49 protein-coding genes and 1 pseudogene (1 of these 50 cut by a window edge) are annotated in these 57190 nt (G+C 73.8%); 25 read left to right on the top strand and 25 right to left on the bottom strand.

Features of this window, described 5'->3' with window-relative positions:
* Positions 1–1075 carry the 5' portion of a flavin-containing monooxygenase gene (locus tag ACFC1R_RS24515; protein WP_375941959.1) on the bottom strand. The gene continues 470 nt to the left of window position 1, outside the view, so only the first 1075 of its 1545 coding nucleotides appear in the window; the start codon lies at positions 1073–1075; its stop codon lies off the left edge, out of view.
* Between the two features lie 288 nt (positions 1076–1363).
* Between ACFC1R_RS24515 and ACFC1R_RS24510 the strand changes: the two genes are divergently transcribed.
* Entirely contained in the window at positions 1364–2146 is a 783-nt protein-coding gene (locus tag ACFC1R_RS24510; RefSeq protein ID WP_375941958.1) for a MerR family transcriptional regulator, read from the top strand.
* A 558-nt stretch (positions 2147–2704) separates the two neighbouring features.
* Here ACFC1R_RS24510 and ACFC1R_RS24505 read toward each other — a convergent pair.
* Positions 2705–3493, bottom strand: coding sequence for a (2Fe-2S)-binding protein (locus ACFC1R_RS24505; RefSeq protein ID WP_375941956.1), 789 nt, complete (start codon positions 3491–3493; stop codon positions 2705–2707).
* Between the two features lie 216 nt (positions 3494–3709).
* Here ACFC1R_RS24505 and ACFC1R_RS24500 point away from each other — a divergent pair, with 216 nt between their 5' ends.
* From ACFC1R_RS24500 to ACFC1R_RS24455, 10 genes are all read left to right on the top strand, one after another.
* The gene (locus ACFC1R_RS24500; RefSeq protein WP_375942001.1) at positions 3710–4675 is read left to right on the top strand and encodes a FecCD family ABC transporter permease; all 966 of its coding nucleotides are present in this window, start codon (positions 3710–3712) and stop codon (positions 4673–4675) included.
* The gene (locus ACFC1R_RS24495) at positions 4672–5751 is read left to right on the top strand and encodes a FecCD family ABC transporter permease (RefSeq protein ID WP_375941954.1); all 1080 of its coding nucleotides are present in this window, start codon (positions 4672–4674) and stop codon (positions 5749–5751) included. Before ACFC1R_RS24500 ends, ACFC1R_RS24495 begins: the two co-directional genes overlap by 4 nt.
* Entirely contained in the window at positions 5748–6647 is a 900-nt protein-coding gene (locus ACFC1R_RS24490) for an ABC transporter ATP-binding protein (protein ID WP_375941952.1), read from the top strand. The genes ACFC1R_RS24495 and ACFC1R_RS24490 overlap by 4 nt, the downstream gene beginning before the upstream one ends.
* A gap of 193 nt (positions 6648–6840) precedes the next feature.
* Positions 6841–7875 carry an ABC transporter substrate-binding protein gene (locus tag ACFC1R_RS24485; protein ID WP_375941999.1) on the top strand — a complete coding sequence of 345 codons (1035 nt, stop codon included), beginning with the start codon at positions 6841–6843 and terminating at the stop codon, positions 7873–7875.
* Positions 7876–7965: 90 nt separating this feature from the next.
* A complete protein-coding gene (locus tag ACFC1R_RS24480; RefSeq protein ID WP_375941950.1) occupies positions 7966–9162 on the top strand; it encodes an acetyl-CoA carboxylase biotin carboxylase subunit family protein in 1197 nt (398 codons plus the stop codon).
* Complete coding sequence (locus tag ACFC1R_RS24475; RefSeq protein WP_375941948.1) at positions 9159–10817, top strand: IucA/IucC family protein; 1659 nt, start codon at positions 9159–9161, stop codon at positions 10815–10817. Before ACFC1R_RS24480 ends, ACFC1R_RS24475 begins: the two co-directional genes overlap by 4 nt.
* Before the next feature lie 5 nt (positions 10818–10822).
* Positions 10823–12019, top strand: a complete 1197-nt coding sequence (locus ACFC1R_RS24470) for an MFS transporter (protein ID WP_375941997.1) — start codon at positions 10823–10825, stop codon at positions 12017–12019.
* Complete coding sequence (locus ACFC1R_RS24465; RefSeq protein WP_375941946.1) at positions 12019–13767, top strand: IucA/IucC family protein; 1749 nt, start codon at positions 12019–12021, stop codon at positions 13765–13767. Before ACFC1R_RS24470 ends, ACFC1R_RS24465 begins: the two co-directional genes overlap by 1 nt.
* Positions 13764–14942 (top strand): type III PLP-dependent enzyme, encoded by a 1179-nt coding sequence (locus ACFC1R_RS24460; RefSeq protein ID WP_375941944.1) that lies wholly within the window; start codon positions 13764–13766, stop codon positions 14940–14942. The genes ACFC1R_RS24465 and ACFC1R_RS24460 overlap by 4 nt, the downstream gene beginning before the upstream one ends.
* Positions 14943–15153: 211 nt before the next feature.
* Positions 15154–15951, top strand: coding sequence for an inositol monophosphatase family protein (locus ACFC1R_RS24455; protein WP_375941995.1), 798 nt, complete (start codon positions 15154–15156; stop codon positions 15949–15951).
* 99 nt (positions 15952–16050) lie between these two features.
* On the opposite strand, the gene ACFC1R_RS24450 is transcribed toward ACFC1R_RS24455, so the two are convergent.
* Together ACFC1R_RS24450 and ACFC1R_RS24445 are read right to left on the bottom strand one after the other, a co-directional pair.
* On the bottom strand, positions 16051–17640 hold the full coding sequence (locus ACFC1R_RS24450) for a pyridoxal phosphate-dependent decarboxylase family protein (protein ID WP_375941942.1): 1590 nt from the start codon (positions 17638–17640) through the stop codon (positions 16051–16053).
* A 14-nt stretch (positions 17641–17654) separates the two neighbouring features.
* Complete coding sequence (locus ACFC1R_RS24445; protein WP_375941993.1) at positions 17655–19058, bottom strand: diaminobutyrate--2-oxoglutarate transaminase family protein; 1404 nt, start codon at positions 19056–19058, stop codon at positions 17655–17657.
* A 190-nt stretch (positions 19059–19248) separates the two neighbouring features.
* Between ACFC1R_RS24445 and ACFC1R_RS24440 the strand changes: the two are divergent.
* A pseudogene (locus tag ACFC1R_RS24440) lies at positions 19249–19913 on the top strand (class I SAM-dependent methyltransferase).
* Positions 19914–20216: 303 nt separating this feature from the next.
* Here ACFC1R_RS24440 and ACFC1R_RS24435 read toward each other — a convergent pair.
* Together ACFC1R_RS24435 and ACFC1R_RS24430 are read right to left on the bottom strand one after the other, a co-directional pair.
* Positions 20217–20924, bottom strand: coding sequence for a response regulator (locus ACFC1R_RS24435; protein ID WP_375941940.1), 708 nt, complete (start codon positions 20922–20924; stop codon positions 20217–20219).
* Positions 20921–22624, bottom strand: coding sequence for an ATP-binding protein (locus ACFC1R_RS24430; RefSeq protein WP_375941938.1), 1704 nt, complete (start codon positions 22622–22624; stop codon positions 20921–20923). Before ACFC1R_RS24430 ends, ACFC1R_RS24435 begins: the two co-directional genes overlap by 4 nt.
* 144 nt (positions 22625–22768) lie before the next feature.
* Between ACFC1R_RS24430 and ACFC1R_RS24425 the strand changes: the two genes are divergently transcribed.
* The gene (locus ACFC1R_RS24425) at positions 22769–24151 is read left to right on the top strand and encodes a cation:dicarboxylate symporter family transporter (protein ID WP_375941936.1); all 1383 of its coding nucleotides are present in this window, start codon (positions 22769–22771) and stop codon (positions 24149–24151) included.
* Between the two features lie 254 nt (positions 24152–24405).
* Here ACFC1R_RS24425 and ACFC1R_RS24420 read toward each other — a convergent pair whose 3' ends face one another.
* The 8 genes from ACFC1R_RS24420 to ACFC1R_RS24385 form a co-directional block, all read right to left on the bottom strand.
* Positions 24406–25644 (bottom strand): hypothetical protein, encoded by a 1239-nt coding sequence (locus ACFC1R_RS24420; protein ID WP_375941934.1) that lies wholly within the window; start codon positions 25642–25644, stop codon positions 24406–24408.
* A gap of 259 nt (positions 25645–25903) precedes the next feature.
* Positions 25904–27229, bottom strand: coding sequence for an ABC transporter substrate-binding protein (locus ACFC1R_RS24415; protein ID WP_375941932.1), 1326 nt, complete (start codon positions 27227–27229; stop codon positions 25904–25906).
* Between the two features lie 179 nt (positions 27230–27408).
* Complete coding sequence (locus ACFC1R_RS24410) at positions 27409–28014, bottom strand: ATP/GTP-binding protein (protein ID WP_375941930.1); 606 nt, start codon at positions 28012–28014, stop codon at positions 27409–27411.
* A complete protein-coding gene (locus ACFC1R_RS24405; RefSeq protein ID WP_375941928.1) occupies positions 27995–28423 on the bottom strand; it encodes a DUF742 domain-containing protein in 429 nt (142 codons plus the stop codon). Before ACFC1R_RS24405 ends, ACFC1R_RS24410 begins: the two co-directional genes overlap by 20 nt.
* A 5-nt stretch (positions 28424–28428) precedes the next feature.
* Positions 28429–28839 carry a roadblock/LC7 domain-containing protein gene (locus ACFC1R_RS24400; protein WP_375941926.1) on the bottom strand — a complete coding sequence of 137 codons (411 nt, stop codon included), beginning with the start codon at positions 28837–28839 and terminating at the stop codon, positions 28429–28431.
* A complete protein-coding gene (locus ACFC1R_RS24395; protein ID WP_375941924.1) occupies positions 28836–31907 on the bottom strand; it encodes a nitrate- and nitrite sensing domain-containing protein in 3072 nt (1023 codons plus the stop codon). The genes ACFC1R_RS24400 and ACFC1R_RS24395 overlap by 4 nt, the downstream gene beginning before the upstream one ends.
* A 67-nt stretch (positions 31908–31974) precedes the next feature.
* Complete coding sequence (locus ACFC1R_RS24390) at positions 31975–32772, bottom strand: MHYT domain-containing protein (protein ID WP_375941922.1); 798 nt, start codon at positions 32770–32772, stop codon at positions 31975–31977.
* Positions 32773–33208: 436 nt separating this feature from the next.
* A complete protein-coding gene (locus ACFC1R_RS24385; RefSeq protein ID WP_375941920.1) occupies positions 33209–34279 on the bottom strand; it encodes an RNA ligase (ATP) in 1071 nt (356 codons plus the stop codon).
* Between the two features lie 292 nt (positions 34280–34571).
* Here ACFC1R_RS24385 and modA point away from each other — a divergent pair, with 292 nt between their 5' ends.
* The 3 genes from modA to ACFC1R_RS24370 all read left to right on the top strand — a co-directional run bounded on the left by modA (position 34572) and on the right by ACFC1R_RS24370 (position 37446).
* A complete protein-coding gene (gene modA, locus ACFC1R_RS24380) occupies positions 34572–35402 on the top strand; it encodes a molybdate ABC transporter substrate-binding protein (protein ID WP_375941918.1) in 831 nt (276 codons plus the stop codon).
* Positions 35399–36250, top strand: a complete 852-nt coding sequence (locus ACFC1R_RS24375) for an ABC transporter permease (protein WP_375941916.1) — start codon at positions 35399–35401, stop codon at positions 36248–36250. The genes modA and ACFC1R_RS24375 overlap by 4 nt, the downstream gene beginning before the upstream one ends.
* A gap of 131 nt (positions 36251–36381) precedes the next feature.
* Positions 36382–37446: an ABC transporter ATP-binding protein gene (locus ACFC1R_RS24370; RefSeq protein WP_375941914.1), complete on the top strand. Its 1065-nt coding sequence runs from the start codon at positions 36382–36384 to the stop codon at positions 37444–37446.
* Between the two features lie 90 nt (positions 37447–37536).
* On the opposite strand, the gene ACFC1R_RS24365 is transcribed toward ACFC1R_RS24370, so the two are convergent.
* The 4 genes from ACFC1R_RS24365 to ACFC1R_RS24350 form a co-directional block, all read right to left on the bottom strand.
* A complete protein-coding gene (locus ACFC1R_RS24365) occupies positions 37537–38217 on the bottom strand; it encodes a response regulator (RefSeq protein WP_375941991.1) in 681 nt (226 codons plus the stop codon).
* Between the two features lie 139 nt (positions 38218–38356).
* Positions 38357–38926, bottom strand: coding sequence for a hypothetical protein (locus ACFC1R_RS24360; RefSeq protein WP_375941912.1), 570 nt, complete (start codon positions 38924–38926; stop codon positions 38357–38359).
* A 141-nt stretch (positions 38927–39067) separates the two neighbouring features.
* Complete coding sequence (locus tag ACFC1R_RS24355) at positions 39068–39925, bottom strand: peptidyl-tRNA hydrolase (RefSeq protein ID WP_375941989.1); 858 nt, start codon at positions 39923–39925, stop codon at positions 39068–39070.
* A gap of 251 nt (positions 39926–40176) precedes the next feature.
* Positions 40177–41109 carry a hypothetical protein gene (locus ACFC1R_RS24350; protein WP_375941910.1) on the bottom strand — a complete coding sequence of 311 codons (933 nt, stop codon included), beginning with the start codon at positions 41107–41109 and terminating at the stop codon, positions 40177–40179.
* 113 nt (positions 41110–41222) lie between these two features.
* Between ACFC1R_RS24350 and ACFC1R_RS24345 the strand changes: the two genes are divergently transcribed.
* Positions 41223–41594, top strand: a complete 372-nt coding sequence (locus tag ACFC1R_RS24345; RefSeq protein ID WP_375941908.1) for a YbjQ family protein — start codon at positions 41223–41225, stop codon at positions 41592–41594.
* 121 nt (positions 41595–41715) lie between these two features.
* Entirely contained in the window at positions 41716–42834 is a 1119-nt protein-coding gene (locus tag ACFC1R_RS24340; protein WP_375941906.1) for an FAD-dependent oxidoreductase, read from the top strand.
* Between the two features lie 165 nt (positions 42835–42999).
* Here ACFC1R_RS24340 and paaE read toward each other — a convergent pair whose 3' ends face one another.
* The 6 genes from paaE to ACFC1R_RS24310 all read right to left on the bottom strand — a co-directional run bounded on the left by paaE (position 43000) and on the right by ACFC1R_RS24310 (position 48904).
* Positions 43000–44070: a 1,2-phenylacetyl-CoA epoxidase subunit PaaE gene (gene paaE, locus ACFC1R_RS24335; RefSeq protein WP_375941904.1), complete on the bottom strand. Its 1071-nt coding sequence runs from the start codon at positions 44068–44070 to the stop codon at positions 43000–43002.
* Complete coding sequence (gene paaD / locus ACFC1R_RS24330; RefSeq protein WP_375941987.1) at positions 44071–44559, bottom strand: 1,2-phenylacetyl-CoA epoxidase subunit PaaD; 489 nt, start codon at positions 44557–44559, stop codon at positions 44071–44073.
* Positions 44560–44765: 206 nt separating this feature from the next.
* A complete protein-coding gene (paaC, locus tag ACFC1R_RS24325; RefSeq protein ID WP_375941902.1) occupies positions 44766–45710 on the bottom strand; it encodes a 1,2-phenylacetyl-CoA epoxidase subunit PaaC in 945 nt (314 codons plus the stop codon).
* A 15-nt stretch (positions 45711–45725) separates the two neighbouring features.
* On the bottom strand, positions 45726–46019 hold the full coding sequence (gene paaB / locus ACFC1R_RS24320; RefSeq protein ID WP_045298340.1) for a 1,2-phenylacetyl-CoA epoxidase subunit PaaB: 294 nt from the start codon (positions 46017–46019) through the stop codon (positions 45726–45728).
* Complete coding sequence (gene paaA, locus ACFC1R_RS24315; RefSeq protein WP_375941899.1) at positions 46016–47041, bottom strand: 1,2-phenylacetyl-CoA epoxidase subunit PaaA; 1026 nt, start codon at positions 47039–47041, stop codon at positions 46016–46018. The genes paaB and paaA overlap by 4 nt, the downstream gene beginning before the upstream one ends.
* A gap of 507 nt (positions 47042–47548) precedes the next feature.
* Positions 47549–48904, bottom strand: a complete 1356-nt coding sequence (locus tag ACFC1R_RS24310; protein ID WP_375941897.1) for a M20/M25/M40 family metallo-hydrolase — start codon at positions 48902–48904, stop codon at positions 47549–47551.
* Positions 48905–50143: 1239 nt separating this feature from the next.
* Here ACFC1R_RS24310 and ACFC1R_RS24305 point away from each other — a divergent pair.
* The 3 genes from ACFC1R_RS24305 to ACFC1R_RS24295 all read left to right on the top strand — a co-directional run bounded on the left by ACFC1R_RS24305 (position 50144) and on the right by ACFC1R_RS24295 (position 52990).
* Positions 50144–51151, top strand: coding sequence for an aldo/keto reductase (locus ACFC1R_RS24305; protein WP_375941895.1), 1008 nt, complete (start codon positions 50144–50146; stop codon positions 51149–51151).
* Between the two features lie 79 nt (positions 51152–51230).
* Complete coding sequence (locus ACFC1R_RS24300) at positions 51231–51818, top strand: TetR family transcriptional regulator (RefSeq protein ID WP_375941893.1); 588 nt, start codon at positions 51231–51233, stop codon at positions 51816–51818.
* Positions 51819–52072: 254 nt separating this feature from the next.
* Positions 52073–52990, top strand: coding sequence for an ADP-ribosylglycohydrolase family protein (locus ACFC1R_RS24295; protein WP_375941892.1), 918 nt, complete (start codon positions 52073–52075; stop codon positions 52988–52990).
* Positions 52991–53071: 81 nt separating this feature from the next.
* On the opposite strand, the gene ACFC1R_RS24290 is transcribed toward ACFC1R_RS24295, so the two are convergent.
* Positions 53072–53338, bottom strand: a complete 267-nt coding sequence (locus ACFC1R_RS24290) for a GlsB/YeaQ/YmgE family stress response membrane protein (RefSeq protein WP_375941890.1) — start codon at positions 53336–53338, stop codon at positions 53072–53074.
* Between the two features lie 352 nt (positions 53339–53690).
* Between ACFC1R_RS24290 and ACFC1R_RS24285 the strand changes: the two genes are divergently transcribed.
* From ACFC1R_RS24285 to ACFC1R_RS24270, 4 genes are all read left to right on the top strand, one after another.
* Positions 53691–54563: a response regulator transcription factor gene (locus ACFC1R_RS24285; protein ID WP_375941888.1), complete on the top strand. Its 873-nt coding sequence runs from the start codon at positions 53691–53693 to the stop codon at positions 54561–54563.
* Positions 54560–56113: an ATP-binding protein gene (locus tag ACFC1R_RS24280; protein WP_375941886.1), complete on the top strand. Its 1554-nt coding sequence runs from the start codon at positions 54560–54562 to the stop codon at positions 56111–56113. Before ACFC1R_RS24285 ends, ACFC1R_RS24280 begins: the two co-directional genes overlap by 4 nt.
* A gap of 191 nt (positions 56114–56304) precedes the next feature.
* Entirely contained in the window at positions 56305–56700 is a 396-nt protein-coding gene (locus ACFC1R_RS24275) for a hypothetical protein (protein ID WP_375941884.1), read from the top strand.
* Positions 56697–56954 (top strand): hypothetical protein, encoded by a 258-nt coding sequence (locus ACFC1R_RS24270; protein WP_375941882.1) that lies wholly within the window; start codon positions 56697–56699, stop codon positions 56952–56954. The genes ACFC1R_RS24275 and ACFC1R_RS24270 overlap by 4 nt, the downstream gene beginning before the upstream one ends.
* Positions 56955–57190: the final 236 nt, after the last annotated feature.

Here is a 57190-nt window from a genome sequence, read left to right as displayed (position 1 = left end):
CGGTCACGTGGAAGCCGGTGCCGAAGACGATCGCGTCGACCTCGGCCTCGCTGCCGTCCGCGGCGACCAGGGTGGAGCCGCGCACCTCGGCGAGACCGGAGGTGATCACCTCGGCGTTGGGCGCGGCGAGCGCCGGGTAGTAGGTGTTGCTGAGCAGGATGCGCTTGCAGCCGATCCGGTAGTCCGGGGTCAGCCTGGCCCGCAACTGCGGGTCGGCGATGCCCCGTTCGAGGTTGCGGACGGCCATCTGCTGGACCACGCGCAGCGCGCCGGGACGGCGGGTGAAGGCACCGACCTGGAGTTCGCGCATCGCGAAGACCGAGGCCCGGCGCAGCATGCCGGTCGGCGGGACCTTGCTGTGCAGCCACTTCTCCAGGGCCGAGATCTCCCGGTCGGCGCGCGGCAGGACCCAGGCGGGGGTGCGCTGGAAGACCGTCAGCCTGCCGACCACGGGCTGGATCGCGGGGACGATCTGGGCCGCCGAGGCGCCGGTCCCAACCACCGCGACACGCTTGCCCCGGAGGTCGAAGTCGTGGTCCCAGCGCGAGGAGTGGAAGACCCGGCCGGGGAACTCGGCGAGTCCGGGCAGGTCGGGCATCTGCGGGTCGGCCAGCGGCCCGGAGGCGGAGACCACGGCGTCGGCGGTCCAGGTCCCGGCCCCCGTGGTGACCCGCCAACGGGTGTGCTCCTGCTCCCAGCGCAGTTCGGTCACCTCGGTGTTGAACCGCAGGTGGGGGCGGAGACCGAAGGTGTCGGCGACCCGCTCCAGGTAGGCGCGGATGTCCGGCTGGTGGGAGAAGCTGCGCGGCCACTCGGGGTTCGGCGCGAACGAAAAGGAGTACAGGTGCGAGGGCACGTCGCAGGCGCAGCCCGGGTAGCTGTTGTCGCGCCAGGTGCCGCCGAGCGAGCCGGCCCGCTCCAGGATGACGAAGTCGGTGATCCCGGCACGGCGCAGGCGCACTCCGGCGCCGAGACCGCCGAAGCCGGAGCCGATCACCGCGACCCTGACGTGCGGGGTGGCGAGCGGATCGTCGGGCGTGGACGGCTGCTTGGTGCGCTTGGGGCTGGATGCCATGCGGCGGGCCTCCTGGAGCTGTGGGGCGGCGGGAGTGCGGAACCATTGAACCGGGCCGTCGAACGATCCGTGACGCCGGGCCGGTGACCCGGACCGGTGCCCCGGGGCTTTGGACTGGCGGTCGGACCGACCTTTGGACCGTCCGTCGTGCTGTCCGTCGTGCTGTCGAAGCCGGGGTAAACCACGCCAGCAATCACTGGCACGATTGGCAGGGTAGCCCGTGCCGACAGTTCTTGGAAGGAGGCGGACCGCATCGGTTCCCGGCACCGCCGCCCTATGCTGAGCCGCGTGGCGGAGATCGAGAGCACAGGCAGCGGCACCCCGCGCGAGTACCGGGTCGAGGAACTCGCCGAGGCCGCCGGCATCACCACGCGCACCCTGCGCTTCTACCGCGAACGCAAACTGCTGCCGCCGCCGCGCAAGGAGGGCAGGATCGCCTGGTACGGCGAGGAGCACCTGGCCAGGCTGCGCATGATCGCCGAACTGCTGGAACGCGGACACACCCTCGGCGGCATCGCCGAACTGATCGGCGCCGGCGAGAGCGGCCGGGACGTCGCCGAGCTGATCGGGCTGCAGGCCGCCATCACCGAGCCCTGGTCGGACGAGAGCCCGGTCCACCTCAGCTGGGCGGACCTGGCCACCGCCTTCGGCGACCAGCTGACCGAGGCCAACACCGCGGAGTCCATCGCCCAGGGCTACATCACCGTCCGGGACGACGGCATCGTCCACATCAGCCGCCGCCTGATGGACGCCACCGTCGCCCTGGTCGACGAGGGCGTACCGCTCGCCGCCGTACTCGCCGCCAGCCGCAAGGCGCAGGACTACGCGGACGCCGTCGCCGAGGTCTTCACCGCACTCGTCAGGGACGAACTGCTCGGCGCCCTCAGCCACGCCGGGGACCTCGCACCCGGCGAGGCGGCCCGGCTGACCGGGCAGATCCGACGCATCCGCCCGCTCGCCCGCACCGTCGCGGACGCCCAGTTCACCCTGGCCATGGACCGGCGGGTGCACGCCGAGTACGACGCGCTGCTGCGCCGCGAGACGTGCCAGGAGAAGTGCCGGGAGGCCTGACCCGGTGCGGCGGGTCCCTGCCGATGGGCCGTCGTCGGCCGGTCCTCCAAGCCGCGGCAAACGGATCCGGGCGGCGTGCCGGGTGATCGCACGGTCCCGATCCGTCGGCGCGGCCCGGTGGTTTCGAGGTCCGCCCGCAACCGGATCACCTGGACGGGCCGGTGGACGGGCGGCGGGCTGCCCCGACCCGGCCCCACTGGGGGATCGGCATGGCCGTGGTCACGACGTTCCGGACGGCGGCACGCCTGACGGGCGGTCGGGTATTGCTGTGGTCGCTGCCGGGACGGCTGCCGAACGCGATGTGCCCGATCGGGACACTGCTGCCGGTCAGCGAGAACTCCGCAGCGTGTGGTGCGGTTCGGCGGTGTCCGGGGTGCTGGCGGTGGGCCAGGCGGTCGGCGGTCCGCTGGCAGGCCGGCCTGCTCGCCGCCCTGACCGCCACCGAACAGCGCTACCGAACGACCGTGCCAACGGAGGAAGTTGGACAGCAGGGCTGACGGCCGGGCACCTCCCCGGTGGGCCGGTCGCACACCCGCCCCCGGGAAGGTGCGGCCGTGCTCACAGCTCCAGCCGCCGGACGCGTTCCTCGTCACAGGTGCGCGGACAGGTGACGCAGGCCTCGGCCGGGCGGATCGCGTAGTAGAGGCAGCAGCCCAGGCGGGTCCTGGTCCGGTGGACGCGGCCCGAAGTGCCTTGCAGGAGACGGAAGTCCGCGGCGCCGGGGAAGGGCGGAGTGCCGCCCGGGAGGACCGCGCCGGCCACCCGGATCGCGCGCTCCTCCTCGCCGAGCATCCGGCCCAGGTACCAGATCCCGGAGAGCAGATCGTCGGCCGCCATCCCCCACAGCGCACGCTGTCCGCGCTTGACGTACGGCGCGAAGGCACCCAGCAGCGGCCCGACGAACGCGGCGACGGCGTCCCGCAGTTCGGCCTCGCCGCCGGGAACGCCGACGGCCGGGCGGACCGTCAGGTCACCGGTCCCGGCGTCGATCCAGCAGTCCTGCACCCCCAGCCGGGGCACCTCGCCGGCCAGGTACCAGGGACCGCTGAACAGCAGTGCGGCGGACCAGAGGAGGTGGTGCAGCAGCCGGGAGGCGGCGACGTGCGTGCGCGGAGCGCGTCCGTTCCCGGCCTCGATCCGGGCGGCCTCCGCGGCGACCAGCACCCGGACGTCGTCGTCCGACAGCCCGGCGACGCCCAGGAGCCCCTGACCAGGCATCGGCGAAGGCCGGCCGGGCGTCAGGATGTCGACCCGGAGCGTCCCGCAGATGTCGACGACCCGCCGCAGGCTCGCGGCCGCACGGTCGGGCCCGTCGCAGGACGGGCCGCCGGGCGGACCGCCGGACACGCGGTCACGTGTCGCCAGTCGGAGCATTCCCACTCCCGGTCTCCCGCCTATCGACTAAGGTGAGCCTCACCTTATACATTGGTGCCGATCTTAGAAAAGCATTGCCTGCGCTTGACTTCCTTAGGCTTGCCTAACCTAAGATCTCTCTCTGTGCTTACCACCGAACCGCCGGCGTCCACAGCCCCGGCACAACGTCACCGTGCCGCGCAGCGCAGTCTGCTGCTGCTCGCGGGTGTCGGCGTGCTGACGGTCTGTGCGGCGTTGAGCCTCGCCCTCGGGGCGCGGGCCATCCCGCTCTCGACCGTTGTCGACGCACTGTCGGGCCACGCCCACGGCAGTGACGCCGACGTGGTCACCGGTCTGCGGGTGCCGCGTACGGTGATCGGCCTGGTGGTCGGGGCCGCGCTCGGCGCGGCCGGAGCCGTCGCCCAGGGCGTGACCCGCAATCCGCTGGCGTCCCCGACCACGCTCGGCATCAACGCCGGGGCCGGCTTCGCCGTGGTCACCGCGATCTTCGTGCTGCACCTGACGCACCCGCTGCAGTACGTCTGGTTCGCCGTCCTCGGTGCGGCCGGTGCGGCCGTGCTGGCGTACTCGATGGCGCGCCGCTCGGGCGATCTCGACCCGATCCGGCTGGCGCTCGGCGGCACGGTGCTCACCGCGGTCCTGCTGTCCTGGACCTCCACCCTGATGCTCGCCAGCCGCCGCACCCTGGACGAGGCCCGCTTCTGGCTGGCCGGTTCGCTCGCCGGCCGCAGCCTCGAAGTCCTCTACCAGGTCCTGCCGTTGATCGGGGTCGGGCTGCTGCTGGCGCTGCTCGTCTCCCCCGCGCTCAACGCACTCGCCCTGGGCGACGACGCCGCGCAGTCGCTCGGCGTGCCGGTGGCGCGGATCAGGGTGATCGGCGGACTCGCCGTCGTCCTGCTGGCCGCGGGCTCCGTGGCCGTCGCCGGGCCCGTCGTCTTCATCGGCCTGGCCGCGCCGCACCTGGTCCGGCCGCTGCTCGGCAACGACCACCGCTGGCTGGTGCCCGGGAGCCTGGTCTGCGGTCCGATCCTGCTGCTGGCCGCCGATGTGCTGGGCCGCCTGGTGGCCCGCCCGTCCGAGATCGAGGTCGGCATCATCACGGCCTTCCTCGGTGCGCCGCTGCTGGCCGTGCTGGCCCGGAAGGTCGCCCGGTGAACGAGACGCTCCCCGAGGCCCCGTCGGCGCGGCCCCGTACCGCAGCCGTGAAACCGCCCGGCGGCGCCCTCGCCCGGCAGCGACGCCGGACCCTGTTGCTCTGCGCCGGCTTCGCCGTGGCCCTGGTGCTGCTCACCGGGCTCGCCCTGAGCACCGGTCAGGTCAAGATGCCGCTGACGGACGCACTGCGCGCACTGGTCGGCCTCTGCGACCCGGGTGACGTGCTGGTGGTGCAGGAGTTCCGTGCACCACGCGTGCTGTCCGCGCTGATCGCGGGCGCCGGGCTGGCCGTCTCCGGCTCGCTGCTGCAACGGCTCTTCCGCAACCCGCTGGCCTCGCCCGACGTGATCGGAGTGACCGGCGGCGCCTCCTTCGGTGCCGTCGCCATGCTGGCCGCCGGGGCGAGCCAGCTGCTGATCCCGCTCGCCGCGCTCGGCGGCGGCGTCCTCGCGGCGGCGCTGCTCGGCGCCTTCGCCTGGCGCTCCCGGATGGCGGTCACCCGGCTGGTGCTGGTCGGTCTCGCGGTGCAGTCCGGGCTGGCCGCGGCGGTCAACCTGATGATCGTCCGGTTCCCGGCCGAGCTCGCCAACTCGGCGCTCCAGTGGACCACCGGGTCGCTGTACGGGCGGACCTGGACGGAGGTCGGGTTCGGCGGTGCGGCCATCGCCGTCGCCGTCGTCGCCGCCTTCCTGGCGCACCGTCGGCTCTCGGTGCTCGACCTCGGCGACGACTCGGCGGGCGGGCTCGGACTCGACCCCGACCGGGCCAGGCTCGGCCTGCTGCTGCTCGCCATCGTGCTGGCGTCGCTGTCGGCGGGGCTGAGCGGGCCGGTCGCCTTCGTGGCGCTGGCCGTGCCGCACCTGGTGCGCTTCCTGGCCGGTCCGCCGACCCCCGGCACCCTGGCACTGACCGCCCTGGCGGGTGCGGTCCTGCTGTTGGGCGCCGACCACATCGTCCTGCACCTGCTGCCCGTCCAGGGCCTGCCCGTGGGCGCCGCCACCGCGACGCTCGGGGCGCCCTGGTTGCTGTTCCTGATGATCCGTCATGGGCGGCTGCCCCAGAGGAGTGAGTCATGACCACCACGACGAAGGCCACCGGCCCGACGGCCACCGGCACTGCCGGGGCTTCGGCACCCGGAACCGCGGAGCCCGGGACCGCGGGGGCCGCCGTCCCGAAGGCCGCCGCCAACCGGCTGGCCGCCCGCGGGCTCGACCTGCGTTACGGCGACCGGACGGTGGTCGGCAACCTCGACCTCGACCTGCCGGGCGGCGCGGTCACCGCGATCGTCGGCCCGAACGCCTGCGGCAAGTCGACCCTGCTGCGCGGCCTGGTCCGACTGCTGACGCCGTCCGCCGGCACGGTCACCCTGGACGGCTCCGACATCCACCGGATGTCCGCCCGGACGCTCGCCAGGCGGATGGGCCTGCTGCCGCAGCAGCCCGTCACCCCGGAGGCCATCACCGTGGAGTCGCTGGTGCGGCTCGGCCGGTACCCGCACCAGCGGATGCTCAGCCCGTGGTCGGCAGCCGACCAGGCCGCCGTCGAGGAGGCGCTGGCCCGGACCGGCACCGCCGAGCTGCGCGACCAGCCGGTGGACCGGCTCTCGGGCGGCCAGCGCCAGCGCGCCTGGATCGCGCTCGCGCTCGCCCAGGACACCGAACTGCTGCTGCTGGACGAGCCGACCACCTTCCTGGACCTGCGGCACCAGCTCGAAGTGCTCGACCTGGTCGCCGATCTGCACGCCGGGGCCGGCCGCACGGTGGTCATGGTGCTGCACGACCTGGGCCAGGCCGCCCGGTACGCGGACCACCTGGTCGTCCTCAAGGACGGCCGCCTCGCCGCCACCGGGGCGCCCGCCGACGTTCTGACCGCCGATCTGGTCGAGGAGGTCTTCCAGGTGCCCTGCCAGGTGATCCCCGATCCCGAGACCGGCACCCCCCTGGTCATCCCCCGCGCCAGACCACGTATCTGACGCTCCATCAGCAGAGCATCCGGCCCGGTCCAGCTGCGACGCCGGTTCCTCCGCCCTGCCCGAAACCGCCCGGAACCCCCTCGGGAACACCCGGAACACCCCGCAAGACGCCCGGCCTCCGGGATCGCCCGCACACACCTCGCAGTACCCCGTGAACACCCTGAACACCCAGAACACCCCGCAAGGACTGATCATGACCCAGCGCCCCACCGCCGCCGCCTCCGCGACCCGCCTGCGCCGCCTGCCCGCCGCCGTCCTCGCCATGGCTCTCTCCACCACCCTGCTCGCGGCCTGCGGCAGCAACGGCTCCGAGGACACCAAGTCCGCCTCCGCGGGCTCCTCCCAGGCCGGCGGCGACTCGACCGCCGCCTTCCCGCGCGGCGTCAAGCACGCCATGGGCACCGCCCAGATCAAGAGCCGGCCGAAGCGGGTCGTGGTCCTGGACAGCGGCGAGCTCGACGACGTCACCCTGCTCGGCATCACCCCGGTCGGCGCGGTCGCCCCGCACCTGAAGACCGAGGGCGGCTTCCCGGCCTACCTCAAGGGCAAGGTCGACGGCACCAAGGACGTCGGTCCGATGGGCGAGCCCAACCTCGAACTGATCGCCTCGCTCAAGCCGGACGTGATCCTGACCTCCAAGGTCCGCCACGAGAAGGTCTACGACAAGCTCAACGCCATCGCCCCGACCGTGATGGCCGAGACCACCGGCCAGCCGTGGAAGGAGAACCTGGCCCTCTACGCCCAGGCCCTGGGCCAGGAGGCCGAGGCCAAGAAGGCGCTGGCCGACTACCAGGCCCGCGCCGCCAAGCTGGGCGAGGAGCTCAAGGCCAAGTACGACGGCACCATGCCGACCGCCTCGGTGGTCCGCTTCGTGGCCGGACCGACCCGGCTCTACCAGAAGGCCTCCTTCAGCGGCGTGGTGCTGAACGACATCGGCCTGCGCCGTCCGGCCTCCCAGGACGTCGACAAGGCGATGCTGGACGTCAGCCCCGAGCAGCTCAACCAGGCCGACGCCGACCTGGTCTTCGTCACCACCTCGGACGACCCGAGCAAGACGAAGGAGAGCGAGATGCAGCAGACCAGCGTCTGGCAGGGGCTGACCGCGGTGAAGAACGACAAGGTCTTCACCGTCCCGGACGAGACCTGGATGTCGGGCATCGGCGTCCAGGCCGCCGACGCGATGCTGGCCGACATCGCCAAGGCCGCCGGCGTGGACGCGCCGAAGTAGCACCGACCGAAGCAGGGCCCTCCGCGCGGGGGCGGGATCCACCGGACCGCCCCCACGCCTCCGTCCCACCACACCCGAGGACTCATCCCCATGCGGTTGTATCTGCTCGCGCTGAACCCCACCGACTCGGTCACCGAGGGCTTCCTGCCCGCCGCCGTCCGGCTCGGCCTCGACGTCACCGTGCTCACCGACAACGCGGAGTCCCACCGGCGCGCCTACGCCGGCTCGAAGTCCGCACCCGAGGTGGTGCAGTGCGAGGTGCAGGACTTCCGCGAGGTGATCGGCACCATCTCCCAACTCCGAGCGCCCGACGCGGTGTTCAGCAACAGCGACCACCTGCAGACCCAGACCGCCCTGGTCGCCGAGTACTTCGACCTGCCGGGCAAGGACTGGAAGGCCGCACTGCGCGCCAAGAACAAGGGCGAGCTGCGCCGCCACCTCGCCGCCAGCGGGCTGGACACCGTCCGGTCGGCAGAGCTGGCGCCCGGCGCGAGTCCGGACGGGCTCGACACGCCGTTCCCCTGCGTGGTCAAGCCGCGCGAGGGGGTCGCCAGCGAGGACGTCGTCCTCGTCCATGACGCCGCCGAACTCGCGCTGCGCTGCGAGGAGATCCAGCACCGCAGGCCCGGTTCCGTGCTGGTGGTGGAGGAGTTCCTGGTCGGCGAGCTGTGCACGCTGGAGACCCTCGGGGACCAACACACCCGGCACGTCCTCGGCGGCTTCCGCACCAGGCTCTCCCCGCCGCCGGACTTCATCGAGGAGATGCTCGTCTACGTCCCCGAGCATCCGCAGCCGGTGACCGAGCAGGTCCTCGCACAGCTGGACGCCGTCGGCGTGGGCCTCGGCGCCTGCCACACCGAGTTCATCCTGCAGCCGGACGGCCGGGTCCGCCTGATCGAGGTCAACTACCGTGCCATCGGCGACGGTTGCGATCTGATGCTGGCGCACACCCTGCAGATCCCGTACTTCGAGCTGATCCTGCGGGCGCACCTCGGACAGGAGCTGCCCGCCGACCTCGGCCTCCGGACCGACCTGCGAGCCCGCAACGAGGCGGTCTGCGCGGACCGGGCCGGCACCCTCACCGCCGCCCCCGGGCCGTTCGACCTGGACGCCGACGGGGTGCGGCTGTCCTACCGCCCCTCGCGGGCCGTCGGCGAGCGGCACGAGCACTACCGCACCAACCGGGACTTCCTCGGCGTGGTCTGGGCCGTGGGGCCGGACCAGGAGACCGTGGACACGGCCGTCGCCCGGTTCATCGCCGACCACACCTGGGAGATCAAGCCGTGAGCGAGCAGCAGCAGTTGACCCTGCGGGTGCTGAGCTCCCTGCTGCGCGAGGACGTCCTCGGGCTGCGCAGCGGCGGCCTGGTCGAGTCGCGTCCCGACGGACCGTGGCTGACCGACGGCGCCCTCGCACTGCCGGTGGCCGAGGAGGGCTTCCAGAGCGAGTACGCCGTCCGGCTGCCGCTGCTGGAGGTCTACGGCAGTACGCTGACCGAACTCGACGAGATCCTGGCCGAACTGCGCAGCTTCGCCGATCCGCAGGACCGGGACGGCTACCTGGCCTTCGCCGAGGAGTGCCGCCAGACCCTGGACACCATGCGGCTGCACGGCCGTGTCCAGCCGGCCGTGCTGGCCGCCCTCGCCGACCGCTTCGGGGCCGACCCCGCGCACTGGGAGGGCCTCACGGCCGCCCTGGGCTTCGACGCCCTGGCCGCCTACCTCGACCACCCGGTCTACCCGACCGCGCGCGGCCGCTCCGGCCTGGACGAGCAGCAACTGCGCTCGTACGCACCGGAGTTCGCCCCATCCTTCGAACTGCGCTGGCTCGCCGTTCCGGAGCGCGAACTGAGCGTGGCGGGCCGCGGCCCGCTGCCCGCCTGGTGGCCCACCCCGGCCGACCTCGGCCTGAGCGGCGACTACCTGACCATCCCGGTGCACCCGCTGACCGCCGACGCCGACCTCGAGAAACTGCTGCCCGGCGCCGTGCTGGCCGAGCGGCCGTACCTGCGGGTGACGCCGACGCTGTCGATGCGCACCGTCGCCGTGGTCCAGGACCCCGCCTGCCACCTCAAACTTCCGCTCGCCACCGCCACCCTGGGCCTGCGCAACCGGCGCACCATCAAGCCGGGCGTACTGGAGGACGGCGCGGCCGGGCAGCGCCTGCTGGAGGCGGTGATCGAGCGCGAGCCGCGCTTCGCCGGCCGCATCCTGCACGCCGACGAACAGTGCTTCGCACGGGCCGACCACGAGCTGCTGGCCGTGCTGCTGCGCCGCTACCCGGCCGATCTGGCGGAGTCCGTGACCGTCCCGCTGGCCGCCCTGCTGGCCACCGCGCCCGGCGGCCGGCTGGTGGTCGACCACCTCGCCGACCGGTTCTACGGCGGCTCACTCCGGCGGCTGTACCGGGAGTTCCTGGAGCTGCTGCTCGACTGGCAGACCACGCTCTTCGGGTACGGCATCGCCCTGGAGTCCCACCAGCAGAACACCTCGCTGGTGCTGGACGAGAACGGGCTGCGACTGCTCTACAAGGACAACGACGGGCCCCGGATCAACCCCGCCCGACTGGGTGGACTCATCGACTTCGCAGCGGAGTTCGACGACCCCAGGACCTTCGGCGAGGACGACCGCCCGCTCACCGACCTGTTCACCACCATCACCGGCCACCTCTGCACCGCCTCGCTGGCCTTCGGCCTGGCCGCGCACGGCCGGGTGCCGCTGAAGGAGACCCTGGACCTGCTGCGCACCGAGCTCGACAGCGCGATCCGGCGGATCGGCCCGGCCGGGCAGTCGCTGCGGGCCGCGCTGCTGGACGCCGACCGGCTGCCGGTCAAGGCGATGGTCACGGCCGGGAGCCTGTTGAGCAAGGAGCGCTCGGGCGCCCGGGACATCAACAAGCACTACACCGACGGACCCAACTACCTGCGGTCCGTGGCCCGGTGACCACCATCGAGGCGCCCGGACAGCTCGTCGGGAGCCCGGCCGTCGCGCGCGGACTGAGCCGCCGTCAGGTGCACGCCGTCGCGGCCTGCTACTTCGTCGCCTCCTTCGCCGCACTGGGCCTGCCGCCGTACCTCACCGCGATCCTGCCCGCCCTCGGCGACCACGAGGGCCACTGGGCCGGTGTGCTCTACATCGTGCCCACCGTCTTCAGCGCGATCGGGGCGCCGCTCTGGGGCAGGCTGGCCGACCGGTTCGGCCGCAAGCGGCTGCTGCTGCGCGCCCAACTCGGGCTCACCGTCTCCTTCCTGCTCGCCGGGGCCGCGAACAGCCTGCCCGCCTTCACCGTGGCGCTGGTCCTGCAGGGCTTCCTCGGCGGCACCTTCGCCGCCACCAACGGCTACCTCGCGGCCGCCCTGGAGGGCTCGCAGCTCTCCAGGGCGCTCACCCTGATGCAGGGCAGCGCCCGCGCAGCCCTGGTCGCCGCACCGATCCTGGTCGGCGCGCTCTCCCCGTGGCTCTCACCGCACCGGCAGTACCTGGTGATGGCGGTGCTGCCGCTCGCCGCGGCCGGACTGCTGGCCCTGCTGCCGGAGCCGACCCGGCCCGAGCCGGTGGCGAGTGCGAAGACCCGAGGCGCGGGCGTCGGCGCGCAGGCCCCCGGCCCCCTCCGGCTGCTCTACACCGTCGAGTTCGCCTTCGTCTTCTCCACCATCATCTCCTTCCCCTATCTGATCACCCTGGTCGAGCAGCGCCTCCCCGGTGTCAACGGCACCGTGGCCGGCGTGCTCTTCGCCCTGCCGCACCTGTGCTACCTGCTGTTCTCCGGACGGGTCCACACCGCCTTCCTGGACCGGCCGAGGACCGGCGTCGCACTCGGGTTCTGCTTCGTCGCGCTCGGCCTCGCCGCGCACGGCGTCGCCCACTCGCTGACCGCCTTCGTGCTGGCCCGCGTGGTGCTCGGCGCCGGGCTCACCCTCGGCCTGGTCAGCCTCTCCGTGCTCGCCGCCGAAGCCGCCCGGGGGCGGGCCCCCGGCCGGATGTTCGGCACCCTCGAATTCGTCTCCAAGGGCGGCGCCGTCGCGGCCGGCGCGGTCGCGGCGGTGGCCAACAGCGCCTACGGCGCGGCTGCCCCGATCGTCACCGGCACCGTCGCCGCGATCGCCGCAGCCGCCCTCACCCTCCTCTTCCGTCGGAGCAACTGATGCCCTCTCGCCTGCACGCCGTCCAGCCCGTCGGCACACCGCCGAGCGAACTGCCCACCGCAGCGGACGCGGTGACCCACACCCTGCTCAACTGCCTGCTCCGCGAGGTCTCCGCACCCGAGCACCAGACCGCGATCGCCGACGGCCACCTGCGGCTGCGGCTGCCCCGCCGGGGCGTGGTGCTGCGGATCGCGCTGCGCCGCACCTCGCTGATCGGCGCACACCGCTTCACCGGCCCCGCCTTCGAGGAGAGCGCCGACGGCTGGCGCGAGCTGGACTGGCGCGAGCTGGCCGAACACGTCCAGGCCGAGCTGACCCTGCGCAGCGGCCTCGGTAACGACGAGTTCCTGGAACAGCTCGCCTCCAGCCACGACGGGGTCGTCTCCTCGCTCGCCGGCCGCCGGGCGACCGGCACCGGCCACGGAGCGGCCGGCACCGACCGCTACCTGGAATCGGAACAGGCACTACTGCTCGGCCACCGCTTCCACCCCGCACCGAAGGCCCGCTCGGCCGGACCCGACGTCTGGGACGCCTACGCACCCGAGGCCCGCGCCGCCTTCCGGCTGCGCCATCTCGCGGTCCGCAGCCACCTGATCGCCCAGGACACCGCCGACCCGGCCGCGCTCGCCCTGCTGGATTCGCTCGCCACCGTCCCGGACGGCTACACCCTGCTGCCCGCCCACCCCTGGCAGTACGAGCTGCTGCGCGACAACCCGCTGCTCCAGGAGGCCCTCGGGCGCGGTGACGTCCTGGACCTCGGCCTCGGCGGCGAGCCCTTCACCGCCACCGCCTCGGTCCGGACCCTGCACGGGGCCGGCGCGTTCCTCAAGTTCAGCCTGAACGTGCGGATCACCAACTGCCTGCGCAAGAACGCCGCCTACGAGCTCACCGGCGCCGTCGCGCTGACCCGGGTGCTGGCCGAGCCGCTCGCCGAACTGGCCGACCGCTTCCCCGACTCGGCGATGCTGCGCGAGCCCGCCTTCCGCACCCTCGCGCTGCCCGGCGCGGACGGCACCCCGGACCTCGCGCTCTTCGAGGGCTTCGGACTGATCGTCCGTGAGGGCCTGGAGAACGTGCTGCGCCCCGGGGTCACCCCGCTGCTCGCCGCCGCCGTCGCCGACGAGTACCCGACCAGCTCCGCGCACATCTCGGCGCTGCTGGACGGGGCCGGTCCGCCGGAGGCACTCGCGTGGTGGGGCGCCTACCTGCGGCTGGTCGTGCCGCCGGTACTCGCCGCGTACTTCGACCACGGCGTGGTGCTGGAGCCGCACCTGCAGAACGTGCTGCTCGGCGTGGACGCCGGGGGCCGCCCGGCCCAGGTGCTCTTCCGCGACCTGGAGGGCACCAAGCTGCTGCCCGAGCGCAACGCCGAACTGCTGGCGGCCCTGCCGCCGGAGGTCGCGGGGCCGATGAGCTACGACGCCCAGCGCGGCTGGGACCGGGTGGTGTACTGCCTGCTGGTCAACCACCTCTCCGAGATGCTGGCCGCCGTTGCCGACCAGCATCCGCCGCTGGAGGCCGAGTTGTGGCAGGAGGTCCGCCGCGTCCTGGCCGAGCACGGCGAACGGCACGGCTGCCCGCCCAGGCTGGCCGCCCTGCTGGCCGGTGTCCCGCTGCCCGCCAAGGCCAACCTGCTCACCCGCTGGGAGCGCCGCGCCGACCGCGCCGCCGGCTACGTCCCACTGCCCTCGCCGCTGGCCGAGGACCTGCTGGCCCAGGCCGCCCGCAGCTGGGACGGTGCCCGATGAGCGACCTCGCACTCCAGCGCCTGGCCGACCTGACGGAAAGTCATCTCCCCTGCTACCTCTACGACCTGGGCGCCCTGCGGGAGCACGCGGCGGCCGTGCGGGCCGCACTGCCCGACCGGGTCGAGCTGTACTACGCGGCCAAGGCCAACCCGGAGCCGCAACTGCTGGCCGCGCTGCGCGACGCGGTGGACGGCTACGAGGTCTCCTCCGGTGGCGAGCTGGCCCACGTGCGGCAGGCCGTACCGGACGGCCCGCTCGCCTTCGGCGGACCCGGCAAGACCCCGGCCGAGATCGCCGAGGCGCTGCGGACCGGCGTGCACCGCTGGCACGTGGAGAGCGAGCACGAGCTGCGGCAGCTCGCCGCCCGAGCGACCGGCCCGGTGGACATCCTGCTCCGGGCGAACCTGGCGGTCCACTCCGACGCACTGGACGGCGTCGCGCTGGCGATGGGCGGCCGTCCCACCTCCTTCGGCCTCGACCCCGACCGGATCGCCGACTGCCTGCGCCTGCTGGCCGAACCCGGCTTCGAGCTGCTGCGCCTGCGCGGCATCCACGCGCACCTGGCCAGTGGCCTGGACGCGGAGGACCAGCTGACCGTCGCCGAGCAGATCGTCGACTGGTCGGTGGACCTCGCCGCCCGGCACGGCCTGCCGGTCACCGAGGTCAACGTCGGCGGCGGGATGGCCGTGGACTACGCCGACCCCGCCGCCCGCTTCGACTGGACGGCCTTCGGCACCGGCCTCGCCGAGCTGCTGGCCCGCCACCCCGGGCTGACCCTGCGGATCGAGCCCGGCCGCGCGCTCACCGCGTACTGCGGCTGGTACGCGACCGAGGTGCTCGACGTGAAGCAGAGCCACGGCGAGGACTTCGCCGTCGTCCGGGGCGGCACCCACCACCTGCGCACCCCGGCCACCCGGGGCCACAGCCAGCCCTTCACCGTCCTGCCGGTCGCCGACTGGCCCCACCCCTGGCCGCGCCCCGCCGTCGGCACCGGCCGCGCCACCCTCTCCGGCCAGCTCTGCACCCCGAAGGACGTGCTGGCCCACCAGGCCCCCGTCGAGCGGCTGCGGGCCGGGGACCGCGTCCTGTTCGCCATGGCGGGCGCCTACGCCTGGAACATCTCGCACCACGAGTTCCTGATGCACCCGCGCCCCGACTTCCACTTCCTCGGATAGCCGCGCCGTCCCCGGGGCGGGCCGCGGGGCTGCCGGAATCGCCGCACTGCTGCCGGAGCACCTGCGCGGAGCACCCGCGGACCCGCGGGGGGCGCTGCGGCGGCCCTGCGGCGGTTCCGCGGCGGCAGCAGGCCGGTGCGGGGCCCGGCGCGCACCCCGATCGCACGGACGTGCGAGAGTGGTAGCAGCGGAAGGGAGTGCGCAGGTGCTGATGGAGAAGGTGGCGGAGATCCTCGCCGAGGTGTCGGCCGAGGTCGTCGAGCCCCGTTTCCGGGCACTGGCCGACGGCGAGGTCATGGAGAAGGCCCCCGGAGACCTGGTGACCGTAGCCGACCGGGAGGCCGAGGTGATCATCTCCCGGCGGCTGCGCGAGCTGCTCCCCGTCCCGGTGGTCGGCGAGGAGGCGGTGGCCGCCGACCCGTCGCTGGCCCGGGCCCTGGTCGACGAGCCGGCGGCCTGGCTGGTCGACCCGGTGGACGGCACCTCCAACTTCGTCGCGGGGCGTCCCGACTTCGCCGTGATGGCCTCGCTGGTCCGCGCCGGCCGGACCGTCGCCGCCTGGATCTGGCAGCCGATGTCCCGGACCGGCTACAGCGCCGAACTCGGCGCGGGCGCCTGGCGGGACGGGCACCGGCTGGTCCGTCGCCCCGCCGACGACGCCCCAGAGAAGTGGCGCGGCACGCTCAAGAGCCGCTACCTCGACCCGGCCGAGCACCACCGGATGCAGACCCGCGCCCGCGTCTTCGGCCAGGTCTCCGGGGGCCTGCGCTCGGCCGGGATGGAGTACCCGCTGATAGCCGAGGGCGAGCAGGAGTTCATCCTCTACTGGCGCACCCTGCCCTGGGACCACGCCCCCGGCTCACTGCTGATCACCGAGTCCGGCGGCGTCTCCGCCCGGCTGGGCGGCTCCCCCTACCGCCCCGACCCGCCCGGCGGCGAGGACGGCCTGCTGGTCGCGGCCGACCCCACGGTCTGGGAGCACACCCGCGAGATCCTGCTCGGCCGCTGACCCGGGCGGCCGGCCGCCCTGCCGGTCACCGGGGACCGGCGGACCGGCGGACCGGCGGATCACCAGATCACCGGCAGCCGCTCCGGCAGCCGCTAGACGTCAGATCGCTCTCTCCAGCTCCTTCCCGGTCCGGACCACCGTGTCGAGCAGCGCGGCGACTTCGGCCACCGAGGTGTTCGGGTTGAGCAGGGTCAGCTTCAGCCGCACCCGCCCCGGACCCGCGCCCGGCAGCTCGGTCCGGCCCACCACGGCCCGGCCCTCGCGGAGCAGCACCCGGCGCAGCTCGGCGTTGAAGCGGTCGGCGAACCGGTCGGCGAACCGGTCGCCCGCCGCGCGGGCGGGCGGACCCGGCGGAACGGGGCACGTCGGCAGGTAGCGGAACACCACGGTGCTCAGGATCGGCTCGCAGTGCAGGTCCAGGGCCGGTTCGGCGCGGACCGCCGCCGCGGCGGAGCAGGCCAGTTCGTGACAGGTGTCGACAAGTCGACCCAGGCCGCGACGGCCGAAGGTCCGCAGCGTGACGGCGACCTTGAAGGCGTCGGCCCGGCGGGTGGTGCGCAGCGAGCGCCCCAGCAGGCTCGGGTAGCCGGCCTGCTCGTCGTCGGCGGGGTTGAGGTAGACGGCGCGCCGGGCGAGCGAGGCGTAGGTCTGTGCCCGGCGGACCAGGAAGACTCCGGCGGCAGCGGGCTGCCAGCCCAGTTTATGCCAGTCGAGCGCGACCGAGTCGGCGCGGGCGATGCCGTCGAGCAGCGGGGCGAGGCGGTCGGAGAGCAGTGCGCCGCCGCCGTACGCCGCGTCCGCGTGCAGCCAGGCGCCGTACTCGGCGGCCAGGTCGGCGATCTCGTGCAGCGGGTCGATCCCGCCGGTGTCGGTGGTCCCGGCGGTGGCGACCACGGCGATCGGCGTCGCCCCGTCCGCCACCGCCGCGGCCAGGGCTCCGGCGAGGCGGTCGGGGTCCATCCGAAGTTCGCGGTCGACCGGGACGGTGACCACCGCGCGCTCGCCGAGGCCGAGCAGGGCGGCCGAGCGCTGGACGGAGAAGTGCGCCGCCTCGGAGGCGAAGATCCTGGGACGTGCGCTCGCGGGCAGACCGTCCAGTTCCACACTGCGACCGCTGCCGAGGACCCGGTCGCGCGCCAGCATCAGGCCCATCAGATTGGACTCGGTCCCCCCGGAGGTGAGGACACCGGCGGCCGACTCCGGCCGGTAGCCGACCAGTTCGGCGAGCTCGCCGATCAGGGCCGTCTCCAGGGCGGTGGCGGCGGGCGCCTGGTCCCAGGAGTCCAGCGAGGGGTTGAGGGCGGAGACGGCGAGGTCGGCGGCGACCGCGACGGCCAGCGGCGGGCCGTGCAGGTGCGCGGCGCAGGACGGGTCGGCGGGGTCGGCGCTGCCGTACGCGAGCAGTTCGGTCAGGCGCAGCAGCGCGTCCTCGTCGGCCTTCTCGCCCGACTCGGTGCCGTCCCACACGTATCCGAAGACGCCTTCGAACTGCCGGGCGAGCGCCTCCGGTTCACCGGCCGGGATCGGGCCGCCCCGGCGCTCGGCCCCCGCTTCCATGGCGGTCAGCGCCAGTTCGACCAACTCGCGCAGGGCCGCCGGGCCGTGCACCCCACCGGACAGCGGAACCCGGCCGCCGGAGGACTCCGTGCCGCCGTCCCGTCCGCTTCCGCCCGACTCCCCGCCGCTCACGCACTCCCCGCCGCTCACGCCCGGTCCGCAGGGTCCTCGACTGCGGCGGACTCGGCCGAGGCGGACTCGATCGCGTCGGCGAGCCGGTCGAGGACCGCCTCGGCCTGCTCGTCGGTGATGGTCAGCGGCGGCAGCAGGCGCAGCACCGCGTCGTGGCGTCCGCCGAGTTCCACGATCAGGCCCCGCTGGAGGCAGGCGGCACGGACGCGGACGGCCAGCTGCGGATCGGCCCGGTGCGCGCCGCAGGCGTCCGGTTCGCCGCTCGGGTCGACCAGCTCGACGCCGAGCATCAGCCCGCGCCCCCGGACGTCCCCGATCACGGGCAGGCGCCCCTTGAGCCCCTGCAGCCGGTCCGCGATCCGGGCGCCCACCAGTGCGGCCCGTTCGGCCAGTCCGTTGGCGGCCACGAAGCGCAGGGTGGCGGCGCCGGCGGCCATCGCGAGCGTGTTGCCCCGGAAGGTGCCGGTGTGCGCGCCGGGGCGCCAGCCGTCGTACTCCTCGCGGTAGACGACGACCGCGAGCGGCAGGCTGCCGCCGATCGCCTTGGAGAGCACGATGGCGTCCGGGACGATGCCGCTGTGCTCGACCGCCCACATCGCGCCGGTCCGGCCCACCCCGGTCTGCACCTCGTCCACGATCAGCGGGATGCCGCGCTCGGCGGTGATCCGCCGCATCTCGCGCAGCCAGCCGTCGGGGGCGGGCACCACGCCGCCCTCGCCCTGCACCGCCTCCAGGATCATCGCGGCGGGCGGCAGCACACCCCCCGCCGGGTCGTCGAGCAGCCGCTCGACGTAGGTCGCACCGAGCCGCGCACCCTGCCGGCCGAGCCCGAACGGGCAGCGGTAGGCGTACGGGTACGGCAGCCTGGTGACCTCTCCCCCGCTGGGCAGCGGGGACTTGACGCCGACGCTGCCGGTGACCGCCAGTGCGCCGGCCGTCATGCCGTGGTACGCCCCGGTGAAGGCGAGCGCACCTCGCCGCCCGGTGGCGGTCTGCATCAGCTTGAGCGCGGCCTCGACCGCGTCCGTCCCGGCGGGGCCGCAGAAGTGCACCCGGCCCTGCTCGGCGAACTCCCGCGGCAGGCTACCGAACAGGGTGGTGGTGAAGTCGTCCTTCTCCGCGGTGGCGAGGTCGAGCAGGTGCAGCGGGGCGCCGCTGTCCAGGGTGCGGCGGATCGCCTCCAGCACCACCGGATGGTTGTGACCGAGCGCCAGCGTGCCCGCGCCGGAGAGGCAGTCGAGGTAGCGCCGCCCGTCCGCGCCCTCCACCGTCATGCCGTTGGCGCGCACCGGCACGATGGGGAACGAGCGCGCGTACGTGCGGGCGGCCGACTCGCGGATGCGCTGGCGGCGCAGGATCCCGTCGCCGGCCCCGGGCCCAGGGGTGTGGGCGGTCGACCCGGCGGTGTGGGCGGTCAGCGTCAAGGGGACTCCCGAGTGAAGTTAGGTTAGCCTAACTTTACTCTCCCGGCCTGCCCGGTCCGCCCATCACCCCGGACTCCACCCGACCGGGTGACGCACCCTCACCTCCCCCAACGACCGGACACCGCCCGAGGTCACGTACGCTGCCGCCGGGAGACCCCGGAGCCCGGAGCACGAGGAGCCGCAGATGACGTACCGAGCCGAGCAGCCGAACCGCTCGCGGACCGGCGAGGCGGAGCGGGACGAACGCGCCGGGCGGGCCGAGCGGGACGAACGCGCCGAGCGCGAGCAGGCCCGCGAGTTCTTCGCCGTCCGCGCCGCCGACTGGGACAGCCGCTTCCCCGACGACGGTCCGCGCTACGCCGAAGCCGTCGCCACGCTCGGGCTCGGGTCAGGCGACTTCGTGCTCGACGCGGGCTGCGGCACCGGCCGGGCGCTGCCCCATCTGCGGGCCGCCGTGGGCGCGGAGGGCACCGTCCTCGGGCTGGACCTGACCCCCGAGATGCTCCGCGAGGCCCTCGCCCACCGCGCCGTGGCCGAACTGGTCAACGGCGACGTCTGCCATCTCCCGCTGCGCGACGGCACGTTGGACGCCGTCTTCGGCGCCGGTCTGATCTCGCACCTGCCCGACCCGCCGGCCGATCTGCGCGAACTCGCCCGCGTCACCCGCCCCGGCGGCGTGCTCGCGCTCTTCCACCCGATCGGCCGCGCCGCCCTCGCCGCCCGCCACGGCCGGGCGCTCACCCCCGACGACCTCCGGGCCGAACCCAACCTCCGCCCCCTGCTGGGCGCCGCACCCACTACACCGACACCGACGACCGCTACCTCGCGCTCGCGACCCGCGTGTCCTGAGGGAACGTTCGGGCCGGCCCCAGCCCGGGAGAAGGCCCGCTGCGGCCCCGGGCCCGGCGGCAGCCTGGCGCCGTCGCACCATCCGCACCGGGGCCGCGATCACCGCGACCAGAACCATGCGGCTCCCGCACCCGCCGAGGTCGGCCGGGGCGGCCGTCCGCGCAGGCGAGGACCGCATCCCGCCGGCACTCGGCCAGGCCGACGGCGATCGTCTCGTACGCGGCGCGCCACCGGCCGTTGTCCACGACGCTCCGACACCGGCTGCCGGGCCCGGTCCGTCCGCACCGGACCGCCCGCGACCGGTCAGGGTGCGGAGCGCTGCGGGTTGATCCGGTAGCAGAGTTCGGGGCGGCCGACCTGTCCGTACTGGGGTTCGCGGACGACCAGGCCGATGTCGACCAGGTGTTCCAGGTAGCGGCGGGCGGTGATCCGGGAGACTCCGGCGGCGGCCCCCGCCGCTGCGGAGGACAGGCCCGCCTCGGCGTTGCGGAGCACCGCCGCGACCGCCTCCAGGGTCGGCGCGCTCAGTCCCTTGGGCAGGGCGCTGCGCTCGGGGGTGGCCCGGAGCGCGGCGAAGGCCTGGTCCACCTCGTCCTGGCCGGTGGCCTCGCCGGTACGCGCGAGGGTGTCGCGGTAGCGGGCGTAGCGCTCCAGCCGGTCGTGCAGCGCGGCGCTGCTGAAGGGCTTCAGCAGGTACTGGACGACTCCGGCCGAGACCGCCTGCCGGACCATCGCCAGGTCGCGCGCCGAGGTGACGGCGATGATGTCGCTGCCGTGCCCGGCGGCGCGCAGCGTGCGGCAGAGCTGGAGGCCGTGCCCGTCGGGCAGGTAGAGGTCCAGCAGGACCAGGTCGACCGGGGTGCCGGCGGCACGGGCACGGTCCAGCCGGCGCAGCGCGTCCGCACAGGTGTGGACGGTGGCGGCCACCCGGAAGCCGGGCGTGCGCTGCACGTACAGGGCGTGGGCGGCGGCGGCCACCGGGTCGTCCTCGACCACCAGCACGTCGATCATCGGACTCTCTCCAACTCGCTCTCCGACCCGCTCTCCGACCCGCTGCCGTCGCGACCCGGTGACGGTGCCCCGGTGTCCGGCCGGCGCAGCGGCAGCCGGACGGTGAGCACCGCGCCGCGCTCGCGCCCGACTTCGACGGTGCCGCCGTTGCGCCGGGCGGTCTGGGCGACCAGTGCCAGGCCGAGGCCCCGCCCGCCGCTCTTGGTGCTCCAGCCCCGGCGGAACACCTCGGTGGCGGCCTGCGGGTCGATACCGGGGCCGGTGTCGGAGATGCGGAGGAGGAGTTCACCGCCGTCCACCCGCGCGGTGACGGTGACCTCGGGCGGGCCGACGGCCTCGGCGGCGCCTTCGATCGCCGCGTCCACCGCGTTGTCGATCAGGTTGCCGAGGACGGTGACCAGGTCGCGCGGGCTGAGCGTGGCCGGCAGGACCCCGTCGTCGATCCGGCTGTCGTCGGTCAGGGTGAGCTCGACACCGCGTTCCGCCGCCTGTGCGGCCTTGCCCAACAGCAGTGCCGCCAGCACCGGTTCGCCGACTGCGGCCACCACCCGGTCGGTGAGCTGCTGGGCGAGGGCGAGTTCGGCGGTGGCGAACTCCACCGCCTCGCGGTGGCGGCCGAGTTCGATCAGCGAGACGACCGCGTGCAGCCGGTTGGACGCCTCGTGCGCCTGCGCGCTGAGCGCGTCGGCGAAGCCCCGGACGGAGTCCAACTCGCCACTCAGGGACTGGAGTTCGGTGTGGTCCCGGAGCGTCACCACGGTGCCGAGACCGGGGCCGACGGCCGAGGTGTTGAGGACGACCACCCGCTCCGCCGTGAGGTGGACCTCGTCCCGGACCGGCGCGGGGCCGAGCAGCGCCAGGGTGAGGGACTCGGGCAGTCCCAGGTCGGACACCGCCAGCCCCTCCAACTCCCCCGACAGTCCGAGCAGTTCGTGGGCCGCGTCGTTGCAGAGCACCACCCGCTGGGCGCCGTCCAGCAGGACCAGCCCCTCGCGCACCGAGTGCAGGGTCGCCTGGTGGTACTCGTAGAGGTGGCTCAGTTCGGCGGCACCCATGCCGTGCGTGTGGCGGCGCAGCCGGGCGTTGGCCAGATAGGTGCCGACACCGCCGACGGCGAGCGCGGCGAGTGCGACGCCGACCAGGGCGAGCAGCGGCCCGCGCAGCCGTTCGCTGATCGACTCGACCTTGATGCCCGCGCTGACCAGGGCGACCACCCGGTGCTGTCCGTCGAGTACGGGGGCCACGACACGGACCGAGGGCCCGAGGGTGCCGGTGTAGGTCTCGGTGACGGTACCGCCGGCCAGGGCCTGGTCGATGTGGCCGAGGAAGGGCCTGCCGATCTGCGCGGGGTCGCGGTGGGCCCAGCGGATGCCGTGGGTGTCCATGACCGTCACGAAGTCCACGCCGGTGTCGCTCTGGACCTGCGCCGCGTACGGCTGGAGCAGGCGCGAGGGGTCGGGACCGGCGGCGGCCTCGCGCACGGTCGGCGAGTCGGCGACCGCCCACGCGGCGGCGGTGACCTGGTGGCGCGCGGAGTCCTCGGCCCGCCCGGCGGTGAGCAGGTACGCGAGGACCGCGCCGCCCGCGACGACCGCCGCCACGATCACGATCTGCACCGCGAACAGCTGCCCGGCCAGACTGCGCAGGCGGCGGCGCGGCGAGGGGTACGGACGCGGGTGCGTGCCAGAGGGCGGATGCATGCCGCCAGTGTGCACCGCCCGCACGGCGGACCGGACGCGCGTGAACTCTATGAACGCAAACGTGACGGCCGTCACGCCCGGCACCCATAGTCGGTACGGCCCACCACCCGGGCCGCCAGGGACGACAGGGCAGAGGAGCCATCGATGGCGACCACAGGAGCAGGACCGAAGAGACCCGCCGACCGCACCCACCGGCTCTATCTGGCCGTGATCGTCGCGGTGGTCGCGGGCGTCGTGGTCGGACTGGCCGCGCCGGGCGTGGCGGTGGAGCTGAAGCCGATCGGGACGGGCTTCGTCAATCTGATCAAGATGATGATCAGCCCGGTGATCTTCTGCACCATCGTGCTGGGCATCGGTTCGGTCTCCAAGGCCGCCAAGGTCGGCCGGGTCGGCGGACTCGCCCTCGGCTACTTCCTGGTGATGTCGACCGTCGCCCTCGCCATCGGCCTGCTGGTCGGCAACCTGCTGGACCCCGGTTCCGGTCTGCACCTCACCCAGGCGCTCGCCAAGACCGGTCACGCCCAGGTCGCCGGCGGCTCGCAGGGCACGGCGGACTTCCTGCTCGGCATCATTCCCACCACCGCCTTCTCCGCCCTCACCCAGGGCCAGGTGCTGCAGACCCTGCTGGTCGCCCTGCTCGCGGGCTTCGCGCTCCAGGCGATGGGGCCGGCCGGCGCACCCGTGCTGCGCGGGATCGAGCACCTCCAGCGCCTGGTCTTCCGGATCATGTCGATGATCATGTGGGTGGCGCCGATCGGGGCCTTCGGCGCGATGGCGGCAGTGGTCGGGGCGACCGGGACGGCCGCGCTCAAGAGCCTCGCGGTCATCATGATCGGGTTCTACCTGACCTGCGTGCTCTTCGTGGTGGTGGTGCTCGGGCTGATGCTGCGCCTGCTCGCCGGGGTGAACATCCTCGCCCTGCTGCGCTACCTCGGCCGGGAGTTCCTGCTCATCCTCTCGACCTCCTCCTCGGAGAGCGCGCTGCCCAGGCTGATCGCCAAGATGGAGCACCTGGGCGTCAGCCGCCCGGTGGTCGGCATCACCGTGCCGACCGGCTACTCCTTCAACCTCGACGGCACCGCGATCTACCTGACCATGGCCTCGATCTTCATCTCCGAGGCGATGGACAAGCCGATGTCGATCGCCCAGCAGCTCTCCCTGCTGGTCTTCATGGTGATCGCCAGCAAGGGCGCCGCCGGGGTCACCGGCGCGGGCCTGGCCACCCTGGCGGGCGGCCTCCAGTCCCACCGGCCGGAACTGGTCGACGGCGTCGGCCTGATCGTGGGCATCGACCGCTTCATGTCCGAGGCCCGCGCCCTGACCAACTTCGCGGGCAACGCGGTGGCCACGGTCCTGATCGGGCACTGGACCAAGGAACTCGACCACGACCGTCTCGGCGAGGTCCTGGCCGGCCGGCTGCCCTTCGACGAGACCACCCTGGTCGACAGCGGCACCCACGGCGAGACCGTCCCCGCCCAGCCGGACGCCCCCGCCGGCGCCCGGGGAGCCGAACAGCCCGTCGCCTGACCCGCACCCCCGTGCACCCCGGCCCGGGACCGCCGACCCCGGCACGGTCCCGGGCCGGGGCCGCTTCCGCCGCACGCCCCCACCGGCTCCGGGCCCCGACCACGCCTGAGCCGCCCTGGCCGGAGGCGGCCCAGGGGCGGCCGCAGGCGGCCGGGTTTCAGGCCCGGCCCGGAGGCCTTGACCCGTGACCTGGATCGGGTCGGAATCGGGGCCGGGCCAGGACCGGCCGGTCCCCGTCGGACCCGGCCCGGCGGTCAGCCCTGCGAGGGCAGTTCCGGTGCGGGAAGGTCGAGTTCGGCGCCGCTGACCGCCCAGGCGAGGCCGGTCGCGGGGTCCTCGACGGCCAGGTGGACGTACCAGACCTCGTCCGTCGGCTCGCACCAGGTGAAGCAGCGCAGGCGCGCGATCAGCCCGTTGACCTCGGGCACCGAGAGCCGGGACTCGCCGGTCATCGCGGCCAGCACCCGCCAGAGCGCGAGCCGCCCGTCCGCCGCACCCAGGGCCGGACCGCCGCTGGCGGCCTGGACCAGCGCCGGGTACGCGACGACGAACGGGATGTGCCCCCCGGTCACCGCCCGCCGGGGCCCCCGGCCTCCGTCGGCGCCGGGACGGTCGGCCGCCCCCTCGCGCGCGGACCGTCCAGCCGCGACCCGGTCCATGGCGGTCCGGTCCCTGGCGGCCCGGTCCAGGGCGACTTGATCCCTGGCGACCCGATCCAGGGCAGCCCGGTCCGGCGCGAGCCGGCCGGACACCCGGCGCCCGGTGTCCCACAGCCCGGGGCCGAGCCGCTCCCACCCGGGCAGGTCCACGGCACGGCCGGGCGGCCGGCCACCCGGCGCCAGCTGCGCCGCCGCGTCGACCGCCGATCCGCGCACGCACGCCACGTCCAGCCAGGACGCGAGCCCGCCGAGCAGCCGGGTGGCCGCCAGTCCGACCGCCTGCCGGCCCGGCGACGGCAGGGCGACCGGCCCGAGCCCCTCACAGGTGGCGGGCAGGGCCACCAGCGCCCGGCGCGCGCCGCCCGTGGGCAGGTACTCGCGGACCCGACACCGCTCGTCCCAGCCGGGCACCTCCCACGACTCCAACATCAGCGGCACCCCGTCCGGGTCGGGCTCCGCCCCGTGGGAGAGGTCCTCGCCGAGCAACACCCTGGTGTGCGCGACCAACCGCCGCACCGCAGGCGGCCCGAGCAGCGGGGCCAGCCGGCGCCAGGAGTGACGCGTGGCCAGCACCTCCCACAGCGGTCCGGCATCGTGGTCCCCCGTCCCGGCGGCGGTACCGGGCCCGCCGTCCTGGTCGAAGAGCCGCGCCGCGAGCTCCGGCGGCGCACCGTACGCGACGAGGTGCCCCAGCGGCGCGGCCTCGACCGCCGCACCCGCCTCACCGCACCGGGCCGCCACCTCGGCCCGAGTGCGCCGGTACAGGCCGAGCAGCTCCGGCCAACGGCCCTGGTCGGCCAGGGTGCGCAGTCTGCGCTCCTCGAACGTGATCACGTTTTTCAGCGTACGTCCGGCAGCCCGGCATGACCTGACACATCGTCAGTCCGGTGCGTCGCGCGGACCCCGGGGCCGTGGTCCCGCAGGCCGTGGCGGGCCGTGATCGGCGCGACCCCACCGACCGACCGGCCGACCCACCGGACACGAGGATCGGGGCCCCGGCCCGGCACCCGACGCCTGCCGTGTCCGGGCGGCGCGCAGTCGTCCGAGCCGCAGTCGTCCGGGTTGCGGTCGCCGGCCCCCTCGGCCGGTCCTCCTACTGCGGCGGCTTGCCGCCGGTCAGGACCCAGCGGACGTCGGAGAAGCCACGCTGCTGCTCCGTCAGGCGGCCGTCCTTGACCTGCTGGAAGGTGACCCAGGTGTTGACCAGGCGGGGCGACTCGGCACTCGGCAGCATGTCGGTCATCCCCCAGTTGAGCGCCGGGGTGGCGCCCCCGGTGTCGAGGGAGTCACCGCTGTCCAGCTGGGCGCGCAGGGTCCTGGCGGTGAGCGGTCGGCCGGCCTCGCCGATGCGCTGGGCGGCCTGGAGGAACACCTGGTACGCCACCCAGGTGTTCTGCACGCCCAGGTCGGAGGTGTCGATGTGCTGGTCGCCCCCGGCCCGCACGGTGGCCCGCAGGTCGTCCCAGACCCTGGAGTTCTCCGGCGGGTACCAGCCGGTCGCGAGGCTCTCGTTGAGCGGACCGGCGGCGCCGCCGGTGGCGTCGATCACGGACTGCTGCACACCCCCGAGCAGTGAGGCCAGCAGGGTGTGCTTGGGGCCCAGCCGGCGGTAGGCGTCGATCAGGCCGAGCGTCTGGTCGGGGCCGAGCGCGTCGATCACGCAGGAGCCCGCCTTGTCGTCGCCGATCGCCCGCGTCGCGGAACCGCTCAGGTCGGTGGCCTTCTCCCCGACCTTGACGTCGGTCAGCTTGACCCCCGAGGGCTGGACCGCCCCGCCCAGGTAGCGGGTCAGGGTGTCCCCGGCCCTGGTGTCCGGGCGGATCAGCGCGACGTTGCGGCAGCCGGCCGCCGCCAGCTGGCGCCCGCTCCCGGCGACCAGGGTGGGCGTGCCGCCGGCCACGGGGTACGAGTACGGGCTGCTGAACTCGGCGCCGGAGAGCCCGAATCCGCCCAGGTACGGGATCCCGGCGGCCTCCAGCGTGGGCATGAAGGTGTCGGCGTACTGGCTGTAGGAGCCGATCACGGCCACCGCGTGGGCGTCCCCCGCCTTCCGGGCGCAGGCCGTGGCGCCGTCCGGGGTGTTCTGCTCGTCGCAGGTGAGCACCCGCAGCTGCCGGCCGCCGAGGCCGCCGGCGGCGTCGACGGACTTCCCGATCGCGGCGGCGACGGCGGTCACCCCGTGCCGGTCGGCCGAACCGCTGCCGGACGGCGCCCAGGTCATCACCGTGTAGTCACCGCCGTCACCGGCCCCGGCCGCCGCCGAACCGCCGCAGGCCGAGGTGGCCAGCAGCCCCGGGAGCACGGCCAGCGCGGCGGCCAGTGCCCCGGTCCGGCGGCGGGCGGAACCGGCCGGACGCCCCTCGCCGGACCGCCCCTCGCCCGGGAGCCGTCTCGCCGACGACCCGGATCGCCTCGTCATGGTTTCTGTCCTCCTGGTCTCCCGGCCGGGCGGAAGTCCACAGCCGGAGATCACCCAAGCCCGGGCCGCACAAGGCCCGGCGGACTCCACGCGAACAGCAGAAGGACGGAAGTCGAACACCACGTCGTGTGGCCAACTCTGAACAACCGTCCATATGAAGGCACGTCAGCTCATCGTCGTCACCCCACCTCCGCGAGCAGCCGGGCCGCGTGCACCCGTCCGGCGTGCTCGACCAGGTCGATCAGCACGCTCTTGCCCGAACTCCGGCGCCTGGCATCGCACATCACCACCGGGGTGTCCCCGTCCAGGTCGAGCGCGCGGGACACCTCCTCGGGCCGGAAGTCGCGGGTGCCCGCGAACCGGTTGACCGCGACCACGAACGGGATGCCCCGGTGCTCGAAGAAGTCCACCGCCGGGAAGCAGTCGGTCAGCCGGCGGGTGTCGGCCAGCACCACGGCACCGAGCGCGCCCTGCGCCAGCTCGTCCCAGAGGAACCAGAAGCGGTCCTGCCCCGGGGTGCCGAAGAGATAGACGGACAGGCCGTCCCTGATGGTGATCCGGCCGAAGTCCATCGCCACGGTGGTGGTGCGCTTCTGCTCCACCCCGCCGAGGTCGTCGACCCCCCGGCCCGCGGCGGTCAGCTGCTCCTCGGTGCGCAGCGGACGGATCTCGCTGACCGAGCCGACCAGCGTGGTCTTGCCCACCCCGAACCCGCCGGCCACCAGGATCTTGAGAGCGAGCACGGGCGTCTCCCGCAGCGCGGTGTCAGAGAGCGCGGAGTCCATTGATGACCTCCTGGAGGATGTGCTCGTCGGGGAGCAGGGCGGGCGGTACGGGACGGCTGACCCGGATGTACTCGGCGGCCAGCAGATCGCCCAGCAGGACCCGCACCACACCGAGCGGCAGGTCGATCTCGGCGGCGATCTCGGCGACGGACAGCGCGTTGTTCTGACAGAGGTCCAGGATCAGGCCCGCCTCGGGTCCGACCGGCAGCTCCATGGTGTCCGGGACGTCGCTGACCACCAGGGCGATCAGGTCGAACTCCCGTCCGGTCGGCCGGGTGCGGCCCTTGGTCATCGCGTACGGGCGGACCATCGGACCGGCCGCGTCGTCGTACCACTGGGTGGGGTGCTGGGGCGGTGTCGGGTAGCCGAACGACGACTCGGGCAGGTACCGGCGCGGTGGGTAGGCCATCGCGCTCACCCCCCGACCGCGCTGCGCGGCGGGGTGTAGAGGTGCTCGCCGACCCGGCGGACCAGCCGGGCCATCTCGTACGCGACCAGGCCGAGGTCGGCCTCGGCGGTGGAGAAGACGGCCAGGCAGCTGCCCTCGCCGGCCGCCGCGACGAAGAGGAATCCGTACTCCAACTCGACCATGGTCTGGCGTACTTCACCCGCGCCGAAGTGCCGCCCGGCACCCTTGGCCAGGCTGTGGAAACCGGAGGCGACGGCGGCCAGGTGCTCACCGTCCTCACGGCCCAGTCCGGTGGAGGTGCCCATGGCCAGACCGTCGGCGGAGAGGATCACGGCGAATCTGACCTGCGCGACCCGGGAGACCAGTTCGTCCAGCAGCCAGTTCAGCTCTCCGGCGTGGTGGGTGGTGCCGATCATCGAGGCCGTCCTTCCGCATTGCTGGGACCTGTGGGACCTGTGGGACTTGTAGGCCCTGTGGAGCCAGTAGGACTTGTGGTGGTGGTGAGACTCGTGGGGGTGGCGGCGCCGGGGTGGAGCGGGCTCCGGCCGCGTGCCCAGCCCTGCTGGAAGGCGGCCATCGCGGCGCGCGCCTCCTCCGGGTTGCGGCCCGGCTGGATCCGGCCGCCGATGCGGGCGGCCGGCTGCGGCCGGGGCGGGGCCTCACGCAGCTGCGGGGCCAGGCTGGCCTGGCGGACTCGGCGCGGGAGCTCGTCCTCCCCGCCGGGCTGGGCGGGCGAGAGCTGGGCGGGCGGGACCTGGGCAGGCGGGGTCCGGGCGGGCTGCACCTGGGCGGCGGGCGCCGGGCGGCCGGTGGGCTGGTTCCAGTCGGCCGGCCGCGCGCGGTCGGCCGTCGTCAAAGGCTGGGCCGCCGTCAAAGGCTGGTCCGCCGCCGGGGGTTCGGCCACCGCCGGGGGCTGGGCCGCCTGGGCCTGGTGGACGGTGAGCGGGCGGACGACGGTCGGCCGGACCGGCGGGTTGGGGCCGGAGGGCGCTGGGAACCGGGACGGCCGGACGGCGTCGGTGCCGAACGGGGTCGGTCGCAGCACTCCCGGGTGGTTCCCGGTCACACCGAACGGCTGCACCGGACCGGCCGGGGCGCTCGGCACCGCCACGGACGCCGCCGACGGTGACGCACCCGGCGTCACGCTCGACGGCGCACTCGGCCTCACGCTCGACGGCGCACCAGACGGTGGCGACGGCGGCGGTGCAGCCGCGAGCCCCGGCGCCCGAGGGCCGCTTTCCGCCACCGGCAGCTGCGCCCCGACCTGTGCTCGCCCCTGCACCTGCTCCTGCACTTGCCGATTCAACTGCGCTTGTTCCAGGGGGAGTTCACCCGGTTCGAGCGGACCGTCCGGCCGGTCCTCCTGCTCGGCCGGGTCCTCCAGCAGCGCCTTCGGCAGCAGCACCACCGCCGTGGTCCCCCCGTACGCCGAGGGCCGCAGCGCGACCTTGACCCCCTGCCGCTTCGCCAGCCGGCTGACCACGAAGAGCCCGAGGCGGTCGCTGTCGAAGAGGTCCACCTGTTCGGCGGCCTCGATCCGACGGTTGGCGTCGGCGAGCGCCTCGGGGCCCATGCCGAGGCCGCGGTCCTCGACCTCCAGCGCGTAGCCGTTGCCGACCTGCTCGCCCCGGATGTGCACCTTGGTGTGCGGGGGCGAGAACCCGGTGGCGTTCTCGACCAGTTCGGCGACCAGGTGGGTGAGGTCGGCGACGGCCGGTCCGGCGAGCGCCGCGGGCGGGAACCGGTGCACCTCGACCCTGGCGTACTCCTCGACCTCCGCGACGGCCGCGCGGACCACGTCCATCAGCGGTACGGGCCTGCGCCAGGCCCGGCCGGGGGCTGCGCCGGAGAGGATGATCAGGCCCTCCGCGTGCCGCCGCATCCGGGTGGTCAGGTGGTCGAGGCGGAACAGGTCCTCCAGTTCGGCCGGGTCCTCGGTGCGGCGCTCCATCGCGTCCAGCAGCGTCAGCTGCCGGTGCACCAGCACCTGGCTGCGCCGGGCGAGGTTGACGAAGACGCCGGAGACGCCGCTCAGCACCTCCGCCCGTTCGACCGCTGCCGTGACCGCCGCCCGCTGGACACTGCCGAGGGCGCCGTGCACCTGGCCGATCTCGTCCTCGCCGTGCGGGCGCAGCGGTGCCTCGGTCTCGATGTCGAGCTCCTCGCCGGCGCGCAGCCTCCGCATGGTGGCGGGGAGCGTGCGGGCGGCGAGTTCGAGGGCGGAGTTGCGCAGGCCGATCAGTTCGGCCACCAGGCCGCTGCCGATCTGCACCGAGATCAGCAGTGAGGCGATCACGGCGACCAGTCCGAGCAGCACGGCGGCGCCGGAGGGGGTGAACAGGCCCAGTGCGTACGGGTTGGCGCGCTCGGCGGCCGCGCCGCCCGCGCCGGTCTCGACGGCGAGCAGCGCACGGCTGACGTTGTCGGTGGCCAGGGCCCACTGGTCGGGACTCACCGCGGAGGCGGCGGCCCGGCCGTCGGCGGCGGCGCGGACGGCGTCCTCGTTGCGGATGAGGTCGCGGTAGTCGCCACCGGAGACGGGGGCGGTGCCGTCGGTGACGGCGGTGAGTGCGCTGCGGTCGGCCGGACGCAGGTCGCCACCGGCGCTCTGGGCGAACAGCCGGCGGGCGTATACGGCGTCGTCGAACTCGCGCAGCTGCGGGTCCGTCAGGGCGCCGACGATCTGGCCGTTCCGCAGCAGCGCGTCCTCGCGGGCGAGCAGTTCGCGGGAGCGGGCGAACTCCAGCAGGACCCGGGCGTCGGAGGCGACCTGGTGGTCCTGGAGCCCGGTGGTCGCGCCGGTGACGTCGAAGGCCCGGTCGATGGCGGCGGTGTAGGCGGAGTAGGTCTCGTCCCAGCCGGCCGAGTGGGCGAACACCCGGCTGCGCAGCGGGCCGAGCGCGGCGACGGCGGCGCCGAACGCGTCCACCCGGGTGGCCGTTTCGGCCCCGAGCCCCTGGGCGTCGGCGGGGTTGTAGTGGTCGCCGAGGTCGAGCGGGGCGACGGCCCGGTCGGTGGCCCCGGCCGCGTCGCGCAGCGCGCTCTCCCGGGCGGTGCCCCCGGGGGCGGCCAGCAGCTGTCCGGCGGCGGAGCGCTCGGCCTGCAGTGCGGTGACGGTGGCGTCGACCGGGTCGAGCAGGCCCCGGTGGACCTGTTGCAGCCGGAGCAGGTCCCAGACGTTCTGCGCGGTGGTGACGGTGGCGAAGGCCCAGAGGGCCATCACCGAGATGACCGGGACCATCAGCAGGGCGACGATCCTGGCGCGTACGGTGCGTGGGCGCAGCCGCAGCCCGGGCGCGGTTTCGGCGTCCGCCCCGCCCGGGTCCGGCGCGGGCGGCGGTACGGGTAAGGCCTCGCGGGCGGGCGGCCCGGCGTGGGCGCCCCGGCGCTGCCCGGCGCCGCCGGGACGGACGGGGCCGGGCGCGGTGCTGCCCGGGGTGGGGGCTGCCGGTGCGCTGCGGGAGCTGCCGCGGCGTACTCGCATGGGTGGGGGCCTTTCGGTGCTGGTACTCGGTGCTCGGAGGCGGTGGGGCGCCGAAGGGGGCGGCGGGTCAGGCGGCGCGGTCGAGTTCGAAGGTGCGGAGGTCCTCCACGGCGAGTTCGCCGGCCTCGCGGTAGGCGGCCCGTTCCTGGGCGGTCGGGGAGAGCGCGACGAAGGCCGAGGTGAGGAAGAGGAAGGAGCCGAGCCCGACCGCGAGCGGGAAGACGAACTGCATCGGGGTGGCGCCGTCGAGGCCGGTGCGGACGGGGTGCATGTGGACCTGGACGGCGGCCATGCCGGTGTAGTGCATGCAGCTCACCGCGAGGCCCATGACCAGCGAGGCGGCTCCGGCCGCGTACACGTTGCGGATGGTGACGGCGGCCCAGAGCGCCGCAGTGGCGGCCCCGACCCCGATGAGGACGGACAGGCCCACGGTGGCGAGGTCGTAGCCGATGGCGCCGTGGATGCGGACGGCGGCCATGCCGAGGTAGTGCATGGCCGCCACGCCGAGGCCGGTGACGAGTCCGCCGAACGCCAGCGCCCGGCTCCGGTGCGTGCCGTGGGCGACCGCGAAGAGCCCGGCGCCGGTCACCAGGACGGCGACCAGCAGGCTGAGGATGGTGATCGGGACGTTGTAGCGCAGCTCGGTGCCGCCGACGCTGAACCCGAACATCGCGATGAAGTGCATGGTCCAGATGCCCGAACCGAGCGCGGCGGCGGCGGTGAGCAGCCAGTTGCGCCGGGAGGCACCGGTGGCGGCCAGCGCCCGGAGCATGCAGCGCAGGCCGAGTGCCGCACCCACGCACGCCATCAGGTACGCGAGGGTCGGTGTGAGCCAGCCGAAGCTGAAGTGGTGCAGGGTTCCCATCGGGGCCTCCGGAGCACGGAACCGTCGATCGCCTGACGGTCGGTCATATGCTCTTCGCATAAGCGCTTTCGATCTCGGATGCGCTGGACGCTATCCAGCGCCCGCAATTGGTCACCCGAAGATGTGAAAAGCTGCCCACCGGGACTCACGACTGTGCTCGAATGGTGCGCCACCCATGCCCACCGGCCCCGCGCCCACCGTCAGCCGCGCACCGGCCCCGCGTGCCCACCGTCAGCCGCGCAGCCGCCCGGCCCCGCAAGGTCTCGCCTCGGAACGGATCGCCGAGCCCCCGGCACACACGTCACCGGCCCCGCCCGGGAGGCCGAACACAGGTCGGCCGGGGATCGCCCCTCCGTCGCGCCCCGACCAGGCGACCGCGGCCGTGGGCGGGGTGCCGCTCCCACCGCACCCCGCCCACGGCCGCAACCCGCCGCACTCACTCGTACTCGGTGCCGCCCTTGCGCGTCAGGTAGCCGCCACCGACCGCCTTGACGATCGCCCGGCCGCCCAGCAGCGGGCTGTAGCGTTCGACCGCCGGGCGGACCACCACGCCCTCCCGGGTGTGCAGTTGGCACCCGGAGACCGTCTCCCGGCCCTCGGCCAGCTCCAGCACGGTCGCCGGGTCGAACGGTCCGCGCCACAGCTCGGGCACCAACGGCAGTTCGCCCGCCAGCAGTTGGGCCGCGTCCAGCCAGCGGAGCTGACCGTCGATGACCGCCGAGACGTCGAACGCCGCGTACCCGGGCGGCTGTTCGGCCCGACCGGAAGCCCCGTAGCCGAGGTCCTGGACCCCCTCCCCGAACACCTCGCCGAAGATCCCGACCCGGCTCGCCCCCAGCCGCTCGGCCAGCGCGGCCGCCAGCGCCGGGATGCCGTACGCCCGGACCGCCCGCCAGTACAGGTTCCGCTCGTCCTCCTTCAGCGCGAGCCCCTGCGCCCCGATCCCCTTCGAGGACACCTGCACGGCGCCGGTGTCGGCGTGGAAGGTCAGCAGGCAGCAGCTGCCGTGCAGCTTCTCGGTGACCACCACCGGCTCGCCCGGCTCGAAGGCCTCGGGAAAGCGCTTGAGGTTCTCGATGTCCACCCAGGGCAGCAGGTCGGGCGCCGCCTCGACCTCGCCGCTCATCGTGGTCGGCACCGGCGGCGACCACTTGACGATGCCGAGCAGTTCCGCGAAGTCCTCACCGTGCCCGGCCGCTCGCTCCAGGTCGACACCGGCCAGCGCGCCGGGACGGCAGACGATGCCCTGCGAGAGCTCGCCGCGCAGCCGTACCGCCTTGACCCGGTCGGCGTTCCCGCCCGCGAGTCGGCCGGTCAGCCCGAGCTCCTCGATCAGTGCGAGTGGCAGCACGGACTGCTCCGGGATGTAGCACGCGAAGTCCCCGGTCCGGTACACCCCCTTGGCCACGACCGCCCGGTAGAGGCCGACCTGCGCCAGTTCCAGGGAATCGGCGTTCGGGTGCTCCAGGATGGTCAGGCGCTCGGCGGTGACCCTCAGCGTCGACATGGCAGTCTCGTCCTCCCCGTTCGGACATGCTCGGAAATGCTCGGAAATGCTGAAAACGATTCGCCGTACTTGTCCGCGAATCGCACGGGTACCACTCTGTCGGGGCAGCACGGTCCGGCGCGACGGGTTTTCCGACCGGCGGGTTTGACTCTTCGCACATGCGGGCATTACCTGCGGTCGAGCATGGCCTGTGCAATGAGACAGAGGATTTTCAGGCCGCAACTGCGGCACTATGATCGCCTCACCGTATGAGCTCCCGCGTCGGCCGTGGCGCGGCAGAGGGGACCACCGAATGACCAGCACCATGCGCCGTACCGCGATCTCCGCCGTCGCCGCTCTCGCACTCGCCACCGGGCTCAGCGCCTGCAGCAGCAGCGGTTCCAGCAGCGCGTCCGGCGGGAGCAGCTCGGCCTCCGCGTCCTCCTCCTCCGCCGCCTCCCCCAAGCTCTCCGGGACCGTCACGGTCTTCGCCGCGGCCTCCCTCCAGGGCACCTTCACCGACCTCGGCAAGAAGTTCGAGGCCGCCTACCCGGGCGTCAAGGTCAAGTTCAACTTCGGCGGCAGCTCCTCGCTCGCCCAGTCCATCGTCGCCGGCGCCCCGGCCGACGTCTTCGCGGCGGCCAGTCCGGCGACCATGAAGACCGTCACCGACGCCAAGGACGCCGCCGGGGACCCGAAGGTCTTCGTCCGCAACACCCTGGAGATCGCGGTCCCCAAGGGCAATCCCAAGCACATCGCCGCGCTCAAGGACCTGGCCGGCTCCGGCGTGAAGGTCGCCCTGTGCGCCAAGGAGGTGCCGTGCGGCTCGGCGGCCGTGACCGCGCTCAAGGCGGGCGACGTCAACCTCACCCCCGTCACCCTCGAACAGGACGTCAAGGCCGCGCTCACCAAGGTCGAGCTGGGCGAGGTGGACGCGTCGCTGGTCTACCGGACCGATGTGCAGGCCGACTCCGGCAAGATCGACGGTGTGGACTTCCCCGAGGCCGCCAAGGCCGTGAACGACTACCCGATCGCCGCCCTCGCCAAGGCGCCCAACGCCGACGGCGCAGCGGCCTTCGCGGCCTACATCCAGTCCGCCGAGGCCAAGCAGGTGCTCACCGCAGCGGGCTTCCAGGCCCCGTGAGTCCCGCCCCGCCCGCTGCCGCCGCGCCCGATACGGCCGTCTCCTCACGGACCCGGGCGCGGCGGCGCTCCTCGCGCATCCCGTACGCCCTGCTGCTGCCCGCCCTGCTCGGGCTCGCCTTCCTCGTCCTGCCGCTGGCCGGGCTGCTCATCCGCGCGCCGTGGAGCTCACTGCCCGGGCAGCTCTCCAGCACCGAGGTCTGGGAGGCACTGCGCCTCTCCCTGATCTGTGCCACCGCCGCGACCGCCCTGTCCCTGCTGGTCGGGGTGCCACTGGCGTGGCTGCTGGCCCGGACCGACTTCCCGGGGCGCCGGTTCATCCGGGCGCTGGTCACCCTGCCGCTGGTGCTGCCGCCGGTGGTCGGCGGCGTCGCGCTGCTGCTGGTGCTCGGGCGCAACGGCATCATCGGGCGCTGGCTGGACTCCGCCTTCGGGATCACCCTGCCGTTCCACACCTCGGGCGTGGTGCTGGCCGAGGCCTTCGTCGCGATGCCCTTCCTGGTGATCAGTGTCGAGGGCGCGCTGCGCGCCGCCGACCCACGCTACGAGGAGGCCGCCGCCACCCTGGGCGCCTCCCGGCTGACCGCGTTCCGCCGGGTCACCCTGCCGCTGATCGCCCCCGGCATCGGGGCGGGCGCGGTGCTCGCCTGGGCCCGGGCGCTGGGCGAGTTCGGGGCCACCATCACCTTCGCCGGCAACTTCCCCGGCCAGACCCAGACCATGCCGCTCGCGGTCTACCTGGCCATGGAGTCCGACCCGGAGGCGGCCATCGCGCTCAGCCTGGTCCTGCTCGTGGTCTCGATCACCGTCCTGGCGGGTCTGCGCGACCGCTGGATGTCGACCCCCTAGCGGCGCGGGGAGCCGCGCGCGGGACCGTGTACCACCATGGGGAGCCGGTCGCGCGGGTCCCCGCGCCCCGGGTGGTGCACGATCGGCCACCCGCACCTCGATGAGCCCGCCCCTCTGCGAGAGAGCAGCCCATGACGCCGCCCCACGCCCTCGACGCCCACCTGCGGATCGAGCGCGGCACCTTCCGCCTGGACCTGCCCCTGACCGCCGCCCCGGGCGAGGTCGTCGCCCTGCTCGGACCCAACGGCGCCGGCAAGTCCACCGCCCTGCGCGCCCTCGCCGGGCTGCTCCCCCTCACCGAGGGCCACCTGCACCTGGACGGCACCGCGCTGGAGGACCCGGCCACCGGCCTGCACACCCCGGCCGAGTCCCGTCCGGTCGGCGTGGTCTTCCAGGACTACCTGCTCTTCCCGCACCTGAGCGCGCTCGACAACGTCGCCTTCGGCCTGCGCTGCCGGGGCGCCGACAAGAAGACCTCGCGCGCCGAGGCCCGGCCCTGGCTGGAGCGGCTGGGCCTGACCGAGTACACCGAGAGCAAGCCCCGCTCGCTCTCCGGCGGCCAGGCCCAGCGGGTCGCGCTCGCCCGCGCGCTGGCCGTCCGCCCGCGCCTGCTGCTGCTGGACGAGCCGCTGGCCGCGCTGGACGCCCGCACCCGGCTGGAGGTCCGGGCACAACTGCGCCGGCACCTGGCCGAGTTCGAGGCGGTGGCGGTGCTGGTCACCCACGATCCACTGGACGCCATGGTGCTGGCCGACCGACTCGTGGTGATCGAGGGCGGCGAGGTGGTGCAGACCGGGACACCGTCCGAGATCGCCCGGCATCCACGGACCGACTACATCGCCCGGCTGGTCGGGCTCAACCTCTACCAGGGCACGGCGGACGGGCACACCGTCACCCTCGCGGACGGCGAGAAGCTCTCCACCACCGAGGAGTTGACCGGACCCGCCTTCGTCGCGTTCCCGCCCGCCGCGGTGGCGCTGCACCGCACCCGCCCGGAGTCCAGCGCCCGCAACGTCTGGCAGCTGGAGGTGGCCGGCCTCGACCTGCACGGCGACCAGGTCCGGGTCGACCTGACCGGCGAACTCCCGCTCACCGCCGACCTCACCCCGGCCGCCGCCGCCGAACTCGACCTCGCGCCGGGCACCATGGTCTGGGCCTCCGTCAAGGCCGCCCAGACCCACGCCTACCCGGCCTGAGCGCCTACCCGGCGTGAGCGGGTGAGCGCGTGCCGAGGCGTCGCCCCGACCGGCGCACCCGGTCGACGTGACCGGCCGGCATGCCCGGGTTCAGCCGCGCAGGCCGGGCGCCCCGTCCGCCGAGACGAACCCCGACTCGTACGCCGCGATCACCGCCTGCGTGCGGTCCCGCGCACCCAACTTGCCGAGCACGCTGCTGACATGCGTCTTGACGGTCTGCACCCCCAGGAAGAGCTGCCCGGCGATCTCGCCGTTGGAGAGTCCCCGGGCCATCAGGCGCAGCACTTCGGCCTCGCGTTCGGTGAGCGCCGCCCGGGCCATGGCCTCCCGGGCCGCCTGGTTTCCGTGCCCGGCGGCCAGGCGGCGGATCGCGGCCGGGAAGAGCAGCGACTCCCCCGCCGCGACCAGCCGCACGGCCTGGACGATCTCGGCCGGGCGGGCGCGCTTGAGCAGGAAGCCGTCGGCGCCGGCGCGCAGCGCCTCGTAGACGTAGTCGTCGTTCTCGAAGGTCGTGACGACGAGGATCCTCGGCGCCTCACCACCGGCCTGTTCGGCGGACTTCAGGATGGCCCGGGTGGCGGTGAGCCCGTCCGTCACGGGCATCCGGACGTCCATCAGCACCACGTCCGGCCGCAGCGAGCTGACCAGCGCCGGCGCCTGCGCGCCGTCCCCGGCCTCACCGACCACCGTCATCCCGTCCTGGGCCTCCAGAACGGCTCGCAGTCCGGCCCGGACCAGCTCCTCGTCGTCCACCAGCAGGATCTTGATCATCACGGCCCCAAGCGTAGGGGCAGCCCGACCGCTGCCGCCGTTCCGGTCCGGCGCACTGCGCAGTACCCGCGCCGACCCGACGGAGGCCGGAGAACAGCGCCCCGGCCGGCCTCAGCAGGTCTGCACGGGTCGGCACGGGTCAGCCGGCGGTGCCCCAGGTGTGCGCCACGTCGACGACGAGTCGGTTGTCGAGCTGGAAGACCCGGAACGGCAGCTTGGCCCGCACCCCGAGCCCGATCTGGGTGTAGCCCTCGTTGCTGCCGGCGAACCTGGCGTCCACGAAGGTGCGGTAGCCGGTGAGGTCCACCCCGGGCAGTGCGTCACCGGCGCTGGCCCGGTAGGTGTACTTGCCGGTCGTCCAGTCGAAGGTGTGCGCCGTGACGACGACCTCGAGGATCGCGCCTCCCTTGACCGGTATCGGGGTCCCGGAGGCGTCCTGGCGCAGTACGTCCACGTAGTTGACGTGGTAGCCGAGCCGGTTGGCCTCCGAGGCACCGGGGATGTCGAAGACCAGCCGGTCGTAGCAGCCGTTCTGACCGGTCCGGATGTTCGCCAACTGGGCGGAGGGGTAGGAGCGGTCGCTCTTCGACAGGCTTCCCCAGTCGTTCGAGCAGTCGGCGACGGCCGCCGACCCGGTGGCCGCCGAGGCCATGGCCGGTACCGCCGCCGTCCCCGCCACCGCGAGGGCGAGCACCATCGGCACTGTCATCCAACGTCGCATGTTCCGTCTCCCGAAGAGGATGTGAATAACTGTCCCCCAGAGAGACGGGTTGGCAAGGGCAAAGGTAGCGAAGTTTTTCAGCTCCGGTTGACCCTTCGTCACCATGCCTTGACCCGGACCGACCGCCCGTCACCCCTCCCGCAGTGCCGGATGGTCGGCGACGACGGTGCAGCTGCCCGGAGCGATCTCCGTGAAACCCGCGTCACGCACCACGGGCAGATCGCCGTTGGCCAACTCGCCCCAGGCGGCAGGGCTCGCGGTACGGACGGCGAGCGGGAATCCGGCCTCGGCCCACTCCTTGCGCCGGGTCTCGTCCAGCCGCCACCAGGCCAGTTGGGCGGCGTGGCCGGTCTGTGCCATGGTCTTGCCCGCGCTCATCTCCAGCTCGGGGTTGAGCCACAGGACCGGGATCCCCGGAGCCGGTTCGGCAGCCGGTTCCACGTCCTCCAGATCGGTGCCCGACACCTGGAGCTTGGCCAGCTCCTTCGGCCAGCCGTCCAGCGGAATCGGCGGGAAGACCCGCACCTCGACGCTCTCACCGGTCACCGTGATGCCCGGCAGCTCACCCGCCTTGCGCCACTCACCGCCCCGCGCCCGCCGAACCACCTTGCGGATCCGGGCGTCCTCCCAGGCCGCGACCCGCTCGGCCCACTCCCCGTCGGCGGCCGTCACCCGCTCGTCGGCGAGCAGCGTCAGCACCGCGCGCGCCGAGGTCTCCAGCGCATCCGTCCGGGCCGGAGGGGTGGCGCGCTCCATCCGGACCAGCAGCGGGAGCACGTACTGCGGGAGGTCGTCGCGGGGATCGGCTGCGGCCGGCTGCGGGCCGGGGGTGTCGGCGGGGCCGGAGCCGTTCGCCGCGTCGACGGTGGCGGCACCGGTGACAGCGGTGCCGGTGGCGTCACCGGTCGCGGTGGCAGCGGTGGCGTCACCGGTCGCGGTGCCGGTGGCGTCGCCGGTGTCGGTGGCGTTCGTGGCGTTGGCTGAGATCACCTCACCAGGATGCCAGGCTGCCCCTGCGCCCCCTCCGGGGGCCCGTCCGGCCCTCCGGCGCCCCTGTTCTCACCCCGTCGGCCCTCCGGCCCATGACCAGGATCAGGCCCATGACCACCGGCCCATGGCCACCGGCCCATGACCGGACACGGGCCCGCCGTCCCGCTGCCGGCCTCCGGCACGCGGTCGGCCGCGCACCGCCCCCGGGACGGTGCGCGGCTCCGCCTCCGGTGAGCCCTGCCGGGCCGTCAGCGCCGGTAGCCGCGCGCGGGGTCGCGCTCCTCCGCGTCCTCGTACGGGAGGAACCATCCCTCCGGATGGGTGGCGGCCAGGAGTTGGTCGGTCCGGTCGGCGGCGTCCAGCTCCGGGTCGCCGTCGTCGGGGCCGTAGACGCCGAAGAGCTCGTCCGCGCAGCCTTCCCAGTCGTAGTCGTACAGGTCGACCGGCAGGTCGCCCATCATGTCGGCGACGGCCTGCGGCTGCGCGCCGAGCAGCTCCCGGGCGTCGACCAGGGCCAGCCGCAGGGCCAGGTCCTCGGCGAGGCAGCGCGGCAGCGGCCACTCCCCGAGCGTCAGGTCCTCGGCGAGGTCGTCGAAGGTCCGGGCCAGCGCGCGGCGCCAGCTGCGGTGCATGCCCCAGGTCCGGCTCGGGAGGCGGCCGAGAACGGCGAAGTCCTGCTCCTCCTCGTCGGTGACCGGCTCGCCCTCGTGCTCCTCGAGGTCGTCGTAGGCGGCGTCGGCCAGCGTGATCAGCTGGGTGTGCAGGAGACAGGCGGTACGTGGGGTGAGGGTCCAGTCGCCGACGCTGCCGCCGCCCTCCTCCGCCTCCAGGTCGAGCGGGAAGAGTTCCGCGAAGTCGGGGGCGAAGTCCTCGGTGGCACTGATCTCCAGCGTGCCGCCGAGCGCCTCCACCCCGGGGATGGCGGACACCAGGCGGTCCGGATGGAGCAGCGCGCCGAGTGCGGCGTTGGGGTCCTCGGACACCTCGCGCAGCAGCGCCTCGCGCTGCTCCCCGGGGTTGATGCCCTCGAAGACCAGGTCCTCGACGACCGCCCGCGCAGCGGCGCGCAGGGCGGGCCAGTCGGTGATTCGGATACCGAGAACCACGGTGGCCTCGATCTCCCGTGCCTCGGAGTCCTCCGCCGCACCCGGCCCCTGTGGATGATCGCTTCGCTCGCCCATGGGGCTACCGTACGGCCTTTTGGGGTGGCGGTTCACCGGTGCCGTGAGAGGATCTTCCGCCCGTTCGGCCGTGTCTGCGGCGTGGCGGGCCTCCAGTCATACAGGATGGCGGTATGAGCAATCTTGGAGAGTATGGCGGTGGGCAGGAGCAGAACTCGGGCGTCCTGGTGGTCACCACCAACGACGTACCGGGCCACCGGGTCGAGCGAGTGATCGGCGAGGTCTTCGGCCTGACCGTCCGCAGCCGCCACATCGGTACCCAGATCGGCGCCTCGCTGAAGTCCCTGATGGGCGGCGAGCTGAAGGGTCTGACGAAGACTCTGGTGGACAGCCGCAACCAGGCGATGGAGCGACTGATCGAGCAGACCAAGGCACGCGGCGGGAACGCGGTGCTGGCGATGCGCTTCGACGTCACCGAGGCAGCCGACCTCGGGACCGAGATCTGCGCCTACGGCACGGCCGTGGTGATCACCCCGGCTTCCTGAACCACCGTCCAGGAGGGGGTGCTCCCGCGCGGGGGCACCCCCTCCTTCCTGCTTCCTCCGGTGGGAAGGTCCCTGCTTCCTCCGGTGGGAACGATTCCGGCCGACCCGATGTTTCACCGGCGTGACTGTTTACCGTGCAACAAGTTCCGGTGAGGCCACCGCCGTCGATGTCGTGGTGATCGGCGCAGGTCAGGCGGGTCTGTCCGCCGCCTATCACCTGCGGCGACGCGGCTTCGAGCCGTACGAGGGCTTTGTTGTGCTGGATGCGGACAGCGCACCCGGCGGAGCCTGGGCGCACCGCTCGCCCTCGCTGCGGATGGCCACCGTGCACGGTTTCCACGACCTGCCGGACTTCGAGCTGCCCGCGCCCGACCCGACCGCCCCGGCGCGCGAGGTGGTGCCGGGGTACTTCGCAGCGTACGAGGCCAGGCACGCGCTCCCGGTGGTACGCCCCGTCCGGGTCCAGGCCGTGCGCCCCCTCCCCCGGTCGGAGGCCGGGGAAGGGCGGCTGCTGATCGAGACGGATGCCGGCCGCTGGTCGGCCCGGGCGCTGATCAACGCGACCGGGACCTGGACCCGCCCGTTCCTCCCCCGCTACCCCGGGCACTTCGCCGGCCGGCAGCTGCACTACGTGGACTACCGGGGACCGGAGGACTTCGCCGGGCAGCGCGTGGTGGTGGTCGGCGGCGGCGCCTCGGCGATCCAGGTGCTCTCCGAGGTGGCCGAGGTCGCCGAGACGCTCTGGGTGACCAGGACCCCGCCCGTCTACCACGACGGCCCCTTCACCCCCGAGGTCGGGCGCGCCGTGGTGGCCAAGGTGGAGGAACGGGTCCGGCAGGGCCTGCCCGTCGCCAGCGTGGTGAGCGTCACCGGCCTCGGTCCGTCGGTCGCCTACCGGCGGGCCGAGGCGCTCGGCGCACTGGACCGCCACCCGATGTTCGACCGGCTCACCGAACACGGCGTTGCCTGGGGGGAGCGCGAACACGCGGCGGACACGATCATCTGGGCCACCGGCTTCCGCCCCGAGATCGCCCACCTCGCCCCGCTCGGCCTGCGCAACCCCGGCGGCGGCATCCAGCTGGACGGCACCCGGGCCGTGGCAGACCCCCGCATCCACCTGGTCGGCTACGGCCCCTCCGCCAGCACCGTCGGCGCCAACCGGGCCGGCCGGGCCGCTGTCAACGCGATCGTGGAGCTGCTCGGCGAACCGTCCGGGGCCCGGGTTCCCGCACACCCGTGATGATCACCGGGCCGGCCGGCCCGGCACGCGGTCAGCCACGGCCCTGACCAGCGGCGGCACTGACCAGCCACTGCCCCGACCGGCGGCGGGAGACGGTCCGCCGGCTTCCGGCAGTCACCCCTGCGGCCGTCGGACCGGGCCCGGTGAGCACGGCAGCCCCGGCGTTCAGCGGTCGTAGTCGACCGTGACGCGGTCGGAGACCGGGCGAGCCTGGCAGGTCAGGACGTAGCCGGCGGCCACCTCCTTCTCCTCCAGGGCGAAGTTGCGGCGCATGGTGACCTCGCCCTCGGTGACCAGTGCCCGGCAGGTGCCGCAGACACCGCCCTTGCAGGCGAAGGGCAGGTCGGGCCTGGCCCGCTGGGCCCCGTCCAGGATCGAGCGGTCGCGCGGGAGGACGAGGGTGCCCGAGCGGCCGTCGAGGACCACCGTCACCTCGCTCGACGCACCGTCCGCCGCGCCGGCCTCCTCGGAGCGCTCGGCAAGCGGTTCGTCCTCCGCGTGGAACAGCTCCTGGTGCACCCGCTCGGCGGGCACGCCCAGTCCGGCGAGCAGTTCCTTCGCTCCCTCGACCATGCCGTACGGGCCGCAGAGCCACCAGTGATCGGTCTGCTCGACGTCCACCAGGGCCTCGACCAGGGCCCTGACCCGCTCCGGGTCGAGCCGGCCGCTGAGCAGTTCGGCGTCGCGGGTCTCCCGGGAGAGCACGTGCAGCAGCTGGAAGCGTCCGAGGTGGCGGTCCTTCAGGTCGGCCAGCTCGTCGGCGAACATCACCGTGTCACTGCGCCGGTTCCCGTAGAGCAGGGTGACCTCCGAGCCCTCGTCGGCGGCCAGGACCGAACCCGCGATGGACACCATCGGCGTGATTCCCGAACCGGCGGCGAGCAGCACGTGCCGGGCGGCGACGCCCAGTTCGGGGCTGAACAGGCCCGACGGCGGCAGCACCTCGACCCGGTCGCCCGCCGCCGCCTCGCGGACCAGCCAGCGCGAGAACAGCCCGCCGGGCACCTCCCGGACGGCGATCCGCAGCGGACCGCCGACCGGCGAACAGATCGAGTACGAGCGGCGCTCGTCCGCGCCGTCCACCATCCGGCGGAGGGTCAGCGTCTGGCCGGGGCGGAAGGTGAACTCTGCGGCCAGCTCCGGCGGCACCTCGAAGGTGACCGCGACCGCGTCCTCGCAGAGCGGTTCCACCGTCCCAATGGACAGCTCGTGAAAGGCCGGTCGACGGACGGACATTCAGATCTCCTTGATCCGGTCAAAGGGCTCGCGGCAACTGCGGCAGCGCCAGAGCGCCTTGCAGGCGGTGGAGCCGAAACGGGACAGCTCCTCGGTGTCGGCGGAACCGCACTGCGGGCAGCGGACGACCCGCCGGGTCGGCCCGAGCTGCAACACCCCCGGCCCTGCGGTCCCTTGCTGCGGCGGGGCGATACCCGCCTCGGCCAGCTTGCGACGGCCGGCCTCGGTGATCAGGTCGGTGGACCACGGCGGGTCGAGGCGCAGCCGCACCCGCACCTCGGAGTAGCCGGCCGCGCGCAGCCGGGCGTCGACGTCGGCCGCCATCTCGGCGACCGCCGGACAGCCCGAGTAGGTCGGCGTGAGCCAGGCCGTGACGGTGCCACCGTCCTGCTCGACCCCGGCCAGGACCCCGAGGTCGGCCAGCGTGAGCATCGGCAGTTCCGGATCCGGCACCGCCGCCGCGATCTCCCACGCCCCACCCGAGCGCACGCCGTCGGCGGACGGAACGGCTGCGGACGCGGTTCCTGCGGACACGGTGCCTACGGGTGCCGGCTGCCCCTGTGCCGGATGCCCGTGCACCGGGTACCCGTGTGCGGGCGATGGGCTCGTGGACGCCCTGTCAGCGCCGTCCGCGTTGTCCGCACACCTGCTGTTGCTGTCCGCACGCCTGTCGGCGCTGTGCGCTGTCACGGCCATCACCAGGTCGCCCCCGGGTGCGCACGGGCCACCACCTGCAGTTCGGCGAGCAGCGGGCCCAGCGCCTCGGTGTGCACTCCGTCGCGGCCGGCCCGCCCGCCGACGTACGCGAGCGGCGCGGCCTGCGGCACGGTCAGCCCCGCCTCGGCGATCACCTCGCCGAGCTCCCGCAGGACGGGTTCGCGCAGTTCCGCCGGGTCCACGCCGAGCCGGAGCTCCACGGGATGCCCGGTGAACAGCTCGTCCAGCAGCGGCCAGAGGCCCTCCAGCGCCGCCTGCATCCGCTGCGCCGAGTAGTCGGTGCCGTCGCCGAGCCGGAGCGTCCAGGCGGTGGCGTACTCGCGGTGGTACGCCAATTCCTTGCTGCCGCGCGCGGCGACCGCCGCCAGCACCGGGTCGGCGAAGCCGACCAGCCGCCGGTACAGCGCGAGGCGGGCGGTCGAGAAGAACAGCAGCCGGGCGACGCAGTGCGCGAAGTCGCCGTTCGGGGTCTCGACCAGGCGGACGTTGCGGAAGTCGTGCTCCTCGCGCCAGTACGCGTACTCGTCCTCGCTGCGCCCGGTGCCGTCCGCCTGGCCTGCGCGGGTGAGCAGTTGGCGGGCCTGGCCGAGCAGGTCGAGGCCGAGATTGGCGAGCGCCACCTCCTCCTCCAGCTCGGGCGCACGGGTGCACCACTCGATCAGTCGCTGGGCCAGGACCAGGGCGTCGTCGCCGAGCATCAGGCAGTAGGCGCCGAGGTCGGATCCGTCGACACCCGGCGGCAGGTCGGTGTCCACGCCGAGCAGCGGGTCGGCGAACCCCGTCCCGTACGCCCAGCGGGCCTCGCCCTCCGGCCCGGCGGACGCCTCCGAGAGGGTCAGGTAGACGTGGTCGTCGTCCGTTCTCGGATCGGCGGCCGCAGCGGCGGTCCCGGCAGTGGTCGCGTCAGTGGTCGCATCGGTCATGACGTGTGCTCCCCGTCAGATGTGCGGGACATCCTCGGGGATGTCGTAGAAGGTCGGGTGGCGGTAGACCTTGTCCCCGCTGGGGGCGAAGAACGGGTCCTGCTCGTCCGGAGCGGAGGCGGTGATGGCGTCCGAGCGGACCACCCAGAGGCTGACGCCTTCGTTGCGGCGGGTGTAGAGGTCGCGGGCGGCGAGCAGCGCCATCCGGTCGTCGGAGGCGTGCAGCGAGCCGACGTGCACGTGGTTGAGGCCGCGCCTGGGGCGCACGAACACCTCGTACAGCGGCCAGTCGGCCTTGGTCCCGGTCATCGTCCTGTCCCCTTGTCCTCGGGCTCGTCGTTGCCCACGGGTCCGCCCTTGCCCTCGTGCCGGTCGGCCGCGCCGGCGCCGACGGGCCGGTCGCCCTCGGCGCTGCGCTTGGCTGCGTAGGCGACGGCTGCCTCGCGCACCCAGGCCCCGTCCTCGTGGGCGGCCCGGCGGCGCTCGACGCGCTGGGCGTTGCACGGGCCCTGCCCCTTGATCACCTGCTTGAGCTCCGACCAGTCGGGCTCGCCGAAGTCCCAGCTGCCGCGATCCTCGTTCCAGCTCAGGGCGGGATCGGGGAGGGTGACGCCCAGGTGCTGGGCCTGCGGAACGGTCATGTCGACAAATCGCTGCCGCAGCTCGTCGTTGGTGTGCCGCTTGATCCGCCAGGCCATCGACTGGGCGGTGTTCGGCGAGTCGCCGTCCGGCGGGCCGAACATCATCAGCGACGGCCACCACCACCGGTCCACCGCGTCCTGCACCATGCGGCGCTGGGCGTCGGTGCCCCGCATCAGGGTCATCAGCAGCTCGTAGCCCTGCCGCTGGTGGAAGGACTCCTCCTTGCAGATCCGCACCATCGCGCGGGCGTAGGGGCCGTAGCTGCAGCGGCAGAGCGGCACCTGGTTGCAGATCGCCGCACCGTCCACCAGCCAGCCGATCACGCCGACGTCGGCGAACGTGAGCGTGGGGTAGTTGAAGATCGACGAGTACTTCTGGCGGCCGGAGATCAGCTTCTCGGTGAGCTCCGCCCGGTCCACCCCCAGGGTCTCGGCGGCGGCGTAGAGGTACAGCCCGTGGCCCGCCTCGTCCTGCGCCTTGGCCAGCAGGATCGCCTTGCGACGCAGCGACGGCGCCCTCGTCAGCCAGTTGCCCTCCGGCTGCATCCCGATGATCTCGGAGTGCGCGTGTTGCGCGATCTGCCGGACGAGGGTCGCCCGGTAGGCGTCCGGCATCCAGTCCCGTGGCTCGATCCGCTGTTCGGCGGCCACCACCGTCTCGAAGTGCCCCTCCAGGGGATGATCGACCATCTGCGGTGCCGACACTGCACCCACCTCCCGACTGACCGTTCGGTCGGTACCATTGTGTGCGGCGAGGCGCGGAATGACAAGGGATCGCGATCTCCGGCTCTCGACGCCCGGCGCCCGGCACCCATGCACCCATGCACCCATGCACCCGAGGCTCGCCACCCCGGGGCCCGGCGGCTCCGACCGTCACCGGCAGCTCCTGGCGGCGCCCGGCCGGCGGTCCGGTACGGGACCAGCGGGACCGACGGGACCGACGGGACCAGCGGCGGCTACCAGGGGGGCGCCTCCGCGCGCCGGTCTCACCGTTCCGCGACTGCTCCCGCCTGGCCACCCGGCCCGCCCCCGGCTCCGGGCACGGCCCGCAGCTCCGTCCGGCGGGCCCCGGGGACGCGATCAGCCAGGCACAGCTCTCCCCCGCACCCCTGCACTCAGGCAGGGGACGGGCCTCCGGACCATGCGTGGCTGCCGTCCGCGGCAGGTCCGCCGGACGCGCACGGGCGGCCTCCCGCCCTATGGACGCTCGCGCAGTCGGGGCAGCGGGACGGCGAGCAGCGCAGCCAGGAGGGCGATGCGCGGGGCGAGTTGGTCCAGCTGGATGTGCTCCTCACGCGCGTGCGGGCCGACCCCGACCGCACCCAGACCGTCCAGGGTGGGCAGACCACGCGCGCCCGCCAGGTTGGTGTCACCCGCACCGCCCGCCGGCGCGCCGTCCAGCTTCTGACCGAGGACGGCCGCCAGCGACCGGACGTGCCGCAGCAGTGGGTTGCCCGAACGCTCCGGCCAGGCCGGCCGGCTGGACAGGACCTCCGTCCGGACCCGGGCGCCGGGCCGCAGAGCGGTCAGGTGTGCGAGGTTGTCGAGGGTGTTCCGCTGGGCCTCGGCAGTGGCGAAGCGCAGGCCGAGTTCGGCCTCGGCGCGCCCGGCCACCACGTTGGCCCTGGTGCCGCCGGTGATCCGGCCGGCGTTCAGTTCGGTGCCGGGCGACCTGGCCAGACTGCGCACGGCGACCAGCTGGTCGACCAGTTCGTCCACGGCCGACACGCCCTGGGCCGCGTGGTTGCCCGCGTGCGCCTCACGGCCGGTGACGGTCAGCCGGACTCTGGTGCTGCCGCGCCGCGCGGTCTTGAGCCGACCGTCCGGGTGCGGTGGTTCGAGACCCAGGACGGCCGCCGCACCCGGCAGTTGGCGCTCCACCAGCCGTCGGCCGTCCGGACTGCCGATCTCCTCGTCCGCGACCACCACCAGCCGGACCGGCCGATGCGGCCGTTCACCGAGGTCGGCAAGCAGTGCGAACGCGCCTTCCACCAGCGCCAGACCGGCCTTCATGTCCAGCACGCCGGGGCCGCTGAGCAGCCCGTCCTGCTCCTGGACCGGCCAGTCCTGGAGCGTCCCGACCGGCCAGACCGTGTCGTGGTGGCCCACCATCAGGAGGTGCGGGAGGGTCTCGTCCCGGCCCGGCCAGGTGAGCAGCAGGTGGTCCCCCGCAGGCCCCGGCTCGCGGCGCACCTCGGCGCCGGTGGCGCGGAACCCGGCAGCCAACTCCTCGGCCAGCGCGTCCAGCCGGGGCGCGTCCCCGGACGGCGACTCCATCCGGGCCAGGTCGGCACAGCGGCGACGGACCGCACCGGCTCGGGTGCGGGCGCGGCCGCTCAGTGCCTGCGGCAGCCCCGGCAGCGCGGCCGCGCCGACGGCCTCCCCGCCCTCGGCCGCACCGTCGAACCCCGCCCCGGTCCCGGCTCCGGCCCCGACTCCGGCCCCAGGCGCGGCCTCGGCCGCCGACGGCCGTGCGGCCGCCGCCCTGGCGGACGACGACGCCGACGCCGTTACCGCCGAGGCCGATGACGCCTTCGTCGCAGTACGGGACACAATCCTGCTCGGACTCGTGGACTGCCGGCCGGCGACGTGCGCCCCGACGGCACCGACACCGTCGGCGTGGACAGTGCGGACACCAACCGTCCTTGCAGTCGCTGCGGCGTAAGCACTCACGGTCTGCGGGCCGCCAGGACGGGAACTCGCGGACCGGGGCCCGGAACTGACCCCGGAGCCGGAGTGCGGACCGGTACCGCGACCCAGCGCGGCACCGACGCCGGCACTGGCACCGGCGCTGGCGCTGGCACCCTGACCGGGACTGGGCACGGAACCGGGACCGGGACCGGGAGCAGCACCGGAAACCGAGCCGGGGCCGGGACTCGGACTCGGACTCGGACTCGGGCCGGTACCGGGACTCATCGGACGCCTCCCCGGCCACCGCTGGTATACCTGCACCGGCAGCCGCAGACTCGGTCCGGCAACGCCAGTTGGTGCGACCTCGGGCTGGGCAACACTGGGTCCTCCTCGCTCGGTCCGGCGGCCCCGGCTGGACGCGGGGCCCCGTGGACGGCAGCCTCCTGATCCATCGGCGCGCTTGGGGCACCGGTGCAGGGGAAGCCGAGAAGTGAGCCTAGAAGATTGGTTCATTCCCTTGCGAGGTGGCCCAAGTACTACGTCGCGTCGACCGGCGGGCGGGGGCGGCGGCCCGGCGGGACGATTCCCGGTCGGGCACGGAGCTCGGGCCTGGGGCAACGCGCGAGCGCGGTCGCGGGATCGCGCCCACTTCCACGATGGACCTCCAGCGACCTCACTGCATCGCGAAGCCGCAACACCCGGCCGATCCACGCCCGATGGGTGATGAACGCTCAGCGTTCGGTACCAGATTGGCGACCGGGGGAAGGACGACCGGCGCACACCGCTTCACGCAACTTCGGGACTTCGAGCCGGGCGCGACCAGGGCCCACCGGGACCACAGGAAGCACAGGAAGCACGGTCACCGGCCACAACAACCGAAGGCCGACCGACGGCGGGCGACAGCTGACGGACGACGGCTGACGGCTGACGGCTGACGGCTGACGGCTGACGGCTGACGGCTGACGCGTCACGGACAGCGGAGAGCAGATGACCGATGACCGATGACCGATGCCGGACGGCGGATGGCAGACACCGAAGGACAGATGTCAGATGTCGGATGACAGATATTGAAATCTGTCATCCGACATGCCATAGTCGATATCGCCAGGGCGCCCCGCCCAGCACGACCCGGAAACCGTCCGCCACCAGGGAGCACCCACCGTGACCACCGCCCCCGCCCGCGCCACGCTCGGCGCCAGCGCCTTCACCACCTCCGCCCTCGGCCTTGGCCTCATGGGCATGTCAGACCTCTACGGCCCGGCCGACGAAGCCGAGAGCGTCGCCACCATCCATGCCGCCATGGACGCTGGGGTCACCCTGCTCGACACCGGCGACTTCTACGGCATGGGCCACAACGAGCTGCTGATCCGCGAGGCGCTGCGCGGCCGCAACCGTGAGAGCGTCGAGATCAGCGTCAAGTTCGGCGCCCAGCGCGGGCCGGACGGCAGCTGGGTCGGCTACGACGCCAGCCCCGCCGCCACCAAGACCGCGCTCGCGTACACGCTGCGCCGCCTGGGCACCGACCACATCGACGTCTACCGCCCGGCCCGGCTGGACCCGAAGGTCCCGATCGAGGAGACCGTCGGCACCATCGCCGAGCTGGTCAAGGCCGGCTACGTCCGCCACATCGGCCTGTCCGAGGTGGGTGCGGAGACCCTGCGCCGGGCCGCCGCGGTCCACCCGATCAGCGACCTGCAGATCGAGTACTCGCTGATCTCCCGCGGCCTGGAGGCCGAGGTGCTGCCCACCGCGCGCGCCCTGAACATCGGCATCACCGCGTACGGCGTGCTCTCCCGCGGCCTGCTCAGCGGTCACTGGACCAGCAACCGCGAGATGAACGCGACCGACTTCCGCGGCCACAGCCCGCGCTTCCAGGGCGAGAACCTCACCCACAACCTCCGGCTGGTCGAGGCCCTGCGTGCGATCGCCGAGGCCAAGGGCGCCAGCGTCGCGCAGGTCGCCATCGCCTGGGTCGCCTCGCGCGGCTCGGACATCGTGCCGCTGGTCGGTGCCCGCCGCCGCGACCGCCTGGCCGAGGCGCTCGGCGCCCTGGACGTCGCCCTCACCCCGGCCGACCTCGCGGCCATCGAGGCAGCGGTCCCGGCGGGCGCCGCCGCGGGCGACAGGTACGCTGCCGCACAGATGGCCCTCCTCGACAGCGAGCACTGACACCGGTCGGACCACGCCGCGAGGAGCCAGTACCGACCCGACCGCCGGCCCGTTACCGCACCAAAGGACGTACCCCGCCGTGACCACGGACAGCACACTCACCCCCGAGCAGATCCTGAGCGCGGCGGAGGACGTCCTGCGGAGGTTCGGACCGGCCAAGGCCACCGTGGTGGACATCGCCCGCTCGCTCGGCGTCAGCCACGGCAGTGTCTACCGCCACTTCCCCAGCAAGGCCGCACTCCGCGAGGCCGTCACCCAGCGGTGGCTCGACCAGGCGCACCACGCCCTCGCCGCGATCACCGTGGAGCGCGGCCCGGCCGTCGAGCGCCTGCACTGCTGGCTGGCGACGCTCTTCGCCGCCAAGCGCAAGAAGGCACTGGACGACCCCGAGCTGTTCGCCACCTACATGACGCTGGTCAACGAGCTCTCGACCACCGTCGAGGCGCACATCGAGACCCTGACCGCCCAGATCGCCACGATCATCCAGGACGGCATCCACCAGGGCGAGTTCCACCCGACCCACGTCGCAACCGCCGCACGCGCCGTCTTCCAGGCCACCGCGCACTTCCACGACCCGGCCCACGCCGCCGAGTGGACCGACCCGAAGTCCGAGGCCGACTTCGAGGCCCTCTGGAACCTCCTCCTCGCCGGCCTCCGCTCCCGCTGACACCCGACCGCCGCACGGCACCCGACCACCGCACGGCACGAGGCAGCACCGGCCGCGCCGAAGCCGCCCACCACTGCCGGAGCGGACGGGCCGAGCCCGGAACCACCCCGTCCAGGACACAGAGCAGAGAATGGGCGACGGGCGACGGGGCTTGGGGAGCTGGGAACGGAAATGCGTTCGCCCGCAGTCGCGCCGAGCGGGCACGATGTCTTGCTCCAGCAGCTCTCGGATGCTGCTCCCAGATGGAGGATGACGTGCACACTCCCCAGTCGGCGCTCGACAGTCTGCGGGGCCTCGCCCTCGGCGACGCCTTCGGCGACCGCTGGTTCAGCGTCGACAACAGCGAGGCCGACGCCCGACTCGCCGCCCGTATTCCACGCCGGGCGCCGTGGCACTGGACGGACGACACCGCAATGGCGCTGGTCCTGTTCCGACATCTGCTCCGGCACGGCGAGATCAGGCAGGCGGAGCTGGCGCAGGCGTTCGCCGACGCCTACACCGCCGACCCCGCGCGCAAGTACGGCCCGTCCATGCACCAGGTGCTGCGGGCGATCCAGGAGGGCGACGACTGGCAGGCCGTCACCTCGGCGATGTTCAACGGCCAGGGCTCGTACGGGAACGGGGCGGCGATGCGGGTCGCACCGCTCGGTGCCTGGTTCGCCGACGACCTCGACCGGGTCGCCGAGCAGGCCGAACTCTCAGCGCTCACCACGCACTTCAACCCCGAAGCGGTCGCCGGGGCGGTGGCGGTCGCGCTCGCGGCGGCGTTCGCAGCCCGCAGCCGGGGTCAATCCGCTCCCGGCCGGGTGGAGTTGCTCACCCGGATCGCCGAGTCGCTGCCGGACTCCGATGTGCGGTCGGGCCTTCGGGTGGCGGCCCGCTTCCCGGAGGGCACGTCCGTCCGGCACGCGGCTGCCGTGCTCGGGTCCGGGCTGCAGATCTCCGCGCCGGACACCGTGCCGTTCGCCCTCTGGTGCGCGGCAGGGCAGTTGGACTCGCTGCCGGAGGCGATCTGGGACACCCTCGGCGGCTGGGGCGACATGGACACCACCTGCGCCATCGCGGCGGGGGTGGTCGCCGCCCGCACCGGCTGCGCCGAGGTGCCGTCGAGCTGGACCGCCGCACAGGAGGAGCTGCCCGGCTGGGTCGCCGAGGCGAGAGTCCGCAGCTGAACGGCAGGCGCGGGGCGGTGCGTCCGCGTCGCGGCAGACCCACCGGCCTTGTCAGACGCGATCAGTCACGATCAGTCCCGGTCAGTCGCGGGAGTTGCCGAAGATCAGCCGGTAGGCGATCAGGAGCACCAGCGAACCGGCGATTGCCGCGCCCCAGGTGGCGGGGTCGTAGAAGTGCTTGGCCACCGACCGGTGCAGGAAGGTCGCCGAGAGCCAGCCCCCCACGAAGGAACCGGCGATGCCGATGAGGGTGGTGCCGATGAGGCCGCCCGGGTCACGTCCGGGCAGCAGGATTTTCGCGATTGCCCCGGCCAGCAGGCCGAGGATGATCCAGCTGATGAATCCCATACGTCTCTCCAACCCTTCGCCGCGCTGCCGAGCGCAGCCGTACTGCCACCGAGGACGCGCACCACGGCCTGGTCGGTTCCAGCCCGCCGCCGAGGTGGCCGCACTCCCGAGCACCGCCGCAGCCCCCAGGCACTGCCGGAGCCGATGGACCCGGACCCCGGGCCCGGATCCGGGTGCTTCATGAAGCCATGAGAGGGTCGGGCGGTCCCGGCACCCCGAGCCCCGGGCGACGGGCCCCCGAGCGGCGAACCCGGCACCGCGGCTCTCCAGCACCCGAGGGGCAGCCCCTCGGAGGAGCAGCCGTCACGGGAGCAGCCGGAGGCGAGGGCACGAGGACGGAGGAAGCAGGGCCATGACCACGGGACGCGTACTGGTAGCGGACGACGACGCCGCCATCCGTCGCTCGCTGGAGCGCGGACTGCGGCTGGGCGGTTTCACCGTGCTGCTCGCCGAGGACGGTCCCAGCGCACTGCGGCTGCTCACCGGGACCGGCAGCAGGAGCGACGCCGGGCCCGCGAGCGGGTCCGCAGCCGGGTCCACGACCGGAGCCGCGCCGGACGTCGTGGTGCTCGACGTCTCGATGCCGGGCCTGAGCGGCATCGAGGTGTGCCGCACCCTGCGGGCGAAGGGCGACGACACTCCCGTGCTGATGCTCTCGGCACTGGACGAGGTCGCGGACCGGGTCGCCGGGCTCCAGGCCGGGGCCGACGACTACCTGGTCAAGCCGTTCGCCCTGGAGGAACTCGTACTGCGGATCGGGGCGCTGCTCCGCCGCCGGACACCTCCACCCGCAGCCGGGGCCGACGACCCGCCGCCCTCCGAGGTCCTGTGCGCCGGCCCGCTGGAGATCGATCCCGCCACCCGCCAGGCTCACCTCGACGGCCTGGAACTCCAGCTCACCCGAAGGGAGTTCGAACTGCTGGTGCAGCTGGTCAGAAACGCCGGACTGGTGCTCACCAGGGACCAGCTGCTCGACCGGGTCTGGGGCTACGACTTCGAGGTGCGGACCGATGCCGTCGACACCTTCATCAGCTATCTCCGGCGCAAGCTGGAGGAGGGCGGACGCCCCCGGCTGATCCACACCGTCCGCGGCGTCGGTTTCGTGCTGCGCCCGCCCGGCACCCGGGCTGCCCAGCAGTCGCCCGGCGCCCAGGCCGCCCATGAGCCGCCCGGCCGTCCGGTCCCGCCACTGCGGGGCAGAACCGGAGAGGCGCGCGGCCGATGAGACTCTCGACCCGGATCGCGCTCTCGGTGACCGTCCTGGTGCCGCTGCTGGTGCTGGCCGCCGGGCTGCTGGTGCTGGGACTGGTCGGTCGTGACCTCAGGCATCAGCAGGACACCCGGCTCCAGGACCGGGCCTCGCTCGTCCGACCCGACGTCCGGGCGCTGCTGACCGCCGACCAGGGCGGACGTCCCCGGGTCGAGCAGAGCCAGCACCGCAAGGTGCTCGCCGACTCCCTCGACGCGGGGATCCGGGTGGTGGCGGCGGACGGCACGGTGGTCCTGACCGGCGGTCCGCAGCCCGCCGATCCGGCGCGGCTGCCCGCGGTGACCCCGAGTGGCCCGGCCACCCTGCGGGACAAGGGCCACGCCTGGCGGGTTCTGGCCGTACCGCTGGACGGTCAGGCACCCGGAACGCTCTGGCTGCTGACCCCGGCCTCGGCCACCGATCCGGAGCTCGCCGCGGTGCGCCGACGGGTGCTGCTGGTGGCCCTGGTCACCGCGCCGGTCTCGGGACTGCTGGCCTACGCCCTGGCCGACCGGGCCACCGCCTCACTGCGCCGGCTCAGCCGCCGCGCGCACGAACTGGACCCGGGAGCCGGTGCGGCCGGCTTCGCCACCGAACCGACCCGCGTCGCCGAGGTGGACGAACTCGCGTCCTCGATCGCCGGGTTGCTCGCCCGCTACGAGGAGCAGGCCGGGCGCACCGCGCAGGCGCTGGACACCGCACGGTCGTTCTCCTCCGCGGCCTCGCACGAGTTGCGCACTCCGCTGATGAGCATGCGCACCAACCTGGACGTACTGGCCGCGCATCCCGACCTGCCCGCCGAGGACCGGGCGGAGGTGACTGCGGACCTGCGGAGCGAGCACGCCCGGTTGCTGGACCTGCTGACCGCACTGCGCGCGCTGGCGCAGGGCGACCTGGTCGAACTGACGGCCTTCGGCCCGCTGGATCTGGCCGAGTTGACGGACGCGGTGGCGGGCGAGACGGCACGGCGGAGCCCCGAGGCCGTCCTGACCACCGAGCTGCCCGCCGAGCTCCGGTTCTTCGGCTGGGAGGCGGGCCTGCGGATCCTACTGGCGAACCTGCTCAACAACGCCGTGGTGCACGGCCGTTCGGCCGGACCACCAGCCGGGACGGCCGATACCACAGGTCCGACCGACAGTGCGGGTGCGGGTGCGGGTGCGGGGACAGGTGGGGCCGAAGCAACAGCGCGGATCACGGTGCGGCTGCGGGCCGAGGGCGGATTCGCGGTGCTCACCGTCGACGACGGCGGCCCGGGGATCTCGCCGGGCGAGCGGGAGAAGGTCTTCGCCCGCTTCCACCGCAGGTCGGGCAGTCCGGGTTCGGGGCTCGGCCTGACCCTCGTCGCCCAGCAGGCGGCGCTGCACCGGGGCTCGGTGACGGTCGGGACGCCTCCCGACGGAGTGGGCTGCAGGTTCGAGGTGCGCCTGCCGCTGTCGGCCGCCGACGCCCCGCCCGTGCAGCTGCCCGCCCGTCGCGACTGGCTCTCCGGCCAGGAGCGCGGCCCGAAGGTGCAGCAGCGCCCGTAGCACGGCCGACCGGTCCGGCCCGGGAACCACCCGCGACAGCGGGGCGGCCCCGGGCCACGGAGGAGTCCGGTCACGGGGAGTGCGGTCACGGGGAATCCGGTCACAGGGAATCCACAAGAACGCTCGCTACCTTCCAGGCACGTCGACTCGTCCAAGGGTCGGCATCCCGTGGCTCTGGAGGAGATTCAGCCATGTTCCCGAACCGCAAGGCCACCGCCGCGCTCGGCGCACTCACCCTGGCCGGCGCCCTGTTCGCGGCCGCTCCCGCCGAGGCGGCGACCAGGACGGCCCCGAAGGGCGACGGTGCTGCCGCCATCTGCAAGCGCCTGCCCAAGACCGAGAAGCGGATCGCCGACTCGATCACCCGGCTGAACGGTGACGCCACCGTTCCCGGCTCGATCGCCCGCCTGCAGCAGCGGGTGGCCGACGCCAAGACGGCCGGCCACACCGAGATCGAGAAGTACCTCAACGACCGGCTCACCTTCCGCAAGAGCCTGCTGCCGACCCTGCAGACCCGGCAGGCCGACCTGAAGTCCGTGGCGACCTGGTGCGGCGCGCAGGGCGACGGCACGGCGGCGAGCAAGTGACCGTACGCCGTTCCGCGACTGCCGTCCTGCTCGCTGCGGCGCTCCTCGGCTCGGCTCCGCTGCTCACGGCCTGCGGACCGACCAGCGCCGCACCCGCGCCGCCGAACCCCGCGAGTTCGGCCACACCCACGGCACCTGCGACGCAGGCGGCGGGCGGCAGCGACGACGCCCAGCTGAAGGACATGCAGCAGAAGGTGGACGCCGCCGACAGCGCCGCCGCCCAGGCGGACTCGGACGCGGCCAAGGACAACTGACCCGTCCCACGGCCCGGGCCGGCGGGGTCCGGGCCCGGCCCTCCGGGACCTCGCAGACAGCCGCCCGAAGCGCGAAGGCCCAGGGCGCGACGGCCCGAGGCGCGGCCGGCGGTCGCCGCAGTGGGCGGCGGCCGGCGCCCCGCATCCGTCCGACACAGCAGACCGGCCTGCCCCCGCGCCCCCCGGGGGGGGCCGGGTGGAGTGTGGGGGGGGGGGTGTTTAAAAAAAAAACAAGC

It is taken from the genome of Kitasatospora sp. NPDC056138, assembly GCF_042264695.1.
Classification (GTDB): domain Bacteria; phylum Actinomycetota; class Actinomycetes; order Streptomycetales; family Streptomycetaceae; genus Kitasatospora.
The sequence above is the reverse complement of the archived record's forward strand: the minus strand, read 5'-3'. Positions and strand labels throughout refer to the sequence as shown.

Bases quoted from the DNA above. Each gene is read 5' to 3' on its own strand.
- ACFC1R_RS24490 (WP_375941952.1), top strand. From the start codon at position 5,748: ATGACCACCACGACGAAGGCCACCGGCCCGACGGCCACCGGCACTGCC.
- ACFC1R_RS24485 (WP_375941999.1), top strand. From the start codon at position 6,841: ATGACCCAGCGCCCCACCGCCGCCGCCTCCGCGACCCGCCTGCGCCGC.
- ACFC1R_RS24480 (WP_375941950.1), top strand. From the start codon at position 7,966: ATGCGGTTGTATCTGCTCGCGCTGAACCCCACCGACTCGGTCACCGAG.
- ACFC1R_RS24465 (WP_375941946.1), top strand. From the start codon at position 12,019: ATGCCCTCTCGCCTGCACGCCGTCCAGCCCGTCGGCACACCGCCGAGC.
- ACFC1R_RS24460 (WP_375941944.1), top strand. From the start codon at position 13,764: ATGAGCGACCTCGCACTCCAGCGCCTGGCCGACCTGACGGAAAGTCAT.
- ACFC1R_RS24455 (WP_375941995.1), top strand. From the start codon at position 15,154: ATGGAGAAGGTGGCGGAGATCCTCGCCGAGGTGTCGGCCGAGGTCGTC.
- ACFC1R_RS24435 (WP_375941940.1), bottom strand. From the start codon at position 20,924: ATGATCGACGTGCTGGTGGTCGAGGACGACCCGGTGGCCGCCGCCGCC.
- ACFC1R_RS24430 (WP_375941938.1), bottom strand. From the start codon at position 22,624: ATGCATCCGCCCTCTGGCACGCACCCGCGTCCGTACCCCTCGCCGCGC.
- ACFC1R_RS24425 (WP_375941936.1), top strand. From the start codon at position 22,769: ATGGCGACCACAGGAGCAGGACCGAAGAGACCCGCCGACCGCACCCAC.
- ACFC1R_RS24415 (WP_375941932.1), bottom strand. From the start codon at position 27,229: ATGACGAGGCGATCCGGGTCGTCGGCGAGACGGCTCCCGGGCGAGGGG.
- ACFC1R_RS24410 (WP_375941930.1), bottom strand. From the start codon at position 28,014: ATGGACTCCGCGCTCTCTGACACCGCGCTGCGGGAGACGCCCGTGCTC.
- ACFC1R_RS24405 (WP_375941928.1), bottom strand. From the start codon at position 28,423: ATGGCCTACCCACCGCGCCGGTACCTGCCCGAGTCGTCGTTCGGCTAC.
- ACFC1R_RS24400 (WP_375941926.1), bottom strand. From the start codon at position 28,839: ATGATCGGCACCACCCACCACGCCGGAGAGCTGAACTGGCTGCTGGAC.
- ACFC1R_RS24395 (WP_375941924.1), bottom strand. From the start codon at position 31,907: ATGCGAGTACGCCGCGGCAGCTCCCGCAGCGCACCGGCAGCCCCCACC.
- ACFC1R_RS24390 (WP_375941922.1), bottom strand. From the start codon at position 32,772: ATGGGAACCCTGCACCACTTCAGCTTCGGCTGGCTCACACCGACCCTC.
- ACFC1R_RS24385 (WP_375941920.1), bottom strand. From the start codon at position 34,279: ATGTCGACGCTGAGGGTCACCGCCGAGCGCCTGACCATCCTGGAGCAC.
- modA (WP_375941918.1), top strand. From the start codon at position 34,572: ATGACCAGCACCATGCGCCGTACCGCGATCTCCGCCGTCGCCGCTCTC.
- ACFC1R_RS24370 (WP_375941914.1), top strand. From the start codon at position 36,382: ATGACGCCGCCCCACGCCCTCGACGCCCACCTGCGGATCGAGCGCGGC.
- ACFC1R_RS24365 (WP_375941991.1), bottom strand. From the start codon at position 38,217: ATGATCAAGATCCTGCTGGTGGACGACGAGGAGCTGGTCCGGGCCGGA.
- ACFC1R_RS24360 (WP_375941912.1), bottom strand. From the start codon at position 38,926: ATGACAGTGCCGATGGTGCTCGCCCTCGCGGTGGCGGGGACGGCGGCG.
- ACFC1R_RS24350 (WP_375941910.1), bottom strand. From the start codon at position 41,109: ATGGGCGAGCGAAGCGATCATCCACAGGGGCCGGGTGCGGCGGAGGAC.
- ACFC1R_RS24345 (WP_375941908.1), top strand. From the start codon at position 41,223: ATGAGCAATCTTGGAGAGTATGGCGGTGGGCAGGAGCAGAACTCGGGC.
- paaE (WP_375941904.1), bottom strand. From the start codon at position 44,070: ATGTCCGTCCGTCGACCGGCCTTTCACGAGCTGTCCATTGGGACGGTG.
- paaC (WP_375941902.1), bottom strand. From the start codon at position 45,710: ATGACCGATGCGACCACTGACGCGACCACTGCCGGGACCGCCGCTGCG.
- paaB (WP_045298340.1), bottom strand. From the start codon at position 46,019: ATGACCGGGACCAAGGCCGACTGGCCGCTGTACGAGGTGTTCGTGCGC.
- paaA (WP_375941899.1), bottom strand. From the start codon at position 47,041: ATGGTCGATCATCCCCTGGAGGGGCACTTCGAGACGGTGGTGGCCGCC.
- ACFC1R_RS24290 (WP_375941890.1), bottom strand. From the start codon at position 53,338: ATGGGATTCATCAGCTGGATCATCCTCGGCCTGCTGGCCGGGGCAATC.
- ACFC1R_RS24285 (WP_375941888.1), top strand. From the start codon at position 53,691: ATGACCACGGGACGCGTACTGGTAGCGGACGACGACGCCGCCATCCGT.
- ACFC1R_RS24280 (WP_375941886.1), top strand. From the start codon at position 54,560: ATGAGACTCTCGACCCGGATCGCGCTCTCGGTGACCGTCCTGGTGCCG.
- ACFC1R_RS24275 (WP_375941884.1), top strand. From the start codon at position 56,305: ATGTTCCCGAACCGCAAGGCCACCGCCGCGCTCGGCGCACTCACCCTG.